A 57,671-nucleotide genomic window follows, 5' to 3' on the forward strand; every position below is an offset into this window, starting at 1 on the left:
CTCGAGGCAGAATTTAAATAAGTTGGTGAAGTCGGGGACGTTAGCGCCGATTAAAGAGATGGTTCGAGATCGTTTGTTTTTTAAAGAGGATATCTTAAGAAGAAAAGAGCAAATGAAAAAATAGTCTATTTATAATAGCAATCTCAATTATAAAAAAGCTCAGTTGTTTGACTGAGCTTTTTTATGTAAGTACTGATTCTAATTCATCTAATTTTATTTCATTTTCTAAACATAACTCTTTAACTACTTCTAATGCCCATTGTTTCCTTTGGTCAGCTTCAACAACTGTATTCCATACCCCGCCTCGTTCTGCATTATATAATGCTTTTAAACCAGGGAATAGATATGTATAGATAACGAGAATAACATGTTGTAAGTTTTGAGACACAATTTCCATTTGATTATTTTTAGTAATACTTGACCTTGCGGTATCTATAGTGAAGGAGCCATCAGAACCTATCTCCATAAACAGGCTAAAGTTATTTTCTTTTAAGAAATAGAAGCCACCGTTATAAACACTTTGATTACTACCTAATCCAGATAATGCTTGTACTGAACCCAAAACATTTGCTCCTTGACTTGTACTGTCATAAGCTTTTCTTTCTGCATGTTGTGAAACTGCCGAAACATCTACAATTTGAATGGTCTCGTTTGGAGAACCGTGTAAAGATACTGTTTGCCCTCGTTTGCTAAAAATCCAATAGAAAAATCTACTATCTAAGGCAAATGTATCTATATCTTTAAAGTACACTTTTCCCCACTCTTCTTTAGGATTTTTATTACCTTGTCCAAATAATGCAGAGCGTACTTTGCCTTCTTGGCTTGCGCTTACTTCTAAAGCGCAGAAAACTCTACCTAAATATTGGAAGAAAACAGCGTTTACAGAATGATTAAATACCCTTGATTCTCGTGGAAGGGGATTATTATTGATGACACCTTTCGAGGCACCTGATTGAGTTTCATATTGCCCTATAGCAGCGATATATTCAAATGTCTGGCCGGCGATATCCATTCTCTCAATAATAAAATCGGCCCTACCTGGAATTGGTAACCACTTATTCTGTAAGGTTTTCTCGTAATCTGTTAATTGATTATAAGTAGCGAGATACTCTATTTCTTGTAAATAATTTAATTGTAATAAATCGATAATATAATCTAAGTCAAAACGTGGCTCCATAGCCCAAATCACAATCTTACTGTTATTCCTCGCCATACTTGCTCCTCCTTCATTATCTCCGGAAAAATCTAACTTTTTGTTCTTTAATGTCCAATTGAAGAAAAAGTTTAAGCCATTTCGCACTTTTACCATTAACTGTGAAAGTGGGACTTATACTGGCTGATAGATTATCTGGGATTTCTATATCTGTATGATTGGTTATGTAATAGGGATAAACCTTCGTTACTGTTATGCTTTTTTTACCTGTTTGTAAAGTTCCAATTTCATTTATCATTTCATTCAAACGTATTTTAAAACCAGTTTGAGTGTCCACTACAATTTCTTTGTTTTGGAAGGGGTCTTTTGCCTGAATCATTAGCTGTCTAGGAGTGGGCTCAATTTCTAAGAAAAGTTCTTTGTTTTTTATTAATCTTAGTAAAATACGCCACCATATGCTCCCTTTTCTTGTAATTTCTAAATCTAATTTAACAGTTCTTTGGAGTTCACTAGACAGCCGGTTATTCTCTTGTGTTATTAAAGTGAAGTCTATATTGTTACCTAAAGCATTGTTTTGGGTGACAGTTATACTTAAAGGGCGAAATAAAAAAGAGAACCAACTTATTAATAGGAAGCATAAATAAATTCCTATCAATAATAGCGAGTCTCGCAATTTATTTTCCAGCCATTTTTCTTCACCCCAAAACTGGTTAAACAAGAACAGTAATAATATATACTGTATAGTTTGAGTAAAGAAATTTTTTCTATCTAGATTTAGCATGTGTCACATCCTCTCCACTGGAATATTTTTTACCCCAGTTGCTAATTCTATAGGTAATGAAAAAGCAAGCGAGGGTAACTCATTTATTTCTGCTGGAATTTCAGCTACGGCAAACTTGGTAATGCGCAGGTTTCGTCCGTTTTGAATGTAAGAAACAGCAAGAATATCATGTCCATTACTTAAAATAATATTAAGAACTTCAATAATATTATTTATGTTCTGAGTAAGAAGTGCTTCATCTAATTCGTCTTGTAAATCTGAATCGATTTCCTCAGTAAATTCAATAACCAATATTTTTATATTTAAATAATCGGCATTTTTAATTAATGAAAATAATCTGTCCTGCTGCAGTTCAAATGGTCGTAATTTTGCTCGTAATTGTTCATTAGTATTTCTAATGGCTTTATCAACGGAGGCAACCAGTGGAGAAGACTGGGTGAGAATATCTGCACTTTTTAAATCATCATTATTTAAACATTGGATTTGTTGATAAAAATAAAGTACATGTGTACGCATAATTGCTACACCTCCATTCTTATAGTATATATTATTACACAAAATAAGAAAAAAATGTTAAGTTGTAAATAAAAATTTTACTGATATTTAATCATAGAATAGATGGGATATATTTTGATGTATTATTTATAAAATATCATGTATTACATTATATTTATTTCCATAATTAAAGTGAATAATAAAATTGATTATGATTTAGTGTTTTGATTTTTAGATGGATAAATTCTTTGTTAAAAAAATAACCTATTTTAATAAGCATCCACCCACAAACCCACCCACAATTCACCCACAAAAATAAAAAAAGTGATGAATCACTATGAAACATCACTTTTATAAAACCTTGATAAATCAACGTTTTTGGCGCAATTTAAAACTTGATGAATTCAGAGGATATATTCCGTACGCAAGTACACCAATGGGAACGCGATCAATACATGTCTCTATACTAAGAGACTTAAACCCTTGACACATAACGTGTTGAGGGGTTTTTTTATCCTTTTCGGCAAGAAGACTCCATCTGATTTGTGTTATGGGTGAAACCCAACAATTCAGGTGGAGATGAATTGCTGTCAGAAGGTAGACTGAACACTTTTGTTTCGTTCATAACAACTTTTTGAGGGCGAATTAAATAGGTTAAAAATTTTTGCTGAAATACATTTCATTACAAAGAAAAACACCCTGATATTGCAGTTGAAGTGAGCCCGAATAGTGGTACATGAAAAAAACACCTATCCCCTAAAGAATTTAGGGAACAAGTGGTTTAGGTGTTTTGATAGGTGTCCCGTTTTCGGGGTTCACTTCAGCTTTTATTCGTGCGTTTTTTTGTTTAGGAGTAAATATAAATGAGTACCTTGCAATAAATAATACTAGGTAGTATATTATGGATATAACTGGTAACGCGCATTGAACAGTACTGAAATGAGAAAGGGGGATTGTACTTGAACGTTCAGTTTAAAAAAGGTGTGTTAGAACTGTGTGTATTGGCACTTGTGAAACGTAAGGATTGTTACGGTTATGAACTTGTTCAGCAAATCTCAAATAAATTTTTAATATCAGAAGGGTCAGTATATCCTTTATTACGCCGTTTAACGAAAGAAGGATATTTTCAAACGTATTTAAAAGAATCTACGGAAGGGCCACCTCGTAAATATTATCAATTAACAGAGCAAGGGGAAACGCAACTGAATTTGTTAGTAACAGAGTGGCGTGATTTTGCGAAAGGCGTACAAGAAATTATTGAAGGGGTGGAATGGGATGAGTAAAGAACAGTTTCTTAAGGAATTATCAAGTCACCTTAGAAAGTTACCGGACGAAGAGAGGAAAGATATTTTATTTGATTATGAAGAGCATTTTCAGTTTGGGATAGAAGAGGGGAAAACTGAATCGGAAATAATAAAGGGTCTTGGCTCTCCGAAAGTAATTGCAAAAGAATTGCTTGCGATGTATCGCTTCGATGAAATGAAAAAAGACCCATCTACTTCAAATGTGACAAGAGCTGTCATGGCGGCGATTGGACTTAGTTTATTTAATTTTATTATTGTGTTAGGCCCGTTAGTTGCAATTATTGCTTTTATATTTTCTTTTTGGGTCGGTGGGATTGCTAGTGTAGTGACACCATTTTTCGTAATTGGAAAAGTATTTATAGGTACTTTTATATGGTTGGATCTATTCGTTAGTATAACGTTTGTTGGAGTGGGTTTGTTGTTATGTATGATCGCTTATTATAGTACGAAGTGGTTTAAAAGGCTGTGCGTACGTTATGTCATATGGAACTTCAAAATGATAAAAGGGGAGTAGATGATGAAAAAAATATTGTTAGTAGCAATCGCTTGTATCATTATTGGAGTAATTGGGATTTCACAAACATATGAAAAAGCAGTGCAAACTGCAGAAGAAGGAAACAAAGAAGATATAATTAAAAACGAAACACTAAAAAATATAGAAGTTAAGTTAGATGTCGGGGATATTATCGTCAAAAAATCTCCTGACGCTTCTTTTTATGTAAAGCAATCAGGAGATGCGAGTAAACAAGAGATTCGTATTACTGAAGATGGTGACACATTAAAAATCATTGGGGAAAGAGAAAAAGGTGCTTCATTTGATTTTTCTTTTTACGATTTTAGGTTTCAAACGTCTAAATTGACCCTCCTTGTGCCCGAACGCTCTTACCAAGATGTAAAAGTAAATTCATCTGCTGGACAAATCGAAATGAGTGATGTGAAAAGTGATAGCGTAAGTGTTAGAACACTTGCTGGAGAAGTAGAGTTGAAACAAGTAACGGCTAAGAATGTGGAAGGATCTACAAAAGCTGGTGAGGTGAACTTTAAGAAGGTAATAGGGAAAGCGACCGCAAAAACAACAAGTGGGGAAATAAATATTCAAGATCATGATTCTAAGTATAATCTAGAAGCAAGCTCAACTGCCGGAGATATAAATATTACTTTATCGGAAAAACCACAAGATGCGGTAATTACTGGGCAAAGTGCTGCCGGGGATGTAACAATTTTTAATGAAGAAAATAAAGACGTAACGATTGGTAATGGGAGTAAAAAGATTAGCGGTAAAACAGCTGCGGGCGATGTGACGATTGAAACGCGTTCATAAGAAATAGAATGTATGAAAATCTATCAAAATACAAAAAAGAAGATAATTACCGTATATCAATACGGTAATTATCTTCTTTTATATTCTTAATGTAAATCACGATATACGCCAATTACTTTACCGATAACTGACACTTGCTTTAAAATGATAGGTTCTAATGAAGAGTTTTCCGGTTGTAGACGGAAATGGTCTTTTTCTTTATAGAAACGTTTAACAGTTGCTTCATTATCCTCTGTTAAAGCGACTACAATTTCACCATTATATGCAGACTGTTGTTGGCGAACAACAACTAAATCTCCATCGAAAATACCAGCTTCAATCATACTATCTCCAGAAATACGTAACATAAACACTTGATCTGCTCCTGCGACAATGCTAGCTGGAAGAGGGAAGTGTTCCTCAACGCTTTCGACTGCTGTAATTGGTAATCCAGCAGTAACTTTCCCGACAATTGGAACTTGAATAACAGATTGTGTTTCTGTATCCATTCGATCGTCACCTAAAATTTCAATTGCACGTGGTTTCGTTGGATCGCGTCGAATGTATCCTTTTTCTTCTAATCTTGATAAATGTCCGTGCACTGTAGAACTAGAAGCGAGGCCGACTGCTTGACCGATTTCACGTACGGAAGGTGGATAGCCTTTTTCTTGTACTTTTAGCTTAATAAAGTCGAGAATGTCTTGCTGGCGTTTCGTTAACTTTTCCATGTTTTCTAACACCTCGTTTTCTTTCATTTTTCTTATTAATAAGTATAACATGCGAAAAAACATTCTACAAACATAAGTTCGAACAAAAGGCGAATTTATGTTACACTGGAGGGAAATAATAGTGAGAAAGAGGGGTTCATAATGAATGCAATTATTTATGCGCGTGTGAGTACAACAAAAGAAGCACAAGAAACGTCATTATTACGTCAAAAAGATGAATTATTGCATTTAGCAGAGCGCTATCAAATGAACGTTACTAAGGTGATTGAAGAGCAGGCTAGTGGCTATACAATTGAACGTGATGGCATATTAGAAGTGTTAGATACAATTCGAGATGAACAAATTGATGTGCTACTCATACAAGATGAAACACGCCTTGGTAGGGGAAATGCAAAGATTGCATTAATGCACTGTTTACATAAAGAGGGAATAAAAGTATACACGCATACGCATAATGGAGAATTACAATTGTCGGATTCTGATTCGATGGTATTAGATATTATTGGTATCGTCGAAGAGTATCAAAGAAAGATTCATAACTTGAAAATTAAACGTGGTATGCAACGAGCAGTAGAAAAAGGCTATCGTCCAGAAAATAATTTAAAGAACCGTCATTTAAGTGTAGGACGAGAGAAGAAAGAAGTGCCGATTGAGGAAATTGTACGTTTGCGCAAGAGTGAACTTACTTTCGAAGAAATTGCAGCAACGCTTCGCGGCTTTGGTCATAATGTTTCAAAAGCGACTGTACATCGTAGATATGTAGAGTATACAAAGCAATTGCTTGATAAAGAAGAGTAACTATTGTATGATAATAATCAGTTTTGATTAGAAGGGGGATTCGAGATGCTTAGTCACGAACTCGTTGAACGCATTAACTTCTTAGCGAAAAAAGCAAAAGCTGAAGGTTTAACTGAAGAAGAACAACGTGAGCGTCAATCGCTACGTGAACAATATTTAAAAGGATTTCGTCAAAATATGTTAAACGAACTTAAAGGAATTAAAGTCGTTAATGAACAAGGTACTGACGTTACACCGGCGAAATTAAAAGCTTTAAAAAAGCAAGATAATGCAAAATTAAACTAAAAGATGGGCGAAGCCCATCTTTTTTATTTATTATATTTGTTATTTAATAACTTTCCAGTTGTTATTAACCGTTGCCTCTATATTTTTATTTTTCAAAATATAATTAGCGATCAGTTCAGACATATCTGTTGGTATGTCTTTTATTACGGGCTTATTTTGAAACATAAAGAAGTTTCCTCCACCGCTTGCGCGATAATTATTCATAACGACGTCATATTCTTCATCCATATTAAGAGGAGCGCCTTTGTATTGTAAAGATTTGACCCTTTCGCCAATAGGTTTGGAAATGTTTAATACGTACGAAATCCCTTCCCACATATCGTAATTATAGTGTTGCGGCTTTGGTTCTAGGAAGGTAGGGTTTACGATGATGGATCCATCTGCATGTAATGTGAAATAAGAAGCTGAGAGTTCGAGAGCATCTTTTATATCTGCTCCAGTTATTCTAATTACTTGTAATGTATTTGGATAAATATAATTAGAAACGATGTCACGCATTGTTACATATTTCGGGAAACCTGGAGATGTATTATGGAACAAACTTGTACAAGAAATTGATACATTAGCTATATCCATCTGTATTTTATTTATGAATTCAATAAAAGGATGGTCTTGCAAACGAGTTTGCATAGCGTCTGAAATTTGCATGTCCCCATAGATGAATCCAATAGGTTGATCGAGCCAATTTTGTGTTTTCTCTTCATAATCGGCAACTAAGGAAAGAATATGTTGGTCCGCCGCAATTCCTTGCACGGGCAATAATTGTGAATAACTCTCTTTTTTCACCCATTTTTGTTCTGTTTTTTCAAATGTTACTGTTATTTTCCCGACGGAGTGTCCATTGCATCCGGTCTGTAAAATTGTTACACCGTTTATTACGGTGTCAGCGATTTCTCGGTGTTGGTGGCCTGTTAGCAAAATATCTATTCCTTCAATTTCATGGCACATTGCATATCCTTGGTTTTCACCTGTTAAAACTTCATTCGGTATCCCGGTTTGTAAATCGCGTTCAAATCCTCCATGATACGCTACGACTAATAAATCTGGTTTCTCGTGTTCGTGAATGTAAGAAACCCACTTTTTTGTTGATTCTAATGCATCTTCAAATTGTAAATCTTGAATGTGATGGGGTTGTTCCCAATTAGGAATGTAATGCGTTGTCATCCCTAAAATAGCAATTTTTATATTTGATTCAATATGTTTTATTATATATGGTTTCCCAAAATAAGGTTCTTTTCTGCTTTTGTCTAAAATATTTGCTGATAGATACGGGAAGTTGGCAGTAGAAATAGCATTGTTTAATACATCCATTCCATAATTAAATTCATGATTCCCAATCACTGCAGCATCATAACGTAAATAGTTCGCTAATACAGACATGGGATTTTTCTTATTATTTTCATATGTAGCGTAATGATAAGTAAAGGGTGTTCCTTGTATGAAGTCACCATTATCAATTAATAGGACGTTTCTATTTTGGGAACGTTCTTTTTTTATAAGAGTAGAAATTTTAGCTAAACCAATTTCAGCTTTGGAGTTATCTTGATAGTGAATTGGATAAACAGTACCATGTATATCACTTGTTAATAAGATGTTTAAAGTTATAATTTGATTTTGATTCAATATCATTCACCTTTTCTATTATTATCTACTAGTTAAGCATATCAAATATATGAAGAGAATTTTAATGAGAATGTATAGAATGTGTAAAGATTCTGTAAATAAGCAATTATTAATAAAAATGTGTGATATATTTCTTCATGTTTACGGAAGGTAATTTATAACAACAAAAATGGAGGCTTTAATATGTTGAAAAAAGTTTTTGCAATGAGCACGACAGTTGTACTGGCGGCGGGATTATTAAGTGGCTGTGGAACGAAGGAATCTAGTGCAAGTACAACTGAAGACACGAAAAAAGGTTATGTACCGAAGACGTTAAATGTTCAATTTGTTCCTTCTCAAAATGCAGATACGTTAGAGGCGAAGGCAAAACCACTTGAGAAGCTATTAAGTGATAAGTTAAACATTCCAGTAAAAGTTAGTATTTCGACGAATTACAATACAATTGTAGAAGCGATGGCATCTAAGCAAGTAGATGTTGGCTTTTTACCTCCAACAGCGTATGTGCTAGCACATGAGAAAAAGGCTGCAAACGTAATTTTACAAGCACAACGTTTTGGAGTAGATGATGAAACGGGAGCTCCTACAAAGGATTTAGTAGACTTTTATAAGTCTGAATTTGTTGTTAAGAAAGATTCAAATATTAATAGTGTAAAAGATTTAAAAGGTAAAAAAATTGGTTATCAAGATGTAACGTCATCAGCGGGGTATGTGTGGCCTGCGGCTGTACTATTAAAAGAGGGCGTTGATCCGTTGAAAGATGTGAAACCTGTTACATTAAAAGGTCACGATCAGTCGCTTATTGCTCTTTTAAATGGTGATGTAGACGCAGCTGTTGTATTCCAAGATGCTCGTAATATTGTAAAAAAAGATTATCCGAATATATTCGATCAAACGAAAATAGTGAAATTTACGGAGAAAATTCCAAACGATACAATTTCGGTACGTTCTGATTTAGATGAAGAGTGGAGCAAGAAATTACAGGATGCTTTCATTGAAATTGGAAAGAATGAGGAAGGTCACAAAATCATTAAAGAAGTATATTCGCATGAAGGGTATGTTAAATCTGATGATAGTAAATTTGATATCGTTCGTGAATATGGGAAGGAAGTAAAAACGCAATAATACATATGGAAATGGCAGCTAGCTGAAAGGGAATGTTTTCAGTTAGTTTGCCGTTTTGAATACATAGAAGGTAGGTAAGATGTGTGATAGAGTTTCGAAATGTTTCCAAAGTGTATCCAAATGGTACAAAAGGATTGAATCATATAAACTTGAAAATTCAAAAAGGTGAGTTTGTTGTAATGGTAGGGCTGTCCGGAGCTGGAAAGTCTACACTTTTAAGATCGGTAAATCGTCTTCATGAGATTACAGAAGGCGAAATCATGATTGAAGGTGAGTCAATTACTGCTGCAAAAGGAAAAGGATTACGCCGCATGCGCCGGGATATTGGTATGATTTTTCAAAGTTTTAATCTTGTAAAGCGATCAACAGTATTAAAGAACGTATTAGCTGGCCGTGTTGGGTATCATTCGACATTGCGTACAACGTTAGGTCTATTTCCGAAAGAAGATTTGGAGCTTGCCTTTCAATCGTTAAAAAGAGTAAATATTTTAGAAAAAGCATATGCGCGGGCTGATGAATTATCGGGAGGACAACAACAACGTGTATCGATTGCTAGAGCGTTGGCGCAAGAAGCGAAAATCATATTGGCAGATGAACCTGTTGCGTCGTTAGATCCACTAACAACAAAGCAAGTATTAGATGATTTGAAAAAAATTAATGAAGATTTTGGGATTACAACAATTGTAAACTTACATTCTATTGATTTAGCTAGGCAATATGCGACACGCATTATTGGATTACATGCAGGTGAAATTGTTTTTGATGGCTCAGTAGAAGAAGCAACGGATGAAAAATTTGCTGAAATTTATGGAGACGTAGCGCAGAAAAGTGAATTATTAGAGGTGGCAGTTAAATGAATGACGTGACGATATATTCGAAATCGATACCGAAGCCGCCGAGTAAGTTGAAACATATGTTAACGGCTATTCTAGTCATTTTGCTGTTGTGGGGAAGTAGTGTACAGGTCGACGCATCATTTTCAAAACTAGTAGTTGGTTTTCCTAATATGATTGATTTGTTAAAAGAGATGGTGCCGCCTGATTGGAGTTATTTTCAAGTTATTACAACAGCGATGTTAGATACAATACGTATGGCGATTATTGGGACGACTTTAGGAGCGATTTTAGCTATTCCACTGGCACTATTTGCGGCAAGTAATGTGTTTACTAGTACATTTTTGTACGGTCCAGCTCGATTGGTTTTAAATTTTATCCGAACGATACCAGATTTATTATTAGCGGCAATTTTCGTAGCTATTTTTGGAATAGGACCACTTCCAGGTATTTTGGCTCTTACTTTTTTCTCAATTGGGCTCGTGGCGAAATTGTTGTATGAGTCAATTGAATCGATTGATTCAGGTCCATTAGAAGCGATGACAGCAGTAGGAGCGAATAAAGTGCAATGGATTGTGTATGGGGTAATTCCGCAAGTGAAAGCACATTTTGTCTCCTATGTTCTTTATACATTTGAGGTAAACGTACGTGCAGCAGCTGTTTTAGGTTTAGTAGGGGCAGGCGGTATTGGATTATATTATGACCGTACACTTGGGTTTTTACAATATCAACAAACTGCATCTATTATTATCTATACCCTTGTTGTTGTATTATTAATTGATTATGTAAGTACATTGTTGCGGGAGAAATTATAATGAGTAAGACGACGTTAATCGTACCAAAACCGAAGAAACCGAGTATGTATCGCTGGTTGATTTTTATAGCACTTACATTTGTTTATGTATGGGCTTTTTCAGGAGTCCCGTTAGAGGGAATAAAGGATACGGCAGGAGAAATTACAAAAGCAATTATGACAGGTGTATTGAATCCAGATTGGTCGTATGTATCTTTGCCAGATGGTGAAGATTTATTACATGGTTTAATTGATACATTAGCAATTGCGATATTGGGTACATTTATTTCTGCCTTTTTATCTGTTCCATTCGCTTTTTGGGCGGCAACGAATATGAGCAGTGGAAAATTAACTTCAGGAACTGGGAAGTTTGTACTTAGTTTTGTTCGTACATTTCCGGAGTTAGTTATGGCACTCTTATTTATAAAAGCTGTTGGACCAGGCTCTTTTGCCGGAGTTCTAGCTTTAGGGTTACACTCTATTGGAATGTTAGGGAAATTATATTCAGAAGGAATTGAAAATATAGATAAAGGACCGACGGAAGCGTTAATAGCAACAGGTGCGAATCGCTTTCAAATACTTTGGTATGCAGTATTGCCACAAGTATTACCAGATTTTCTATCGTATACGTTATACAGGTTCGAAATTAATGTGCGATCCGCTGCCATTTTAGGTGTTATTGGAGCAGGTGGAATTGGCACACCTCTAATTTTTGCACTGAGTTCACGCAATTGGTCTCGTGTAGGAATTATTTTATTAGGTATCATTTTAATGGTTATTATCATTGATTTTATTTCAAGTTCGATTCGGAAACGGATTGTTTAACTGATTTGAAAAGCATCGAATGTAGATGCTTTTTTTGTATTTTTAAAGGTGGGCTAAAAAAGTTAGTATAGAAGAATTTTGTATATCTGTATAAATATACAGATAATTCTCTTTCTTTTTAAAATAAAAATAATGAAAAAGTATGTCATATTGAATGCCCATACATTCCCGGAAACATTGATTTTTTTATAAAAAATCAAAAAAACATCAACATATTTGTCGATACATGTTGTATAATCTTGCGTGGGAAGCTATCATATAAATGTATAAAACGTTTACTAATATAAGCGAAGGGAAGAATAGCATGTCACATTCAATCGAACAACTTTCTATCAACACGATTCGCACATTATCCATCGATGCGATTGAAAAAGCAAACTCTGGTCACCCAGGAATGCCAATGGGTGCAGCACCAATGGCTTATACATTATGGACTCAATTTATGAAACACAATCCAAATAACCCAACGTGGTTTAACCGTGATCGTTTCGTATTATCTGCAGGTCATGGTTCAATGTTATTATACAGCCTACTTCACCTATCTGGTTATGATGTAACAATGGATGACTTAAAGAACTTCCGTCAATGGGGAAGCAAAACTCCAGGACATCCTGAGTACGGTCATACACCTGGTGTAGACGCAACTACTGGTCCACTTGGACAAGGTATTTCAACTGCTGTAGGTATGGCAATGGCTGAAAGACATTTAGCTGCTAAATATAACCGTGATGCGTATAATGTAGTAGATCATTATACATACGCTATTTGTGGTGATGGAGATTTAATGGAAGGCGTTTCTGCTGAAGCATCTTCATTAGCTGCTCATTTACAATTAGGTCGTCTTGTTGTGCTTTACGATTCAAATGATATTTCATTAGATGGCGATTTAAATCGTTCATTCTCTGAAAGTGTAGAAGATCGTTACAAAGCATACGGATGGCAAGTAATCCGTGTTGAGGATGGAAACGATATTGAAGCTATCGCGAAAGCAATCGAAGAAGCGAAAGCTGACCAAAAACGCCCAACGCTAATTGAAGTAAGAACGACAATTGGTTTCGGTTCTCCAAACAAATCAGGAAAATCAGCTTCACATGGTTCTCCACTTGGTGTAGAAGAAACAAAGTTAACGAAAGAAGCATACGCTTGGACTGCTGAGCAAGATTTCCATGTAGCAGAAGAAGTATATGACAACTTCCGTAAAACAGTACAAGATGTTGGTGAAACTGCACAAGCAGAGTGGAACACTATGCTAGGTGAATATGCACAAGCATACCCAGAATTAGCAAACGAACTACAAGCTGCAATGAATGGCCAACTTCCAGAAGGTTGGGAGCAAAACTTACCAACTTATGAATTAGGTTCAAAAGCAGCAACTCGTAATTCTTCAGGTGCTGTAATTAATGCGATTGCAGAGTCTGTACCATCATTCTTCGGTGGATCTGCTGACCTTGCTGGTTCTAACAAAACATACATGAATAACGAAAAAGACTTTACGAGAGATGATTACAGCGGTAAAAACATTTGGTACGGTGTTCGTGAGTTCGCGATGGGTGCAGCAATGAACGGTATTGCACTACATGGCGGTTTAAAAACTTACGGTGGTACGTTCTTCGTATTCTCTGACTACTTACGTCCAGCAATTCGTCTTGCAGCATTAATGCAATTGCCAGTAACGTATGTATTCACACATGACAGTATCGCTGTTGGTGAAGATGGTCCAACACATGAACCAATCGAACAATTAGCAGCGCTACGTGCAATGCCAAATGTATCTGTTATTCGTCCAGCTGACGGTAACGAATCTGTTGCAGCTTGGAGACTAGCTCTAGAATCTACAAACAAACCAACTGCTTTAGTATTAACTCGTCAAGACCTTCCAACATTAGAAGGTGCAAAAGACGATACGTATGAAAAAGTAGCAAAAGGTGCATATGTAGTTTCTGCAAGCAAGAAAGAAACAGCTGATGTAATCTTACTTGCAACTGGATCTGAAGTAAGTCTAGCTATTGAAGCACAAAAAGCTCTAGCAGCAGACGGCGTTGACGCATCTGTTGTCAGCATGCCATCTATGGATCGCTTTGAAGCTCAAACTGCTGAATACAAAGAGTCTGTATTACCAAAAGCAGTAACAAAACGTTTCGCAATTGAAATGGGTGCTACATTCGGATGGCACCGTTACGTAGGTCTTGAAGGAGATGTGTTAGGTATCGATACATTCGGTGCTTCTGCTCCTGGTGAGAAGATTATGGAAGAGTATGGATTTACTGTAGAGAACGTTGTTCGTAAAGTAAAAGAAATGCTTTAATGATTTTAGAAAAATCTCTCCGGCATGGAGAGGTTTTTCTATGTAAATGAGTTTTTTCGACAGAAAAAGTTTTTTATCTCTCCGCAGTCAGACAATCATTGCAAATTTTCTTCTATATAATGAAGAGAAAAGGTTGTCCAGATTGGGAGGCGAAAGATGAAAACGTATGAATTGTATTTAATTCAAGAGGATATTGCGAAAGCTTACTTTGGTCGTGAATATTTATTTTTTGATTTATTTGCTCGATTTTCAGAATCTGGGTCCCTTTCGGAGAAAAAAGTGTTATATAAACAAATGATGTATATAACGATGCCATTACAAGTAATGAAAATTCATCATAAATTAGAACAAGCTTTGCGCGTTCTTGGTAAATATGATCGAACACATCATACACATACACTTTATACAGGAGCAGAATATGGCGAAATAATGGTGAAACCACACTATATCCGCATGAATACCTCTGGAAATGTCTCTATGGAAACGACTTTCTTTGAGGTGCTAAGGAAGTGTGAATTAACATTTTTAGCTATGGATTATGAAAATACAAAGTACGGATGGTTGAATCCTCTAAAACAAGTACGAACATATGTGTAAAAAATGTCGAATTGTATCTTGTCTTATTGAAAAGGTTTTAGTACACTGTAAGGTAGACAACATGAAGGAGGAAAATATATGCCAATTTGGTTAGGTATTCTAGTGGGCGTAGTAGCACTAGTAGCAGGCGTGGCGTTAGGATTTTTCATTGCCCGCAAATACATGATGAATTACTTACAAAAAAATCCACCAATTAACGAACAAATGTTAAAAATGATGATGATGCAAATGGGACAAAAACCTTCCCAAAAGAAAATCAATCAAATGATGAGCGCGATGAACAAGCAACAAATGAAATAAGCGCTAAAAGACACTCGCTAAGAGTGTCTTTTCTTTTTGTTAGTTATAGAGTTTAAAGCTTTTAAAAATTCTGTATTTTTGGTAAACTGAAAACATCGCTCATTTTAAGGAAGGGGGAAAGCTATGAAAGTGTTTATGAATTTAGCTTGGTTTTTTAAACAAGAAAAACGAGCGTACATAACCGGAATTATTTTATTATTTGGCGTTGCACTTTTAGAGCTTGTCGCACCAAAGGTGATTGGGATTGTTGTAGATGAAATTAATGATGGAACATTAACGACTGATAAGTTAATAAAATGGGTTGTACTCTTAGTAGTCGTAGGTATTACGATGTACATATTACGTTACGTGTGGCGTATTATGATTTTCGGATCTTCATTAAAGTTAGCTCGCCAATTACGTAAAAATTTGTATGAACATTTTACAAAGATGAGTCCATCTTTCTATCAGTCAAATCGCACAGGTGATTTAATGGCACACGCGACCAATGATATTCAAGCAATTCAACAAACTGCTGGAGCGGGCGTTTTAACACTTGTTGATTCATTAGCTGTTGGGGGATGTGTACTCGTAGCGATGGGCTTTACAATTAGTTGGAAGTTAACGTTGTTAAGCTTAATTCCTATGCCGATTGTAGCGATGTCGACAAATTATTACGGAACTTTATTACATAAAAGGTTTCATAAAGCACAGCAATCGTTTTCGGAAATCAATGATAAAGTGCAAGAGAGTATGAGTGGGATGAAGGTAATTCGATCGCTTGGACAAGAGAAAGAAGATTTACATGCATTCCGAAAAAAGTCAGAAGATGTCGTACATAAAAATATGTTAGTAGCACGTATTGATTCGTTGTTTGATCCGACAATCTCTCTTATCGTTGGATTTTCTTTTTTAATTGCAGTATGTTACGGATCCGTATTAGTTGTGAGAGGTGAATTAACTGTAGGTGACCTTGTTACATTTACAACGTATTTAGGTACACTAGTTTGGCCAATGTTAGCGTTTGGATGGCTGTTTAATATTATGGAGCGTGGACGTGCTTCGTATGATCGTGTAGAGAAAATTCTCTCTCAAAAATCAGATGTAGTAAATAGAGAAAATGCTGTGCATACAATAGCGAGCGGTGATGTTTCATTTGCGGTGGATACCTTTTCGTATAAGAAAAATGAACTATTACATTTAACGGATATTCACTTTGATTTGAAGAAAGGGGAAACGTTAGGGATTGTAGGGCGTACAGGTGCAGGAAAAACGACTTTATTAAAATGTTTAATCCGTGAGTATGATCATTTTAATGGTGAATTAAAAGTTGGAGAGCGAGATATTCGCGATGTAACACTTTACGGTGTCCGTTCTGCCATTTCATATGTACCGCAAGATCATTTTTTATTTTCAGCAAGTATTGGGGAGAATATCGCCTTTGGAAAGGCGGATGCTACATATAATGAAATTACCCGTGCTGCAGAGATTGCTTGTATTCATAATGACATCCTTCAATTTTCAGAAGGATATGAAACAGTAGTAGGAGAAAGAGGCGTTTCGTTATCTGGAGGCCAAAAACAGAGGATTTCTATTGCGCGTGCTTTATTAACGGATGCTGAAATTTTAATTTTGGATGATTGTTTATCAGCGGTAGATGCAAAAACAGAAGAAACGATTTTAAATGCATTAAAGAGGGAAAGAGCAGGGAAAACAACGATTATTACTGCTCATCGCTTAAGTGCAATTCAACATGCCAATCTTATTCTTGTTGTGGATGAGGGCAGAATTGTGCAACGAGGTACACATGAACAACTAATGAAAGAACATGGTTGGTATAAAGAAATGTATGAGAGCCAGCAGTTAGAAGCATTAGTCGAGAAAGGAGGCGTATGATGGCTGAGAAAAAACAGGGCGATTTAAGAAGATTGCTTTCTTATATGAGGCCATATAAAGGACTGTTAGCATTAGCATTTTTATTTCTAGTTGGTGCAACTGTAACGGAAATGATGGGTCCTTTTTTAATTAAACAATTTCTTGATGAACACTTAGTACCACGTAACTTTGATCAATCAGCACTTGTTACTCTATTTGTAGTGTATATTGTTGCTCACTTATTAAAAGTATTATTTACTTATTTAGACTTGTTATATTTTCAAAATATCGCTTTTAAAATTGTTCAAGATATGCGTGTTGAAGTATATGAGCATGTTCAAAAGTTGTCATTAAGTTTCTTTGATCGTACGCCGATTGGTACGCTCGTATCGCGCATAACGAATGATACAGAAGCAATTAAAGATTTTTATGTCAGTGTATTATCAACATTTGTTAAAAATATCGTATTTTTAGTAGGCATTTTAGTAGCGATGTTTTTATTAAATGTAAAATTAGCACTATTTTCTCTCGTATTAATTCCGATAATGTTTGCGATTATGGTATTATATCGCCGGAAAAGTGCAGCTTTTTATTTAGAAGTCCGTAATCAACTAAGCGTGTTAAATGCAAAGTTGAACGAGTCCATACAAGGAATGAATATTGTTCAAGTGTTCAGACAAGAAAAGCGCATGAGAAAAGAATTTGAAGAAGTGAATACTAAACATTATAGTGCAGGGCGACGTACATTAAAGTTAGATGCATTGCTTTTACGTCCAGCAACTGATTTAGTTCATATTGTAGCTATTGCGTTAGTACTTGGTTTATTTGGAATTGATGCTTTGAAGAGTCCTGTTGAAGTAGGTGTTTTATATGCTTTTGTTAACTATATACATCGTTTCTTCCAACCTGTAAATGAGATGATGATGAAATTGTCCTTTTTCCAACAGGCACTTGTTTCATCATCACGTGTATTTCATTTAATGGACGAGAAAGATTTAGCACCGGTTCAAAAAGGCAATGAGAATCCTCAAGTAATGGATGGGGATATTGAATTTAAAAATGTTACTTTTTCGTATGATGGAAAGCGTGATGTTTTAAAAAATGTATCATTTCACGTGAAACAAGGGCAAACGGTTGCTTTTGTTGGGCATACTGGTAGTGGGAAAAGTACGATTATGAATTTGTTAATGAGATTTTATAATATTAAGTCGGGAAATATTGTAATAGACGGTGTAGATTTAGAAAAGTTTGAAGAACGAGAAATTAGAAAGAAAATAGGACTCGTATTGCAAGATGCATTTTTATTTGCTGGAAATGTAAAGCAAAATATTCGTATGTATAATGAAGAAGTTACGGATGAAGAAGTAAAAGAAGCTGCTCGATTTGTTCAAGCGAATACGTTTATTGAAAAGTTACCAGAGCAGTATGAAACAGAAGTAGTAGAAAGAGGAGCTGCATTTTCTAGTGGACAACGACAATTAATTGCTTTTGCTAGAACGATAGCAACGAATCCGAAAGTATTAGTATTAGATGAAGCAACAGCTAATATCGATACAGAAACTGAAGATGCGATCCAAACAGCGTTACAGAAAATGCGAAAAGGACGGACGACGATAGCAATCGCACACAGATTATCTACCATACAAGATGCAGATCAAATCTTTGTTATGCATGATGGAGAGATAGTAGAAAGAGGGACACATCAAGAATTACTGAGTGAACAAGGGTTGTATTATAATATGTATTTACTACAAAATAAAGGAAGTTTACAAAAGGCCTTGTAATTACAAGGCTTTTTTACTTTGTTTATAAAATATGTTTGCTCTTTATTTCTATAGTATAAATGTCGTGACCCTTTATTAAAGTTGTACATATTTTATATATACGAAATGAAAAAAATTGATAGGAGCTTTTATATGCAAGATAGATCTAGTTCAAATATTACGTTTATCGATGTGTCTCATTGGGAAGGGAATATTGATTGGAATGCAGTGAAGGGGTCCGGTATTTCAGCGGCGTATGCAAAAGCGACAGAAGGTGTAAATTACATTGATCCTACTTTTACTAAGAATGTACAAGCAGCACGAAATGCGAATGTATTAATTGGTGCATACCATTTTGCACGCCCAGAACAAAATGATGCAATTTCAGAGGCGAAATATTTTGTGAGTATATTACAAAGTAACCACACAGACTTAATGCCAGTTCTGGATTTAGAATCACCAACAGATCCGAGCAACAGTAATTTAACTGGTAGCGCTATATCGAATTGGGCAAGAAGCTTCATAAATTATGTGAAACAGGCTACTGGAAAAGATGTAATGTTATATACAGGAGTTTGGTATATTAATGAGTTCGGAATTAGCGGATTAAGCGATATTCCGCTTTGGATTGCTAGATACTCGAGTACACCACCTGCTGATGCTGGTGGATGGACAGAGTGGACAGCATGGCAGTACACAGATTCTGGACAAATTTCAGGCGTAGGAAATTGTGATGTATCAGCTGCAGTTTCATTAGAAGCTTTACAAGGGAATGGAGCAAGTGGTGGAGGGAATGTTTCCCCGCCTAATAATGCAACTCCAGTGTACGGAGTTGCTATAATTAATGGAGATAATGTGAATTTGAGAAGTGGACCATCTTTACAGTCTAGTGTAATTCGCCAATTGAATCGTGGCGAAGCATATGAAGTTTGGGGAGAACAGGGTGGTTGGCTTTGTTTAGGGACAAATCAGTGGGTATATAATGATTCGAGTTATATTCAGTATAAACATTATGTGGCGATTATTACTGGTGATAATGTAAATTTACGTGATGCTCCATCATTAAATGGAAATGTTATAAGACAGTTACATCATGGTGAATCGTATCGAGTATGGAGTAAGCAAGATGGATGGCTTTGCTTAGGGACAAATCAATGGGTATACTACGATTCAAGTTATATTCAGTATGGTGTACAATAGAGTGGAAATAAAAGGTATCTCTTCAGAGGTACCTTTTATTAAAAATATACAACTTTTACAAAGTCTATATCGAAACCATAGTATACTATAATAGATATATTTATAAAAAATAATCGAAAATGAAATAAAGGAGTAAAAATATGAATTATGTGCTAATAGGTGCGATTTTAATATTATCAGCTGTAGCATTTGTGCTGTTTTATAAAAATAGACAGTTAGAATCAGAGAGTCAGCAAGTAGAATTTGAAAAGAAACAAGCAATTGAAACATATGAAAACGAAATTGCAGCTACGGTGATAGAGCATAAAGAACAACAAAATATATTGAAAAATATGGAACAGAAGAAATACAATGCTTTACAAATAAGTGCAGCTAGAGAACTTGAAAATATGCGTATGATGAAAAATCAATTAGCTGTGCAACATAGTAAAGAACGTAGTGAAATGCAAGAAAAACATAGTAATGAAATACATATGTTTCAAAAGTTAATTGCAGATTTGCGAGAGTATACGAAAAATGGAGCTGAAGTGAGTACACACGAAACATTACAATATATGAAGCGTGGTTTCGTAGAGCAAGGCATAATACAAGATCATGAATTTCATATTATGCCGAATGTTTTTATTAGAAATCAGCATGGAGGAAATGACCTTCGAATTCATCATCTCGTCTTAACTAAAACGGGTATGTATCTACTTGAGACGAAAGAATGGACAGGGAAGTTAATTCATGGCTTAACGAAAGAAAATGCTAGTATATATTCGTTTATGATTGATGAAATTGGTAAGTATCAACAAGAGATGGAGAAAGAAGAGACGCTTGAATATATTACAGGTGAAGATTCATTAACGATACAAGTAAAAAATGAAGGGAACCCAGTATATAGAGCGAAGAAACTATCTCATATTCTATACAATTGTTTGAAAGAAATGCAAGTTGATATTGTAAAGGAAAACGTAAAACCGATTGTATATTTTTATAATGAAAGTGGGAAAGAAGTGCTAGATCTTTCTGAAGAAAAAACGCCGAGATTAAGAGATAGAGAGCAAATTGTAACGTTCTTCAGAAATGAAATCTTAACAGGGAAAGTAATATATACAGAGCAAGAGTTAGAAAAACTTCGAGAAATCATTAACCGAATGAATTATATAATGAATTAAAAAGAGGTGGGATTTCTGAGTGCTATATTAAGGGGTATTTTGTATGTTTATATTTGTTTGTATATACTCATGTATCTTGCTTTTATGTTTATTATTGGTATGGCTCATACGTCATTAAGTGTAACGAGCGTTTTTATAATAGTCATGCCATTTGTTTTATTAGTTATGATTCAAAAGTCGATCTTATATGTTGCTAAAAATCGTAATGAAGAAAAGAAGCAAATGTCGGGAGTGTTAATAGTAGCACTTGTTCCGTTAGTAGTATGTACTGCACAATTAAGTATGAATACATACACTTCAATGTTTAACCAAGATCGGTGGTTACATGCTGAAGATAAACGGGTATATATGGTAGATGATCTAATACAAAAATATAAATTAACAGGAAAATCAAATGAAGAAATTACACAATTATTAGGAACGCCTACTGAAACGAGAAATGGAGAAAGCGGGGTTATCACTTCGTACTATCTGGGAACTGAACGTGGCTTTATTCCTATAGATAGTGAACATCTTGTTTTACAATTTGATAAAGATGGTAGAGTTTTGAAATATAAGGTACAGAGAGATTAAATAAATTTAGAAGCTATATGTTATAGCTTCTTTTTTATTTTTCAATATGTTACGGAAGGGAGAGAAGAGTTTTGAGTGGAATAAGGAATGAAAGCGGAGGTGATGCATATATATAGATGCATTGGGTTGTTTTTTATCGTGCATAAACGGGCATCCCGATTATAATCGGTGCGGAGTGGACCAAATCCCTAAGGATTAAAGTTTCACTGTATCATATTGTATAAATGAAAAGGAGGTAAGACGGTGAAAGCTATACCGACTGAAGTCCTGAGTAAAGAATTAATGGAAAGAGAAGGAGTTATATCTATTACAGTAAAGGAATTCGAAAAGATAGAAGTAGCTGGAGTAGTAGTCGCTGGCCCTGCGGTAATTTTGATTAATCAAGATTAAGTACATAGTATTGAAATAAAAAGTATCCTAGACGGATGCTTTTTATTTATATGTTTTTGAAGTTTTCAATGGTTATGACACCAGTTTTCGCTGGATGTATGTTATTAATGGAATAAAAATAATATAGCAAACTAATATGTTTTACGAATGAATTATGTAAGTAACTCATATTTCCCATATAAAAGGATTTGCTTTAATATAATGAGTGTAAAGTTCGAGTATTCGAAGTACTACTTGAATTATATCCCTATCCCTTTTCTAAAAATGCGAACAAGTTTTGCCCTATTCTATTCAATAATTAATTGCATAGAAATATATTGTTCGATGACCATTATGGAACGTACATAATGGGAAAATCCCGATCCTTAAAGAGGATGCCCCTAATCTTCGTGTGAAAATATGATCGGAGAAGAAAGCTGACCAATTCATGGTCGGCTTTCTTTTTGTTCAAAAGTTATTTCTTCTTTAATTTCTGTTTGCAATAATAAAGCTTTTCCAAAACGACGTTTACATTCCGCACGCACTTTTTCAATGGCTAGTAGCTGAGTAGTGGCGGGAACTGTTACGATAGCTTGGCGAGGTTTCCGATTTTCTTCACAAAAGACACATTCCACAACATATTTAGAAATCATCTTTTCATCCTTCCGTTTTTCATTTCTAAGAAGGGATTGTCTATGAAGTTGATGTAATCTTTCGTCAATGTTTTACTATTTTCCTCTTTTTTCAAGGAGAAAATAAAAAGGGAAACGAATAGTAGTAGGGGAGGGATGTATATGGAAAGATGGATAGGTTGTGCAGCAGTATGTGTAAACGAAAAAAATGAAATCCTAATGGTGTTACAAGGACCAAAAGGGGAAGAAAAAAGGTGGTCTGTCCCAAGTGGCGGGCTTGAAAAGGGAGAAACACTAGAAGAATGTTGTATTCGAGAAGTTTGGGAAGAAACAGGTTTCGATGTGGAAGTTGTAAATAAAATATATGAAAAAGAAGGTATTACATACGGGGTTCCTGTATACGTTCATTATTATGTCGTTAAAAAAATAGGCGGTAGTATGAAAATCCAAGATCCTGATGAGTTAATACATGAAATTGCTTGGAAGAGGATAGATGAAATGAAGGAATTAACGCTATCTTTCCCGGAGGATTATGAGATTTTAAATAAATATATAAATAAAAAAGCGAGTGTTTAAACACTTGCTTTTTAATGTATCCACGATAAGAAAAGCGGAACGATAACTAAACTAGCTCCCGCTGTTAAAAGCATAGATAAACTTGCAATCGTTCCTTCTACAGGGCCGATTTCGAATGCTTTTGATGTACCAGTTCCATTCGCGCTTGTGCCTAACATAATACCTTTAGCAATTGCTGTTTTAATACGGCATATACGTATGAGAGAAGGTCCGAGTAACGCTCCTGTCAACGCGGTTAAAACAACGAATACGGCTGTTAATTGCGACATACCACCAATCATTTCTGAAATAGCCATTGCGATTGGTGTCGTTACAATATGAGGCGCTAAACTATGTTCTAACGATGAATCAATTTGAAAATAATTCGCTAGTAGTGCGGAAGTAATAACTGATAAAAAAGAACCGACAATGACATTAAGTAAAATAGCCATTCCGTGTTTCTTGAGTAAATCAAAGTATTTATAGATTGGCCATGCAAAAGCAACTGTTGCAGGTTTTAATAGTTCTGTTAACCATTGACCACCTGTTTCGTATGTTTCATAAGGTGTGTCTAGTCCGAGCAATAAAGCAATTAAAATAATAGGGCAGACGAGAAGAGGAGAAAGTAAGCTCCAATTCCAGCGTTTATACATTTTCTTCGATATCCAATATGTGAATAGTGTTAATAATAAACAAAGAAAGCCGATCATTGCACGGATCCTTTCCGCTTTAGTAGCAATTCTGTTAAAAGTCCTGTAACGAGAGTGACACAAAGTGTACTAATCATAATAATTAAAATGAGATCGATTCCATATTGTGATAGTGTATCTTTGTAGCGTATGACAGCGACTGCAGAAGGAATAAAAAATAAAATAAGTTCTTTTAATAAAAAGTCTGCTCCGTCCTGTATCCACTCTTTTTTCACTAGGTTAAATTTTAATGAAATTAATAATAAAAAAATACCGATTATACTTCCTGGAACTGGGAGGTGTGCCTGTTTTGCAATCCATTCACCTGTCCAAGCGAAACAAAATAATAATAAGATTTGTCCGCTTAATTTCCACCATTTCATACAGTAATCACCTCTGTCTTTTTTTACATAAAAATTGTAAAAAAGAATTAACAATTTCTACTATACGTTCATTCGAAAAATTTGTCTAATATATAAATTATATGTTATTAATATATTAGATGTATTAATCGAAAGTGAAAAGGGTGTCCAAAATGGAATTACGGCATTTGCAATATTTTGTTGTAGTGGCAGAGGAGTTACACTTTGGACGAGCAGCTGCTCGTTTGCAAATGACACAACCGCCGCTTAGTCAACAAATTCAGCAATTAGAAAAAGAAATGGGAGTTATGTTATTTTCAAGAACGAAGAGAAAGGTTGAATTAACAGAAGCAGGAGAGATGTTTTTAAAAGAAGTAAAAAAAGCGTTTGAACAAATTGAAAAAGCAGTAGAGATTGCACAAAGTGCCCAAAGGGGAGAAGTGGGTTCGCTTTCAATTGGTTTTGTAGGTGCGGCGATATATGATATTTTACCATCTATCGTCAGGGAGTATAGAAAGAAATTTCCGAGAGTGTCTGTTGCACTACATGAACTGTCAACACCAGATCAAGTGCATGCGCTTCATGATAACCGTATTGATATTGGTTTTTTACGTCCACCAATTCCAACGCAATTACTAGAATTAGAACCAATTCAAAAGCTTTCTTGTACGTTATGTTTACCGAAGGCACATCCACTTGCTGAAAAGGAAGAAATACATATTGAAGATTTAAGAGATGAACCGTTTGTATTTATTACGAGACCAGTATGGCCAGCATTATATGATACAATTTTATCACTTTGTCGTGAAGTTGGGTTTAGTCCACGTATCGTACAAGAAGCAACAGAATATCAAACAGTCATGGGGCTTGTAGCGGCAGGAATCGGAATTACGGTAATACCTGTATCAGCAAATAAATTGTATAAAACAGAAGTCGTATATAAAGAATTATGTGATTCTAATTTTGTTGCAGAAATGTCAGTAGCTTACAAGAAAATGAATACTAACCCAGAGCTTTTAGAGTTTTTGAAAATTGCAAGAGAGAAGAAAAGAATTGAAGTAGAGGATGAGATTAATTAAGTTATTAAAAAGTACACCTCGTTAAACACTAAAGCGGAAATGCAATACTATTGCATTTCCGCTTTAGTGTTCTTTTTTAGTTCTATGCTAAAGAGGTAAACATGTTCGTTTTCTTGTAATAGTTGATCAATAGAGTTTTTTTTCGCAAACATTAGCACTCTTACGGTTTCATTATTCGTTTTTATTTTCTAGGACTAAAGACTTAGAACGAATTCAGATTGTGGTGCGATGTTTAAAATGTCATATTTTTATACACTAGTAGTATAGAATGAGTTTGTTATGAAGTAAGGTAGGGGAAGAACATATGTCTTTATGTCAGTTAGTGAGAAAAAATATAAGAACATTTGCTGCCAAAAGGATGAAGCAATTTATGTGGATTGCTATGAGTACTATGGTTTTGTTTTTTATGATATCGCTCCAGTTAAATAAAGGAGCTATTGGGGAATTAGGGACTATATTTTTATTTCAAATGTGCTTTTACACACTGTTTATTGTATTCATTTTTATATGTATTTTTACTACATATAAAATAACGCTTTCTCTTCTGCACGTGAGGAAAGAGGAAATAAAATCTTATGTAGCAGAGAATAGGAAGAGAAATGATGTACTATGTGTATTATGTCAGGAGCAATTCTTTATTTATGGAGCAGCGTTTGTTTTTGGATTAGTTAATGGGATGTTATTTTTAAAATTATTTACGATTATCTTTATAAGAATAGCAGGAATACAAGGGATAAATAGTGCACCGATTACAATATATGCAATAGTAGTAGTGAGTATAATTATGATTGTTATTCTCTTATTATCGATGGTGCAATGTTTTCGATTTGTTCAAAGTTTACAAGATAAAAATTCGTTGCATTTCAAGAAAAAGGCATGAGAAATCATGCCTTTTCTTATTTTACACATAAAAATAATCATGTTACAGTGTAAAGACCTGACAAAGAATGGGAAGGAAAGGTTGTATAGCATGACAAATGAACAATCGATTGTAAAGGTTGAGCGGTTAACGAAGCGAATCGGTTCAAAGACACTTGTAGAAAATATTAGTTTCGAAGTTAAAAAGGGTGAAGTAGTTGGTTTGCTCGGACCAAATGGTGCTGGAAAAACGACTTTAATGAGAATGATGGTCGGCATGATTCGTATGACAGAGGGCGAAGTTTGGATTGATGGTCAATCTGTAAAACAGCAATTTGAAAGTACTGCTTCGAAAATTGGAGCAGTAATTGAGACGCCAGAATTTTATCCTTTCTTGAGTGGCTATGAAAATTTAACATATTTCGGACGAATGAATGGCAATGTGACAGAAGAACGTATCGATGAAGTAGTGAAATTGCTAGGGATGGGACAAGTAATTGACCGTAAAGTAAAAGCATATTCACTCGGCATGAGACAACGTTTAGGTATAGCTCAAGCGCTTATTCACGATCCAGATGTATTAATATTAGATGAACCAACGAATGGATTAGATCCTAGTGGAATACATGAGATGAGAATGTACATAAAGAAAATTGCGCATGAACAAGGAAAAGCGGTACTTGTATCTAGTCACTTACTTTCAGAAGTTGAATTAATGTGTGATAGAGTTATCATTATTCAGCATGGAGAATATGTCGCGACGCAAAATATTCAGCATAATCAAAGTGAAGAGATGGAGACAATCCGTATACGTGTAGATGATGCAAATAAAGCGGCAGAAATGTTAGAACAAGATGTTTTAATAAAAGGTAATGATCTACTTATTCATGTAAAAGATGAAGAAATCCCAAATGTTATTCGTACATTGCTTGAGAAAAACATTCAAGTGTATCGTGTATATGAAGAAAGAAAAACGTTAGAAGAGCAATTTTTAGAATTAACAGGGGGAAAAGATATTGTTTAATTTAGTCTATAACGAACTGTATAAAATATTTAAGCGAAAGCGAACGATTATTCCATTTGCGGTTATTGCAGTATTAATAATCGGATTAGGATGGGTTACAGTAAAGTATTTGGAACCGGAAACAAAAGGTTGGAAAGCGGATTATACAGAACGAACTGTAGAAATTGAGAAAAAGCTAGGCATGAAAAAAGAAGCTATTTTAGCAGAACGATCTGGGGACGAGCTTGTTAAGGAATATCAGCTCAAGATGAAGCATTTAGATACAGGTACAGCACCGGCAAGTAGTTCTCCACTTTCTTTCATGAGAGATACAGGTTTTATCGTATTTCCAATATTACTTCCGTTTATCCTTGTGTATGCAAGTACAATTTTTGCGAATGAATATAGCTGGGGAACATATAAATTTTTAACGATACGACCAGCGAGTCGCTTTAAAATTTTGACAGCTAAATTTTTAGCAATTGTGATATTTGCAGCGTTATTGTTTATATTTAATATGATTCTTTCCATTTTATGTGGGCTTGTTATTTATAAATTCCAACAGCCTGCATGGAGCGAGTTTATATTCCAAGATGGAAATATTATAAAACAAAATATTTTTGTAGAAGCTAGTAAGTATTATATTTTATCGTGGTTGCCGACGATTGTGTACGCAGCGTTTGCATTTATGATTTCTGTGCTAACAAGATCTAGCGGAGGTGCGATTGGTATTTCACTATTTCTTGCTTTATCAGGAAATATTGCATTGCTAGCAGCAACTAGATATGATTGGGCGAAATATTTATTACCAGCAAACACAGATTTATACAGTATTTCAAAGAATGGAAGTTTTATTGATGGAGTAACGTTCCCGTTTGCATCATGTATGTTATTACTGTATTTATTTGTATTTTTAATCATTTCCTATACAGTATTTTTAAAACGTGATTTAACTTAAAAAAAGGAGCCGTTAAGCATTTCTTAACGGCTCCTTTTTTAGGAAAAGTGTTTAAGTGCTTTTTCGGCTAACAAAGCGAAGTATTCTGCACTTATAGGTAACGCTCGCTCATCTACTGTAAAAGCGGGATGATGCCATTCATGTGTACCACTCGTTCCCATAAAGACGAATGAACCAGGTATTTCTTGTTGATAAAAAGAAAAATCTTCTCCGGCCATTGAAGGGGTAGGGGAGATGATATTTAAATTCATTGTTTCTGCAACTTGAGTCGATAAGTTTGTTAGAGAGGTATCGTTATGAACAGCAGGAGGACCTGAATAAAAACGAAATTCTGTTTTTACACCTAATGCATCAGAAACTCCTTGAATAATACGTTTCATGAGTGCAGGAATCTTTTCACGTGTTTCCGTTTGGAAGGTACGTACAGTTCCTTCCAGCGTTGCTTTTTCAGGAATAACATTCCACGTATTTCCTGAATGTATGTTTGTGACGCTAACGACGGCATTATGTGAAGAACTTATATTTCGGCTTACAATTGTTTGTAGTGCCATCACAATTTGAGAAGACGCGACAATAGGGTCTACCCCAGCATCTGGTACAGCTGCATGTGTACCAACTCCGTGAATTTCAATTTCGAATCGATCAACCCCAGCCATAAGTGGACCATCTTTAATACCGATTGTACCTACTGGTAAATCAGGTTTATTATGCATACCGAAAATAGCTTGAACGCCATGTAAATGTCCGGCTTCAATGACTTTGCAAGCACCATTACTACTCTCTTCAGCTGGCTGGAATATTAAGCGTACCGTTCCGCTAAGAGAAGATTCCTTTTCCTTTAATAAATAAGCGGCACCTATAATAGCAGCTGTATGAAAATCATGTCCACAAGCATGCATCCTGCCGTGAATTTTTGAAGCGTACGGCAAATTTGTTTCTTCTTGAATAGGAAGGGCATCAATATCAGCACGGATTGCTATAAGTGGTCCGCTATGATTCCCTGAAATTTCAGCAATAACGCCTGTTTCTAAATTAGAATTTATAATCGTAATATTTTTTTCTTCTAACCAATTTTTTATAGCTTTCGTCGTTTCAAATTCTTCGTATGATAATTCTGGATGCTCATGTAAATTTCGACGAATAGAAATTAGCGTCTCGGTTAATTGCTCTCGATTTGCTGCCACTTATAATGCCCTCTTTCTTAAATGAAGTATTTACATTAAGTATACAATAAGAAAGGAGAGGATTCTCAAATGAAAATCCTCTCCCGTTTTATGCTGCTAATTTTTTGTGTGTATGATGTTTACGATAACGTCCACGCATTGCATAGGCAATTTGCGGGATAGCAATACCGATTAAAATAAGTGATACACCGAACCATTGTGAAGATAGCACAGCTTCTTTTAAAACGAAGACAGACATAATTGTTGTAACTGGTAATTCTGCGGCACCAAGAATAGTTGCTAAGCCAGAACCAATCTTTGGAATGCCAATTGTAAAGGCGATAGAAGGAATAACGATACTAAATGTTCCTAATCCTAAACCGTATTTCCAAAGTCCTTCTGAAATTGCACCGTTAAAAATAAATGTTGGCGGGAATACGATCATTACTAAAGTTAAAGCGCCTGCCATTAAGAGAACACCGCGCGGTAAGGAAGGTACTTCAACAGCAACTTTTCCGCTCACAAAAATGTATGTTGCAAATGTAACAGCAGACAATAAACCTAATATGATTCCAGTTGTATCAAAATCACCTGCTGATTTTTCTAGTAAACCACTTGATAAAAATGTACCTGCAAGTAAGAAAATAACGGAAATCACCTTTTCTCTTGAAGGTATTGTTTTTGTTGCCACTGCTTCAATAATAATTCCGACCCAAACGAATTGGAATAAAAGTATGATTGCAATAGATGCTGGTACAGTTTTTAATGAAGCATAATAAAAAATTCCAGTGAAACTTGCAGATGTACCTGCAACGAATAAAATTAACGCTTGTTTTAATGGAACACGATGTCTAGAAAATAGAAGTGTAATAGCAAGCAAAATAATCCAACCGAACAAATACTGGCTGCCAATTACCTCTCCAAGTGAAAATCCTTCTGCATATGCAAGCTTAACGAAAATAGCTAAAATCCCATAACTACACGCTCCTAATAAAACTAAAAGAGAATAACGAAGCATGAAAAATTCCTCCCATCTATATGAAATTGTTCCTAACGGACATATATAACTAGAGGGAAGTATACAAAATTAAAAATAAAGGGTCAAATAAAAGAAAAGTGTGACATTTTATAGAATAATAATAAAAGTATGATATTTATGCATAATCTTGAAATTAATAATAGTAGAAGTATTATAAAATTAGCTATGTGCTGTATAAAGACAGCATTTGAAAAAAATATTTTTTGGGGAGATAAAAGGGTAGTCCATTATAGTGTGCTAATCATTTGAGAAACTATGTTACCTTTGTTATGTTAATAACAATTAGAGAAGTTTCGTGGTTCAATTGAGATTTTTCTATATAATAGAAGGAAATGAAAACGTTTTTTTAGAAACTGTGTGAAAGAGTAGTTTCTCTTATTATTACGTTGGAAAAGTGATTTCACGAATTGTTCACAGTATTTTTATATGATTTTGCTACAATATGTAAGGAGAGGAGTGGAATAATGCAAGATATTAGTATTTTTTTAGCGTTTGGCGCCGGGTTTTTATCATTTATTTCCCCATGTTGCTTACCGCTTTATCCGGCATTTTTATCGTACATAACAGGTATGTCGGTTTCTGAGTTGAAAGAAGAAAATGCAATGCTTCGCAAGAGAAGTATGATACATACAGCGTTTTTCTTACTTGGATTTTCAATTATATTTATTGCAATTGGATTTGGTACAAGCTTTATCGGAGGTATCTTTACAGATTATAAAGATTTAATTAGACAGTTAGGTGGTATATTTATCATCGTGTTCGGTCTTATTATTGTCGGTGTGTTTAAACCGAAATTTTTAATGCAGGATCGTAAATTCACGTTTAAAAATCGTCCGAGTGGCTATTTGGGATCTGTTTTAATTGGATTGGCATTTGCTGCAGGATGGACACCTTGTACAGGACCTATTTTAGTATCTGTCATTGGATTAGCAGCAACGAACCCAGAATCAGCGATGATTTATATGATTGCATACATACTTGGATTTGCTATCCCATTTTTCGTGCTATCATTCTTTATTACAAAAATGTCTTGGATTAAAAGAAATAGTATGAAATTCATGAAAATCGGTGGATACGTTATGATTGTCATGGGTATCTTCCTATACTTTAACTGGATGACGAAAATTATCGTATATTTCTCAAGTTTATTTGGTGGTTTTACCGGTTTTTAGTATTATTCTGTGAAAATGTTGGAAATACTAACGGAAAAGCATATAATGAAAGTATATTTTGCATATAGCCACAAAAAAGGATGAGAAAATATGAACATAGTTGTTTTATCCAGTATCGTTGCTGTTTGTATGGCTGTCGGTGCGATGTTTATTCGTTTAAAAGCAGCTAAGAAACCTGCAACATTGAAAAAAATTATACTTCCGCCATTTTTTATGAGTACGGGAGCATTGATGTATGTTTTTCCTGAATTTCGATTAACTCCAGCAGAAATGTTAGAAGCAATTGGTGTCGGTTTGATTTTCTCTATTTTTCTTATTAAAACATCTAAATTTGAAATTAGAGGACAAGAGATTTATTTGAAGCGTTCAAAAGCCTTTGTTTTTATATTAATTGGATTACTTGTCGTGCGAATTGTATTTAAAACATACTTAAGTCAATCTCTTGATTTAGGACAACTTAGTGGCATGTTCTTCTTACTGGCGTTCGCGATGATTGTGTCATGGAGAATTGCTATGTACCGTTCCTTTACGAAATTACAAAAGGAACTGGAAAAAGAAGATGGTTTTTATAATGAAAAAGATATGAAATTAACTTAAAAACTGTATATGTATAAAATAAAAAGACAGCGTTTTTTGACGCTGTCTTTTTATTTATATTGTTAACATCTTCTGTCCCAGCCGCGTCGTATAAAACGTTCCCCATTAAAGAAGCAATTTAAATTTGGTGATACAAACGGACCGATAAACGGAATGATATTTGGTTCTGTAGTCTCATCAACAGGAATCGGTGGTTTAGTAGGATCAGGTCTAAGTGTATAGCGAACGCGGGCAGTATTTCGAATGAGACCGTTTCGTGGCTCTGCTGTTACTTGAACGATAAAACGGACAACAACGGATTCACCTGGATTAACCGTTCCAATAAGAATACCAATAGTTGGATTACTTCCAGGACGTGAAACGCCGTTTACTGTTACTGAATTTGGATAGAAAGTAACTTCGGGAGGAAGTGGATCGGTAATGAGTACATTATTTGCAGGAATAGCGCCATTGTTAGTAAAGGTAAGTGTATATGTGATGAAGTCACCGAGCGAGGCGCTATTTACATCTGCGGTCTTAATAAATGTGTTTGGTTCATTAGGGTGTATTTCTATCATAATTGGTGGTGTTGTTGTCGTTGTTGTGACAGGTGGTCTAGTAGGGTCAGGTTGAGAAGTATACGTAATGGACGCAATATTTGTAATCATTCTATTAGCTGGAAGTGTAATAACCTGCACTTGGAATGAAATAGTTACTGATTCTGCTGGATTAAGAGTCCCGACTGAAATTCCTGTAGCTGGATTTGCGTTTGGAACGGGAATGTTATTAATTGTGACACTATTTGGAATGAATGACGTGCCGACAGGAAGTGAGTCTATAACAGAAATGTCAGTGATAGGAATCGTACCTTCATTTTGGAAAGTGATAGTAAATGTAATCGTATCACCTACTGAAACGATGGATTTATCAGCAGTTTTTATCGGATTAATAGTCCCGACGTTTACAGGAGTAGTTGTGGTAGGTGTAGGCGTAGTAACGGATACAGGTGGTTTAGTAGGGTCTGGTTGGTATTGGAATGAAACGTTACCTTGGTTTTGAATTTTCCCGCTTGGTGGAATTGAAGTAACTAGAACGCGGAAAGAAATCGTTGCGGATTCAGAAGGAGCAAGTGTTGAAATTGGAATACCTGCTACTGGATTTGCGGTTGGTTGTGGCACATTGTTAATAGTAACACTATCTTCAATGAACGAAGTACCGACAGGAATTGTATCAGTTACAACAATATTATTAGCCGGAATGGTGCCTGTATTTTGGAGTGAAATCGTATACGTAATAATATCACCTAGTGTAACTGTTTCCGGCGTAGCTGTTTTTTGTGGATTTAATATGGCTGTATTTACATTCGTTGTGTTAATTGGAGTAGGGTCTGTAATGGTAATAGGAGGTTCACCAGGAATTGGTTCATATGTGAAAGTAACAGTTGCTTGATTTCGAATGATACCACCAGGTGGTACGCTTATTACTCTCGCTTGGAATTGAACAGTAATTGTATCGCTTGGATTGACTGTGCCTACAGGTATACCCACTACAGGATTTGCTCCAAGATCTGGAGTACCATTTATCACAACGGTACCTGGAACAAATGTTAACCCATTTGCTAACGGATCAGTAATGATAACGGAAGTTGCAGGGACCGATCCACGATTTTGGAACGTTACTGTATAAGTGATGAGTTCATTCAAATCTACAATTTGTTTATCAGCTAGTTTATTTGGATTAGGGGTAGGTGTAATAACGGACACTTCAACAGTTGGAGTAGGGTCTGTAATGGTAATAGGAGGTTCACTAGGATTTGGTTGGAATGTGTAAGTGACAGTTGCTGTGTTTTTAATAATACCGTCTGGCGGGAGTGCAGTTACAGTAACTTGATAAGTTAACGTAATAATTTGTCCTGGAGTAACAGTTCCGACATTGACACCATTATTTGGATTTGCTCCAGGCGAAGAGACGCCATTAATCGTAACGCTATTTGGAATGAAAGTAGTCCCTGCAGGAATAGGGTCTGTAATAATAACATCTGTCGCATTAATATTCCCGACATTTTGGAATGTAATTGTATATGTGACAGTATCACCAAGATTAATAACTTGAGGGCTAGCTTGTTTGTTAGGATTAGTGGTAACTTCACTTACTTGCGTCTTTGTAGTAGGTGTAGGCGTAGTAACAGATACAGGTGGTCTAGTAGGATCTGGTTGATATTGGAATGAAACGGTCCCTTCATTTTCAATAAAACCTGTCGGCGGTATCGAAGTTACTTGAACTTGGAAAGTCACGACGGCTGAAGTACTAGGTGCTAATGTACCGATAAGAATGCCAGAACTAGGAATGATACCTGGTTGTGAAACACCATTAATCGTAACGCTATTTGGAATGAAAGTAGTACCAGTTGGAATAGGGTCGGTTACAAGTGCATTTGTTGCAGGGACAGTTCCTGTATTTTGCAAGGAGATTGTATAGGTGATTGTGTCACCTAATAAAGCAAATACTTTATCAGCAGATTTTGTAGGATTCGTTGTTGCGGTGTTGACATTTGTAGTAGTAGGTGGCGTTGGAGTAGTTACTGTTACTGGAGGTTCTCCAGGATTAGGTTGGAATGTGTAGGTGATAGTAGCTTCATTTACAATAATTCCATTAGGTGGTATGGAAACAACACGAACTTGGAAAGTTACAATGACCGATTCACTAGGGTTTAATGTGCCAAGAGGTATGCCAAGAGCTGGATCTACATTACTAGTTGGAGTGCCGTTAATTGTAACGCTATTTGGAATGAAAGTAGTCCCTGTTGGGATTAGGTCTGTAAAAACGATGTCTGTCAGTTGTACTGTTTGTAAGTTTTGGAATGTAACAGTGTACGTAATGATATCACCTATATCAACATTATTTCGATCAGCTGTTTTCGATGGATTAATAATACTATTAATGATTTCAGTATTAACTGGTGGTGTTGTCTCTGTTTCTGTAATAGGAGGTTCATTTGGATTGGGCTGCGAGGTAAAGTTGATTGAACCAACATTTGTAACAACCCCGTTAGGCGGTATATTTGTAATCGTTACTTGGAATGTGATGGTTACTATTTGATTCGGTTGTATTGTACCAATAGGTATTCCGATACTTGGATCAATACCTGGTGGTGAAATGCCATTTACTGTAACGGAATCCACAATAAATTGTGTACCTACTGGTGGTGGATCAATGACAGATACATTTGTCATAGGAATATTTCCGATGTTTTCAAGAATGATTGTATACGTGAGTGCATCTCCAATGTTAGCAACTGATAAATCAACTGTTTTAGTTGACTCTAACTCTGCATTTTGTACAATTGTTTCTGCGATTGGAGTAGGTGTGGTTGTTGTAATAGGCGGAAGAGTAGGGTCTGGTTGAGATGTGTAAGTGACATTTGCTTCATTTGAGATAATGCCATTTGGTGGTAGAGTAGTTACTTGTACTTCTAAAGTAACAGTCACTATTTGTCTAGGGTTTAATGTGCCAACTGGAATTCCTGTTTCTGGGGTCAAATTAGGTTGTGGAATGCCATTAATTGTAACGCTACCAGGAATAAATGTAGTTCCGGTAGGGATAGAATCTGTAATAATGACATCAGTTGCAGGTATATTACCAGAATTTTGAAGGGTGATTGTATAAGTGAGTGTATCACCAATACTTGCAAACTCACGGTCTACTGTTTTTTGTGGGTTCGGGTTAGCGGTACGAACAGGTAAAGTTACGGTAGGAGTCGTTTCTGTTGTTGTAATAGGAGGTTCGCTTGGATTAGGCTGAGAAGTGTAGGTAACACTTGCTGTATTTTCTATTTTTCCATTAGGAGGAATAGCGTTTATTTGAATTTGGAATGTAACAGTAACTGTCTCGCCGGGATTAACTGTTCCAACAGGAATTCCAGTGACTGGACTTACGCCGGGTTGAGCGACATTGTTTACAGTAACACTATTCGTAATAAAAGTTGTACCCGGTGGCAAAGAATCTGTAATGGTTACACCATTAGCAGGTATAGTTCCTTGGTTTGTAAATGTGACAGTATAAGTTACAATATCGCCAATTTCTGCAAACGTAAGGTTTGCCGTTTTTGTTGGACTTATGACTACAGTTTGGATAGGAGTCGTTGTTTCAGGAGTTGTTTCTGTTTTTGTGACTGGAGGTAAATTTGGATCCGGTTGATAATTAAATGTTGCACTTCCTTGATTGCGTATTTTGCCGCTAGCAGGGATGTTTATTACTCGTACTTGGAAAGTAATCGTTGCGCGTTCGGATGGCGCTAAAGTTCCAAGTGAAATTCCTGATGATGGATTTGTTCCTGCTTGAGGAATGCCATTAATCGTAACACTATCTGGAATAAATACAGTACCGGCAGGGATAGAATCTATTACTGTTATATTCGTAGCAGGAATAGTACCGGTGTTTTGAAATGAGAGAGTATAGGTAATAACATCATTTAATGCAACGAAGGAGCGATCTGCTGTTTTTTGTGGATTTAGTGTAGCGGTATTAACTGATGTTTCTGTTTCAGGAGTTGTAATAGTTGTCGTAACGGGAGGTTCATTTGGATTTGGCTCGTATGTGAATGTAATATTTGCTTGATTTCTAATAACTCCTCCGGGCGGGATACTATTTACTACACCTTGGAACGTAACTGTAATACTTTGACCAGGATTTACAGTGCCGACGGGTATACCAATTTCAGGGTTTTCTCCAAGTTGTGATGTGCCATTTACGACAACGCTACCTGGAACGAAAGAAACACCAGATGGGAGTGTATCTTTCACAATAACATTTGTAGCGGGGACGGTTCCTCTATTTTGAAATGTTACGGTAAAAGTAATCGTATCTCCTATATCAGCAATTTGTCGATCGGCAGATTTTGTAGTCGTCGGATTTGGATTGTTAATTGGGATCTTCACACTTGGTGTGGTAGTAGTTGTTGTAACGGGAGGCTCACTTGGATTCGGTTGATATTGATAAGTGAAGGATGCTTGGTTTCTAATTATCCCGTCAGGTGGTAAATTTGTAACGACAACTTGGTAGGTGATTGTTTTTGTTTCCCCCACAGAAATAGTACCAAGTTGTATTCCGAGTTCTGGATCGGAACCAGGATTCGAAACGCTATCAATCGTAACGCTATTTGGAACGAAAATAGTCCCGTTAGGTGTAGGGTCTGTAACGACTACATTTGTAGCTGGAACTGTCCCATTATTTGTAAAAGTGACCGTATAGGTAATTGTATCTCCTATATCAGCAACTTGTTTGTCTGCAGATTTTGTAGGTGCAGTAACAACAGTCTCAACTTGAGTTTCTGTTTTCGGAGTTGGGGTTGTCTTTATAACAGGAGGTTCATTTGGATTAACAATATGATTAAATGATACAATACCCTGATTTTCTATAAGCCCATTTGGTGGCACACTTGTAACTTGAACTTGGAATGTAATTGTTTTTGCTTGATTTGGATTTAAAGTACCGATTGATATACCGTTTTCAGGATTACTGTTAGGTTGTGAGACACCATCAATCGTAACGCTATTTGGAATAAATGTTGTACCGTTTGGAATAGGATCGGTTAGTACAATATTCGTTGAGGCAACAGTGCCGTTATTTTGTAAACTAATTGTATACGTAATAATATCACCAATGTCAACGAAAGTACGATTAGCAGATTTTGTAGGATTAACCGTAGCGGTATTAACAGCGACTGTAGTAGGTGCTGTCGGTTCAGTTGTTGTAACAGGAGGCCTTGTTGGATCTGGCTGATACGTATATGTCGTTGAAGCTTCGTTTGTAATAACACCGCCAGCAGGTACTTGTGTAACAAGAACTTGGAATGAGAGTGTTTTCGTTTCACCAGGATTAATTGTTCCAACTGGAATTCCGAGTGCTGGATTTGAATTTGGAACGGGAACATTATTTAAGACTACGCTATTCGGAATGAATGTTGTCCCAGCAGGAATTGTATCGTTAAAAACTACATTCGTAGCAGGGATTGTACCATCATTAGTAAATGTAATCGTATACGTAATAACATCACCGATATCAACAGCAGTTTTATCCACTGTTTTAACAGGATTTGTAATAGCGGTATTAACAGGAGTAGTAGTAGGTGGTGTAGGGTTTGTTGTTGTAATAGGTGGTTTTGTTGGATCGGGTTGATACGTAAATGTTGTGGTTCCGATATTTCGGATTAAGCCATTCTCTGGGAGAGAGGTAACTTGAACTTGGAATGTAACTATAGCATTTGCACCAGCAGCGATTGTACCGATTTGTATACCGCCAGCAGGATTTACACCTGGTTGTGAAGTGCCGTTAATTGTGACGCTATTCGGAATAAATGTAGTACCACTTGGAATTGGATCCGTTACAATAACGTTCGTCGCTTCGATGTTTCCTGTATTTGGTACAGTAATTGTATACGTAATAATATCACCAATATCAGCAATTTGTGGACTAGCAGTTTTTGTCGGATTTACAATTGCAGTTCGTACAGAAGTAGTTGTTGGAGGTGGTGTTGTCGTAGTTGTCGTTGGGGGTTCAGATGGATTTGGTTGAAATGTAAATGTTATATTTGCTTCATTAGTAATCGTTCCATTGGTCGGAAGAGAAGTGACTTGAACTTGAAATGTGACAGTTGTAGTTTGGCCAGCAGGAATCGTACCTAGCGGAATATTTGTTGGTGTTACGCCAGATTGTGTCGCTCCATTAACTGTAACACTGTTTGGAATGAAAGTAGTGCCGGTAGGGATAGGATCGGTGATAGAAACATTTGTTGCTGAAATATTACCATTATTCGGTACAGTGATCGTATACGTAATGATGTCACCAATATTCACAATTTGTTGGTTTGCACTTTTAGTCGGATTAATGATAGTAGCATTAATTTGTGTTTCAACTATATTACTTGTAGAGTTTCTGTTAATTGGTGGTTGGTTTGGTGGGTTATATTGAAAGCTTGAAGTTGCACTATTTGGAATAGGGTTTGGTGTAGGGAGAGTATTAACCCGAACTTGAAACGTAATTGTAGCATTTCCGTTTGCAGCAATCGTTCCTACATTTATTCCAGTAGCAGGATTATCTGTAGTAGAAGTACCATTCACTGTAACGCTACCCGGTACGAACGAAGTGCCAGCAGGAGGTGTATCTGTAATGATAACATTATTAGCAGCTAATGGGGCTTGATTTGTAGCGGTAATTGTATACGTAATCGTATCACCGATGGTAGCAATTGTTTTATCTACTGCTTTTGTTAATGCGACATTAGCTGTGAAAATATCTGTATCAACTATATTGCTTGTTGCTGTCCGATTAATAGTGGGTGCGTTAGGAGCTGGTTGAAATGTGTATCCAAATGCTGCTACGTTACTGGCGACAGGTGGGGTAGGAATACTTGTTACATCTACTTGAAAAGTAATTGTAGCAGAACCGCCAGCAGGGATGTTATTAATAGGAATTCCAGTTGAAGGATCGCCAGCTGTTGGAGTACCGTTAACAGTTACACTGTTTGGAACGAAAGTGGTACCAGCTGGTATAGGGTCTGTAAATGTAACGTTTTGGGCAGGGAGTGTTCCGGTATTTTGGACAACGATTGTATAGGTTAAACGATTTTCTATTGTTGCTATTGCCATTAGATTCGTCCTTTCTGTATAAATTTAAATCCGGTCAAGGCATGGAATATTTATAAACAGCATTATTTAATAATCTAGAAATAATACTATGTGTAAATGTTAGTATGAAATGAGCCCGTCATTGCATCTTATTCAAATATAAATGAATAGGAATAGGCAAAGGCTTTTTTTTGCCTAAATGAGCTCGTACGTATATAAATGGAACTTTTTCTTTTTACGCGCATTAAATGAAATAGCGAATAAATATTTATTTTCATAGAAAGGAAGTGAGGTTGTTGGCCTTTGTACAAACATATACAAAAACGGATTCGCTTTTTATGGTGCATACAGGAAATACGTTAGGGATGCGCGGTATTACGACAGCTACTGCATATCAATATAACGCATTAATTTCCACAAATACAAATTTGAGTTTTGCTGGGGTGCCGTCTTCCACAGATGCGGATACCTTTGCAGGAACGACGAATGATTGGACATTAAATGGTTCCTGGGCAAGGTTAAATCCTTCACTAACAGACGTACCAGCAACAGCAACTGTAGATTTTGCGATGTTAGTTTGGCAAGGAACATTGGGAGGTACTGTTACAGAAGCGGTAGTAAATGCAAATATTCCAACATTCAGAACTCCGGATGATGTGACTCACACTATTACAAGTACGCCTGCGTGGGGAGAAACAAGGTCGAGTGGGACATTTCAAGGTACGATTTATACACGTGTAGCTAATGTGACGAGTATTCTTCAAGGACTTCCTAATCGTGCTGTAGGTGATTATTTTGTAGAACGTGTTCCAACGGCAAATCCACCTTTGCAAGGAACGGGAGTAGGGTGGGCATTAGTTGTTATATATCGGGATAATTCATATCCGGTTAGGAATGTTAGTTTATATACTGGTTTACTCATTTCTACATTGGGTGAGACAGCCACGATTTCCAATTTTATCACGCCAGCAATAGCGCCAGTTAACGCTCGTGTATTTACAATGGCGCTAAATGGTGATACGGATGCGACAGCGGATACATTTGTTTTAAATGGTACAGCGCTTTCGGGTCCTAATAATGCCAATCCTAATTTTTTCGCTTCGCAAGTCAATAATTATGTAGGCAACTTGGATACAATTGGTAGCTTTGCAGATCGAAATATGCCAATTGGAACTGCGGCAACGAATCGGCGTGCTGAATTTGATGTGACGAATGTCCCAGCGAACGGTGTATTAACAGCTGGATCAACTTCTGCATCAGTTAATATTCCGAATACATTTGATTATCTTTATGCTGGTGCTGTAGGTTTGCAAATAGAGTTAGGAGAGGCGCGTCTTTCTGCTACAAAATCGGTAACTGTAAGTTAAAGTAATTGAAATATTATTGGAAAATCCCTTTAAATAATAGGAGTGAGTTTTATTGGCTTTCGTTCAAGCTTACGGAAAAAATGATAATTTATTTATGATGCATACAGGTAATACGATGGGAATGCGCGGTACTGCAAATACAAACTTTGCTTACAATGCACTTATTACATTAAATACTGACACTACTTTTGGAGGAGTTCCTTCATCAACAGATCCAAATACATTTGGAGGTACGACGAATGATTGGACGCTAGATGGTTCATGGGCTGAATTAAATCCATCAACTACGATTGTTCCAACTACAGCGGTTGTAGATTTTGCATTACTTGTTTGGTCAGGTGGGTTGGATACGGCTGTTACAACCGCTGTTGTTGACGCGAATCCACCAAATTTAGTTACGCCTGATGGAACGAGTACACAAGTGACAATAAATTCAGCATGGTCATCAGGAGGGACGAATTTACCTTTCATAGGCAATGTTTATAATCGAGCAGCAGACGTTACATCTTTACTACAAGGGTTACCGAATCGAGCAGCAGGAAGATACAGCGTAACGAGATTACCTACGCGTCAACCAGTTGGTTATGGTGCAGGGTGGTCGTTGATTGTTGTATATCGTGATTCCTCATATCCGATGAGAAATGTGAGTTTATTTCCAGGTTTTTTATTATCGGGTACACCGCAAACCCTTTCAGGTTTTTTTACACCGGCTACAGGGACGGTGACAGCAAGAGCTTTTGTAATGGCGGTGAATGGTGATCCGAACTTTACGGGTGATAATTTTCAATTGAACTCTGTGACATTAACGGGGCCAAATAATCCAATAGGAAACTTTTTTAGAGGGCAAGTAAATGATATTAATGGAAATTTAAATACACTTGGTAGCTTTGCAGATCGTAATTTTTCTGGAACAACTACAAATGCAAATGCGAGAGCTGAGTTTGATATTACAAATGTAAATGCAACAGGTTCTATTGCACCAAATACGACATCCACACAAGTAAATATTACAGGCACAGGTGATACGATTTATATAAGTGCAGTCGGATTACAAATAGACTTGGCAGAGGCTAGATTAACAGCCGTAAAATCTGTAACTGTAAGTTAAAAAAGATTGCTATCATCTAGCAATCTTTTTTTATGAGGTGGATTTTGTTAGTAAAGATTGATAATGAGAATAATCAATTTCTTTTTCTTGTAGTTTTTTTACTAAAAATTTATGATCACGCTTCGGTGTAGCGATAATATACCCTTTAATAATTAAATCTTGTGTAATTTGAGAGGCTTTTTCTTGTAATGCTAGTTCACCGATTTTGCCAGCAATTTTTGATTTAGCAACATCGCGAAATAGTTCTGGAACAGGACTTACGAGCTCTTCTAACAATTGTTTTTGTTCGTCATCCCATAAATGCCTAGTTTTATTAATATAGTGCTCTTCCCAATCTAGAATAGACATACCATCTTCTTTTGGTAGTCGTTTTAAAAATTTTCTGAACATAAAGTATCCACCGATAGACATAAGTCCTAATAAAATAACAGTCCATAGCACAATAAACCAACTGAACCATCCTTCGAGCAAGCGTATCCCCCCTTAATGATTGCGGTTTTCTTTTATTCATATTATAAACAGTGAGATTCATAGAAAGCAAGAACGCTTGGTCATTTTGACCAAGCGTTATCATTTAAACAAAGTATAGTTGTTCAACACATAAATTATTATTATCATCTTCTACATATTCGATGATTAATGTGCCAACTTTACGATCTTTATCTTCAGTTGTGAAAATAGAGTAAGAAGTAAAACGTGCTGTTGATAGGCCGCTTATATGTGTAGGTAAAGAAATGTAGTCGTTATCGCGGAAGAATTCCATCAGTTCAATATCCTCAAATTCTTTTCGGTCAACTTGTTTATTTGTATAGCGGCGTTGAAGTTGTTTTAAAGACTCATTCCAAGAAATTGCTTTTGTATCGTATACCATTGTTCTATCTCCTTACTGTATGTAATCATTAAGAACATACGTTCTAAACTAGTATACTCTTTTTATTAGAAAAGGGAAAGCAAAAAATAATGTAAGCTTGGGTTTCCAAGCTTACATTATCGATGCGTCCGTCATAATCTCTATTTTTATTATAAATTAGATAAGAATAAGAAACAAGATGATATATATTTTGTTGATGGTTTTCAAAATTCTGTATATTATAGTTGTACGAAAGTGCAAAGGACTGAGAGGGATGGCGTATGTAATTTCACTACAAGGACCGATGGCAAGTGGGAAAACAACATTAGCTAAGAGGTTAGAACGATTTGGGCTATCGGTGATATTTGAAAATCCATATCCAATTGTAGAAAAGCGAAAGCAATTAAAGTTAGATATGAATTCAAAAGAAGGATTTATTATAAATCAAAAAATGTTTATAGAAGCAAAAATAAAGGAGTTTCAAAATGTGAAAGATTCAGTTGTAATTTTTGATCGTGGACCAGAAGATATTGAGTTTTACACACTTTTTTATCCAATGATTATAGGAAAAGAGTGGAATATAGAAACAGAATTGAAAGATGAATTATATAAATTAAGAGAATGTCGCTCAGATGCTATTTTTTATTTAGATGTGACGGAAAAGAATGTATATGATAGAAAAAATAACGATAGGACAAGAAAACGAAGTACATTTGAGGAGCAATTTAAATTAGTAGAAATGGAAAAAGACTGGTATAAACAATTTCCTGTAACTTATGTGGACACGAATAAATTAACAGCAGAAGATTTAGAGGTATATTTTATGAGGTGGATAAAGCAGAAAGGTCAATATGACGATGGAGAAACTTTTACTTGAGAATGTAAAAAAGCTAGCTAATGCTAGCTTTTTTCTTTTTGACATCGGTAAATGGCTAACGTTTTCGGATCGCGCCATATACCGTTATGAAGTGACAATTCATTTTCTACTTCTTCTTTTAGCCATTCCTTCATTTCGGCGTGAAGATGTGTATTATCAGGTATATTTAGCGATGGAAACATGCTAGAAATATAGTTTACAATTGGAGTAGCATGATGAAAAACGAGAGCATTATGAATAACTGCTTCTTCAACAGTTGGAAAAACAGACTGTAATATCTCTTTACCATTTTCCAAACAAAATGGCGTGACTGAAGATGTTGTTTTCGGTAAATCAAATGCGTCTAACATGCGGTTACACATTTCAACTATACGAGATAATGTAACGTCAGAATTTGTTGTAGCTAAAAGTGAGCCTCCAGGACGTATTACTTTATGGAACCCTTGGACTGTTTTTTCAACATCTTTCATGTGGTATAACATATGTCTTGCGACGATCCAGTCGTAGCAATTAGCTTCGAAAGGAAGTTTACCGGCGTCACCTAGCCTCCATTCAATTATGCTATTCTTTTTTGTAGCTTCAGAAAGCATCGTTTTCGATTGATCCAAACCTGTTAAATGTCCTGTATGACCGTTAGTTTGTAAAAGGGAAAGAAAATTTCCGTTAGCGCACCCAACCTCTAATATTTTTTCGTCTCCTTGAAGTTGTAAATGATCTATGACGACTTCATCTAAATTCACATGTTTTTCTTCATAATGTTTATGTGTATCGATACGTGTCTGTAAATGGTTACTTACGTTATATTGGCGTTTTACATCATTCATCTTTTCGTATTCCACTTTCGTACAAAATTGCTGAATCGCGTGCGTTAATACGTCAGTTTTCTTTAAACCTTCGTAAAGAAGTGCAGATTCAAACCTTTCAAGTAATTTTTCTTCAATTCGAAAATGAATATCTTTTCGCTTCGTCATTGAAATATCGCCCCTTTGCATCTGTTAGTGAGACTATAGCACGCCTGAAAAATTTGTGTAAATCATTTGTGTACACAAATAGAGAAGATGAAAAAAATGTTTGAATGTGAGTTTAAACTATTGACGATTTAACCGTTTTCATATATTCTTAAATTAAGAAATATTCAAATAATTAAAAGAAATGAGAGAGTCACATGCTTCTTCAAGGAACACATCGAATTGGTCGTATGGCCATGTTGTTGGCACTTGCGGATGAGAATGAAAGCCCTGTATTATCTATTCCAAAAGGTTGGAAGTATTGTACGGGGAAAGTGGGTTCGATGAATTCGCAAAAAGTTGTAGCAGCAATGGAAACAGCGGCTAAGAGCACCAAAGTTATTGAAACAGACGTTTACAGAGAAACACATGCACTTTATCATGCAATTATGGAAGCTTTGTACGGAGTGACGAGAGGTCAAATTCAGTTAGCAGACGTTCTTCGTACAGTAGGACTTCGCTTTGCGATTGTGCGCGGTACACCATACGACGGAAAAAAAGAAGGCGAATGGGTTGCTGTTGCATTATATGGAACGATTGGTGCACCTGTAAAAGGATCTGAGCATGAGGCGATTGGTTTAGGAATTAATCACATATGATTTGCCCATAGTCTATTAGTTAGAAGGGGGCCTTACTTTTTTAGGACAGAAGTCTGTCTTAAAAAAGATAAGGTCCCCTTTTGCCTTTTTAAGGAGGAAAAAAGAATGATTACGTTAACAGGACACACATTGACAATTGAAGAAATGAAGAGGTTATTACTTGAAGGAGAAGGTGTAACAGCTTGTCCAAATAGTATGCAAAAGGTGGCGGAGTGCCGCGAAGTAGTTGAGAAAATTGTAGAAGACGGAAAAGTCGTTTACGGTATTACAACTGGATTTGGAAAGTTCAGTGACGTGCTTATTCAAAAAGATGATGTAAAGGCACTTCAACACAATTTAATTCAGTCACATGCATGTGGGATAGGCGATCCGTTCCCTGAAGAAGTATCACGCGGCATGTTAATTTTACGAGCTAACACGATGCTTAAAGGCGTATCTGGCGTTAGACCGCTTGTTGTAAATATGCTTCTTGAGTTTGTAAATCGTAAAATTCACCCAGTCGTTCCGCAGCAAGGTTCACTTGGTGCGAGTGGCGATTTAGCGCCTTTATCTCATCTTGCGCTCGTATTATTAGGCGAAGGTGAAGTGTTCTATAAAGGAAAACGCGTTCATGCGATGGTGGCTCTTACAGAAGAAGGTCTTGAGCCGATTGAACTTGAAGCGAAAGAAGGGCTTGCATTAATCAATGGTACGCAGGCGATGACAGCGCAAGGGGTTCTTTCTTATATAGAAGCGGAGGCAACGGCATATCAAGCTGAATTCATTGCTTCGATGACAATTGAGGGGTTACAAGGCATTATTGATGCATTTGATGAAAATGTTCATAAAGCACGTGGCTATAAAGAGCAAGTGGAAGTAGCGAGCAGAATTCGTGACATCCTTCATGATAGTAAATTAACAACAAAACAAGGAGAACTACGTGTACAGGATGCATATTCACTTCGCTGTATTCCGCAAGTACACGGTGCTTCTTGGCAAGTTTTAAATTATGTGAAAGAAAAATTAGAAATTGAAATGAATGCAGCAACAGATAATCCACTAATCTTTGATGGCGGAGAAAAAGTAATTTCGGGTGGGAATTTCCATGGTCAACCGATTGCGTTTGCGATGGATTTCTTAAAAGTAGGAATGGCGGAACTTGCAAATATTTCAGAGCGTCGTATTGAACGTTTAGTAAATCCGCAATTAAATGATTTACCGCCGTTTTTAAGTCCAGAACCAGGACTTCAGTCTGGTGCGATGATTATGCAATATGCAGCAGCGTCATTAGTTTCTGAAAATAAAACGTTAGCACATCCGGCGAGTGTTGATTCAATCCCGTCATCAGCTAACCAAGAAGATCACGTAAGTATGGGAACAATCGCCTCACGCCATGCACATCAAATTATTCAAAATGTAAGACGTGTTCTTTCAATTGAAATGATTTGTGCGATGCAAGCGGCAGAATATCGCGGTATTGAAAACATGAGTACAGTGACGAAGAGCTTCTACCATCAAGGTCGTGAGCAAGTACCTTCGATTACAAATGACCGCATATTCTCAACGGATATTGAAAATATTGCGTATTGGTTAAAAACAAATTATTCGATAAAAGAAAGATTAGATGTAAACGCAGCACTATAAAATGAGAAAAGGGAGAGATTGAAATGGAAAAAGTAAAACAAACAATTCGCGCGCCAAGAGGTACTGAGTTACAAACGAAAGGGTGGGTACAAGAAGCTGCACTTCGTATGTTAATGAACAATTTAGATCCTGAAGTTGCTGAAAAACCAGAAGAATTAGTTGTATATGGCGGAATTGGCCGTGCAGCTCGTAACTGGGAAAGCTATCAGGCGATTGTAGATTCATTAAAAACGTTAGAAAGCGATGAAACATTACTTGTTCAATCAGGGAAACCAGTTGCTATTTTTAAATCACATGAAGATGCGCCACGCGTTTTGTTAGCAAACTCAAACTTAGTACCGAAGTGGGCGAACTGGGATCACTTCCGTGAACTAGAGAAAAAAGGTCTTATGATGTACGGACAAATGACGGCAGGTAGCTGGATTTACATCGGAACACAAGGTATTTTACAAGGAACATATGAAACATTTGGTGAAGCTGCACGTCAACATTTCGGTGGTTCATTAAAAGGTACATTAACACTTACTGCTGGTTTAGGTGGTATGGGTGGTGCACAACCTCTTGCTGTAACGATGAACGGCGGTGTTGTCATTGCTATTGATGTTGATAAGCGCAGCATTGATCGTCGTATTGAAAAGAGATACTGTGATATGTATACAGAATCGTTAGAAGAAGCGTTAACGGTTGCGAACGAGTATAAAGAGAAGGAAGAACCGATTTCTATTGGTTTATTAGGAAATGCGGCAGAAATTTTACCAGAGCTAGTGAAGCGTAATATTACGCCAGATTTAGTTACAGATCAAACATCTGCTCATGATCCATTAAACGGTTATATTCCAGTAGGTTACACGTTAGAAGAAGCAGCAAAACTTCGTGAAGAAGATCCAGAGCGCTACGTACAATTATCAAAAGAGAGCATGACAAAACATGTGGAAGCAATGCTTGCTATGCAAACAAAAGGTGCAATTACATTTGATTATGGAAATAACATTCGCCAAGTTGCTTTCGATGAAGGTTTGAAAAATGCATTCGATTTCCCAGGATTCGTTCCAGCATTTATCCGTCCATTATTCTGTGAAGGAAAAGGACCATTCCGCTGGGTAGCACTTTCTGGTGATCCAGAAGATATTTATAAAACAGACGAAGTAATTTTACGTGAGTTTGCTGACAATGAACATTTGTGTAACTGGATTCGTATGGCACGTCAGCAAGTTGAGTTCCAAGGTCTTCCGTCACGTATTTGTTGGCTTGGTTACGGTGAGCGTGCGAAATTTGGTCGTATCATTAATGAAATGGTTGCAAATGGTGAATTATCAGCACCGATCGTTATCGGTCGTGACCATTTAGATTGCGGATCAGTAGCATCTCCAAACCGTGAAACAGAAGCGATGAAAGACGGTAGTGATGCAGTAGCAGATTGGCCAATTTTAAATGCATTAATTAACAGTGTGAACGGTGCAAGCTGGGTATCTGTTCACCACGGTGGCGGCGTTGGTATGGGATACTCACTTCACGCTGGAATGGTTATCGTTGCAGATGGAACGGAAGCAGCAGCAAAACGTATTGAGCGCGTATTAACTTCTGACCCTGGTATGGGTGTTGTTCGTCACGTGGATGCAGGATATGACTTAGCTGTGGAAACTGCGAAAGAAAAAGGCGTTAACATTCCAATGATGAAATAAGGAGGAGAAAACATGCTGGACACTTTACTAATAAATATCGGTCAATTACTAACAATGGATCAAGAAGATGGCTTGTTAAGACGAGAAGCGATGAACACGCTTCCTGTTATCGAAAACGGTGTAGTTGGAATTGAAAATGGTGTAATTACTTTCGTTGGAACAGCAGAAGAAGCGAAAGGATTACAAGCGAAAGAAGTTATTGATTGCGGCGGAAAAATGGTTTCTCCTGGTCTTGTTGACCCGCATACTCACCTTGTATTTGGTGGATCTCGTGAAAATGAAATCGCACTAAAACTACAAGGAGTTCCGTACTTAGAAATTTTAGAACAAGGCGGAGGCATTCTTTCAACTGTAAATGCAACGAAACAGGCGTCGAAAGAAGAACTTGTTCAAAAAGCGAAATTCCATTTAGACCGTATGCTATCTTTCGGAGTTACAACTGTAGAAGCGAAGAGTGGTTACGGATTAGATGACGAGACAGAATGGAAACAATTAGAGGCAACTGCACAATTACAAAAAGAGCATCCAATCGATTTAGTTTCTACATTTTTAGGTGCTCATGCAGTTCCGAAAGAGTATAAAGGTAGATCGAAAGAATTTTTACAATGGATGTTAGACCTACTACCAGAAATGAAGGAGAAGCAATTAGCTGAATTCGTTGATATTTTCTGCGAAACAGGCGTGTTCTCTGTTGAAGAGTCGAAAGAGTTTTTATTAAAAGCAAAAGAGCTTGGCTTTGACGTGAAAATTCATGCAGATGAAATTGATCCTCTTGGTGGTGCGGAAGCAGCGGCTGAAATTGGTGCAGCATCAGCCGACCATTTAGTTGGTGCTTCTGATAAAGGAATTGAAATGCTTGCAAACTCTAATACAGTAGCCACTTTATTACCAGGAACAACTTTCTATTTAAATAAAGAAAGCTTTGCCCGCGGTCGTAAAATGATCGATGAAGGTGTTGCAGTTGCGTTAGCTACAGACTTTAACCCAGGTAGCTGTCCAACTGAAAACATTCAGCTTATTATGAGCATCGCAATGTTAAAGCTGAAAATGACACCAGAAGAAGTTTGGAACGCGGTAACAGTTAACTCTTCTTATGCTATTAATCGAGGCGATGTAGCTGGGAAAATTAGAGTTGGTCGTAAGGCAGATTTAGTTTTATGGGATGCGTACAATTATGCTTACGTACCGTATCATTACGGCGTAAGTCATGTAAATACAGTATGGAAGAATGGTAATATCGCATATACAAGAGGTGAACAATCGTGGAGCACGGCCACTATTTAAAGAAAAATGCAAAGTTTATTGATCGTGAAGTGACGAAATGGAGTGAGATGATTAAAGATTGGGAGGAAGGTGTAGAAATATTCGGTGCAGCCTTAATTGGAGCACCACTTTCTAAACCATCTATTAGTCATTCAGGAGCAAGTTTTGCTCCAAAAACAATTCGTGCGATGTTAGATGCATATAGCACGTACGCAATTACAGAAGAACATGATATGAAAGAAAGTGTCTTATATGATTGCGGCGATATTACGATGCATGTAACGGATATAAAAGAGAGTCATAACCGAATTGCGAAAACAGTTGGTCATGTAACGAAAGTAAATCCGAACATGATACCAATCGTCCTTGGCGGTGATCATTCCATTAGTTTTCCGAGTATAACAGGATTTGCAAACAGTAAAGGGAAGGTCGGTATTATTCAATTTGATGCCCATCATGATTTACGTAATTTAGATGATGGTGGTCCGTCAAATGGTACACCGTTCCGTAGTTTACTAGAAAATGGTGTCATTACAGGAAAACAGCTTGTTCAAATCGGTATTCGTAATTTTTCAAATGCACGAGCGTACCATGAATATGCAAAAGAACATGGTGTGACAGTGTATACAATGAAAGATGTACGAGAACGAGAAATAAAAGATATTATGACGGAAAGTATTGAAGTTTTAAGAAAGCAAGGCGTGACTTCAATTTACATTTCTCTTGATATGGACGTATTAGATCAAGTGTTCGCACCAGGTTGTCCAGCAATTGGCCCTGGCGGAATGGACAGTATGACTTTACTTGAGGCGATTGAATTCCTTGGTAAAGAACCGCTTGTGCAAGGTATGGATATTGTAGAAATCGATCCAACCCTTGATTTTAGGGATATGACTAGCCGAGTAGCTGCGCAAGTGATTATGAGTTTTCTTTTAGCGAGAGAAACAGTCCGGAAGCAGGTTAGTATATAGGCGTGAAGTTAATAGAGAATTTTTACCGATTTCGTATAAAAAAACACATTACTACTCATAGGTAGTAATGTGTTTTTATGTGAAAAGAGAAAGCGAAATTAGAGTGTATATATGTGCGGGAAAGTTAAGAAGATTGTGGGTTTTAAGTGATATTTTCCGAGTTTATTTTTTGAGTTTGAAAGGATTGACACTAAAAATAATTTTATGATAAAATAAAAATTTTGCTAAAAAAACGAATGTATGTTAAGATTGAGAAGGTTACCATATATGGAGGTGGATTATTTGTTTCAAATTGGCGATAACATTGTTTATCCAATGCAAGGAGCAGGTATAATTAAAGCCATAGAAGAGAAGGAAATCGCAGGGGAAAAACAACAATATTATGTTATAAAAATGTCGGCTAGTAATATGGAAATAATGATTCCTGAAGGGAAAATATTGAGTTCAAATATACGACCAGTAACGGATATCACGGCATTAATACACATAATAGATATTTTTCAACATGGAGAATCAGATAGATTACTTACGTGGAAACAAAGGTATAAATTGAACACTGATAAAATAAAAACGGGTAAAATGCAAGAAGGTGCTGAAGTTGTGCGTGATTTAATGCGTATACAGAAAGAAAAAGCACTTAATGCAAGCGAAAAGAAAATGTTAGATAACGCACATGAATTTTTGATTAGTGAACTAGGATTAATTGAAGGTATCACAGAAAATCAAATAAAAAGCTTTTGTTAAGGTTTATTACAAATAATGTATTGCATCCCAAAAAAGATTTTGAATTTTTTGGGAACAAAATTATAGACAATCAATCATTTCAAAGACATTCAACTCTTTTAAACCACTTTTTGAGCATTAACCTCTTTTGTTATTACTACAATCAAATCCATTTTTATTTTTTAATTCTTTTACGAATGTTCGAAGTTTAATTAAACACTTCGATAGAATAGTTACTTGATTTTTGCAATCCTGATTCACACTGGCACGGACGAGGAGCCGTAAGGATGAAAGAGAGGTAGGGCTTTCATTGTTTTAGGTTTATAAGTTATTATTTTTAGAAGAATACTGAACCATTTCCACTTCTATTGATAAGGAATTTTTTATATGTGAAGAGATAATAATTCTTTATATAAAAGAGATAAAGAAATTGATACCCATATATGGTCAACTAAAAAAGGTTTCCTACTAAGGAAACCTTTTTTAGTGTATTTATCCCGCTATTTGCCGGGCAGTAAGACCCCACCTCAAAATTCAGCGGAAGCAAAGAAGTTAGGTGGGGGTCGGGCTGCCCGTAAAAGCCCGATTGGTGAGGGCTGATTAAAGTTTCACTTTATAGCATTCTATTTGTTTGATATTCGAATGTTTTGTGTTTAAAGCGTATAAATTGACGTTACTATTTAAAAGTAAGTATGATGCGATTATAGTAAGAATATTTTTAGGGGGGAAGAAAAATGACAAGTTCAAATAATAAAGCAGCAAGTATTTATGAAGGAACAAATATAAACGCTTGGGGATCTTTTGAAAACATTGAAGAAACGAAGTTGTTTAATCCGATTCAAATTGGATCCTGGTCTCTTCGTAATCGTATAGCAATGGCACCGATGACGAGATGTTTCGCGAATCATGAAACGGGAGTCGTTGGTACTGATGTAGTTGAGTATTATAGAAAGCGTGCAGCTGATGGAGTTGGATTCATTATTACAGAGGGAATCGTTATTAGCCCAAGAGCAAAAGGAAATCCGGGAGTACCAGGAATTTATACACAAGAACAAATTGATTCGTGGAAGCCTGTTACAGAGGCAGTACATAAAGAAGGCGGAACGATTATTGCTCAAATATGGCATGTTGGACGTATGAGTCATCACGAAATAATTGGTGGGCAAATGCCGCAAGCACCATCTGCTATTGCTGCAGAAGGAAATGTTCCACGTTTTCGTAAACCGTTTGATACGCCAGAAGCAATGACGTTAGAAGAAATACAAGAAGTGATCGGTCAATACGCACAAGCTGCGAAGAATGCGATCGAAGCTGGATTTGATGGAGTAGAAATTCACGGTGCACACGGATATTTAATTGATCAATTTACTTATGAGTTTGCAAATAAGCGTACTGATAAATACGGCGGTAACTTAAAGGAAAGATTAACGTTTATGAAAGAAGTAACTGAGGCTGTAATAGAAGCCGTTGGAGCTGATAAAACACTTCTTCGCTTCTCTGCTTTCAAAGGTGATAATCCTACTTATATGTGGGAAAATCCTGAATTTGCAATTGAAACCTTTGTAAATATGTTCAAAGAAGTTGGATTAACGATGATTCATCCTTCAACGATGGATTATACGGCAGTTATTGCTGACGGAAAGAATTTTCATCAATTAGTAAGAAAATATTGGGATGGTACGATTGTGGGAGTAGGGAATTTAAATCCGAAAGAAGCTGAAGAAGCGTTGCAAGAAGGAACAATTGATGTAGCGGCATTCGGAAGACCGTTAATTGCTAATCCAGATTTTGTTCATCGAATTAAAAATGCTGAAAGTTTAGTTGAATATGATGCGAAAGAGCATCTTGCTACATTAATTTGAATAAAGATAAAAGGAGAACACATCAGGTGTTCTCCTTTTATTATGGATTTCATAGGAGGAAGCGGGATGAGTGAAACGCTACTCGTTATTATTAGTATATTGCTCTTATTGATGCTGCTATTAATCATTTTTTTTATTATTACATTTTTCATAAAAAAACGGACGCATCATTCTATATTAAAGCTGCATCCATACTTAGGGAGAATGCGCTATTTACTTGAAAAGATAGGGCCGGAATTTAGGCAATATTGGTTTGATCATGATACGGACGGAAAACCTTTTTCACGCTATGATTTTCAAAGTGTAATGTTTCTAGCAAAGTACCGTTCTGAAATACTCGGTTTTGGATCAAAGCGAGATTTTGATGCATCTGGCTATTATATAGCTAATACATTATTTCCAATATTAACAGATGAATTAAGTGTGAATGTAACGCAAGAACGTGAAGGGAAAAAGTATGTGATTCATAAAGAAGGGCTATTTTCACGAAGAGAAAAATTGACAGCGGATACAACGAATCTTTGGTTATATGAAGAAGACGATGCAATTATCGTCGGTGAAAATTGTAAATATCCATGGAAACTGTATGGTATGTTTGGCGCATCAGCAACGTCTTACGGTGCGATTGGAGAAAATTATATTTTAGCGAGTGGGTTTGGGGCGAAGATGGCTGGCGGTTCATGGATTAATACGGGAGAAGGTGGTGTAATACCTGAACATTTACATACAGGTGCAAATATCGTTGCGCAAATTGGTCCAGGATTATTTGGATACCGTGATGAGGATGGTAAGTTTTCAATGGAGAAATTTATGGAGAAAGCGAAAGAAAGTAATATTAAAGCATTCGAATTGAAGTTTGGGCAAGGTGCGAAAATACGTGGTGGTCATCTAGAAGGACAAAAAGTAAATGAAAAGATTGCTTCTGTCCGGAACGTACGAGAAGGCGAGACAATTAATTCACCGAATCGATTTTCATTTTTAAATAATGCAGCAGATACACTTTATTTTATTCAGCGTTTGCAAGAAAACGGCGGTAAACCAGTCGGTATGAAAATTGTAATTGGGCAGCAGGAGCCGTTGGAAGATCTATTCAAAACGATGCAAGAGTTAAACATCTATCCAGATTTCATTACAATTGATGGTTCAGAAGGTGGATCAGGAGCAACGTATAAATCAATGGCAGATAGTATGGGGATGCCGCTTATCCCAGCATTGCTAACTTGTATTGATACAGCGAATCATTATGGTGTTCGGGACAAATTCAAAGTGTTTGCTTCGGGGAAATTAATTACACCAGATAAAGTGGCGATTGCTTTAGCAATTGGAGCAGATGCCGTAAATTCAGCACGCGGATTTATGATGGCAAGTGGCTGTATAATGGCGCTTCAATGTAATTCCGGACAATGTCCATCTGGGGTTGCCACGACGAACCCGCACTATCAAAAAGCGCTAGATCCGTATGAGAAGAAATGGCGCGTAATGAATTACGTTGTTAGCATGAGATATAGTTTGTTTTCACTTGCATCGGCAGCGGGAGTAAAGAGTCCGCGACATTTAACTAGAGAACATATTGTGTTTAAGGATGAGATGGGGCGGGTAGTTTCTCTTTCGGAATTGTTTCCAACAATAAATCAAAACTAAAAAAATATTTTAGATGTAAGTTTTTGAAGGGATAATCATATTATTTAGAAAATATTAAGAGTATAATGGAAAAGGTTTTTAAAAATGACTATTTTTAGGGAGAGATTCGCTTGGATCAAGGTTCGTACAGTATTACAATTTTTTTACTCGTCATAGGGCTCGTTATATTTGGACGTATGCGTTCTATGAATCGACCAATTAAAAATAAAGGAAGACGACTATTATTTCCATTATTCTTTTTATTGCCAGGTTTTTCTTTATATGCGGCACCGATACAACTTGCTAGTTGGCAAATTGGGATAGCTGCTGGGATTGGACTGTTATTATCAATTCCACTTATTATTTTAACTGGATATGAAGTGAGAGAAGATGGTCAAATTTATGCAAGAAAAAGTATTGCTTTTATTGCTACATTTTTAATTATTGTACTTTTACGTGCGTATTTTAGAAGACATTTACAAGGTTTAGATCCAAAGTCAATCGGCATTCTTTTCTATACTCTTGCCGTTTGTTATATAGTACCTTGGCGTATTGGGTGCTATATGAAATTTCGTAAAGTATATGTAGAGAAAGAGCAATCTGCGATGCCAATAAGTTAAAAGTCATACATTCGTATGGCTTTTTTCTTTTAAAATTTTTCGGATGAAAAATAAAAATAAGATGTGAAAAAACACACTGTTTTATTTTCTGAATATTTTTACTTTAATTTCTTTTGAAACCCGGGTAATCCACTGGGATAAAGGCGTTTATAAAGGTTTTTACATGTAGTAAAAAGTGCTTGTTCACTTGAAAGAACAAAAAATGTTTGGTAAGGTAGGGAACCATAAGCGAAAACAAGAAAATAGAAAAAGTCATTTTTCGAAATTTTGAATGGCTTATGTAACTAAGGGAGAGATTTGGTGAAGATTGAGATTATGGTTTCGCTTGCTATTTATATGGCAGGTATGTTGTACATCGGTTATTGGTCTTATAAGAAGACATCCGATTTATCAGATTATATGTTAGGCGGAAGGGGACTCGGTCCAGCAGTTACAGCTTTATCAGCTGGTGCTTCTGACATGAGTGGTTGGATGCTAATGGGATTACCTGGTGCGATGTATGCGACAGGGTTATCAAGTGTATGGATTGCGATAGGTTTATTAATAGGTGCGTATGCAAACTATTTAATTCTTGCCCCGCGTTTGCGAACGTATACAGAAGTGGCTAATGATTCAATTACGATTCCAGACTTTTTAGAGAATCGATTTAAAGATCGTACGAAAATACTTCGTTTTGTCTCCGCTATCGTCATTTTAGTATTTTTCACATTTTATGCGTCGGCTGGTTTAGTATCAGGTGGACGTTTGTTTGAAAATTCTTTCAACCTTGATTATAAGATTGGTTTATTTGTAACTGTCGGTGTCGTAGTTGCTTATACACTATTCGGTGGTTTTTTAGCAGTAAGTTGGACCGACTTTGTGCAAGGGTGTATTATGTTTATTGCTCTTGTATTAGTACCAATTGTTGCTTTTACAGATGTAGGCGGTGTAACAGAAACATTCAATACAATTAAGCAAGTTGATGCATCGCGTTTAGATATGTTTAAAGGGACTACAATTCTTGGTATTATTTCATTTTTAGCATGGGGTCTTGGGTATTTTGGTCAACCGCATATTATTGTCCGCTTTATGGCAATTACCTCTATTAAAGATTTAAAAACTTCTCGTAGAATCGGTATCGGTTGGATGACGATTTCAATTATAGGCGCAATGCTTACTGGTTTAATTGGTATTGCTTATTACACTAAAAATAATGCGACATTACAAGACCCAGAAATGGTCTTTGTAACATTCTCAAATATTCTATTCCATCCGTACATCACTGGGTTTTTACTATCAGCTATTTTGGCTTCGATTATGAGTAGTATTTCCTCGCAATTACTCGTTATTTCAAGTGCTGTAACGGAAGATTTCTATAAAACATTTTTCCGTCGTAACGCAAGTGATAAAGAACTTGTATTTATCGGTAGACTGTCAGTATTAGTAGTAGCTATAATTGCAGTTGTTTTAGCGTATCATCCAAGTGATACAATTTTAACACTTGTCGGTTATGCTTGGGCAGGATTTGGTTCAGCATTCGGACCAGCAATTTTATTAAGTTTATATTGGAAGAGAACGAACAAATGGGGCGTTCTTGCTGGGATGATTGTAGGTGCAGTAGTTGTAATTACTTGGGTACAAATACCAA

At 36.2% G+C, this 57,671-nt stretch carries 53 protein-coding genes and 2 pseudogenes (2 of these 55 cut by a window edge); 40 read left to right on the forward strand and 15 right to left on the reverse strand.

Annotated features, from left to right (window positions below; all coding sequences use genetic code 11):
- On the forward strand, nt 1-124 hold the 3' portion of the coding sequence (locus Q9B79_RS00360) for a helix-turn-helix domain-containing protein (protein ID WP_242304359.1). 89 nt of this gene lie to the left of the window's left edge; only the last 124 of its 213 coding nucleotides appear in the window; the start codon falls outside the window, past its left edge; the stop codon is at nt 122-124.
- 57 nt (nt 125-181) lie between these two features.
- Here Q9B79_RS00360 and Q9B79_RS00365 read toward each other — a convergent pair whose 3' ends face one another.
- The 3 genes from Q9B79_RS00365 to Q9B79_RS00375 are packed head-to-tail and all read right to left on the reverse strand — an operon-like array spanning nt 182 to nt 2,450.
- Nucleotides 182-1,213 carry a hypothetical protein gene (locus Q9B79_RS00365; protein ID WP_242304357.1) on the reverse strand — a complete coding sequence of 344 codons (1,032 nt, stop codon included), beginning with the start codon at nt 1,211-1,213 and terminating at the stop codon, nt 182-184.
- 16 nt (nt 1,214-1,229) lie between these two features.
- A complete protein-coding gene (locus Q9B79_RS00370; RefSeq protein ID WP_242304355.1) occupies nt 1,230-1,934 on the reverse strand; it encodes a hypothetical protein in 705 nt (234 codons plus the stop codon).
- A gap of 3 nt (nt 1,935-1,937) precedes the next feature.
- Nucleotides 1,938-2,450: a hypothetical protein gene (locus Q9B79_RS00375; protein ID WP_306182170.1), complete on the reverse strand. Its 513-nt coding sequence runs from the start codon at nt 2,448-2,450 to the stop codon at nt 1,938-1,940.
- Between the two features lie 938 nt (nt 2,451-3,388).
- Here Q9B79_RS00375 and Q9B79_RS00380 point away from each other — a divergent pair.
- Genes Q9B79_RS00380 through Q9B79_RS00390 form a run of 3 tightly spaced genes read left to right on the forward strand, consistent with a single transcriptional unit; the run spans nt 3,389 to nt 5,054 of the window.
- The gene (locus tag Q9B79_RS00380) at nt 3,389-3,712 is read left to right on the forward strand and encodes a PadR family transcriptional regulator (protein ID WP_001102620.1); all 324 of its coding nucleotides are present in this window, start codon (nt 3,389-3,391) and stop codon (nt 3,710-3,712) included.
- Nucleotides 3,705-4,247, forward strand: a complete 543-nt coding sequence (locus tag Q9B79_RS00385; protein WP_306182172.1) for a DUF1700 domain-containing protein — start codon at nt 3,705-3,707, stop codon at nt 4,245-4,247. The genes Q9B79_RS00380 and Q9B79_RS00385 overlap by 8 nt, the downstream gene beginning before the upstream one ends.
- Nucleotides 4,248-5,054 (forward strand): DUF4097 family beta strand repeat-containing protein, encoded by an 807-nt coding sequence (locus Q9B79_RS00390; RefSeq protein WP_306182173.1) that lies wholly within the window; start codon nt 4,248-4,250, stop codon nt 5,052-5,054.
- An 86-nt stretch (nt 5,055-5,140) separates the two neighbouring features.
- On the opposite strand, the gene lexA is transcribed toward Q9B79_RS00390, so the two are convergent.
- Nucleotides 5,141-5,761, reverse strand: a complete 621-nt coding sequence (lexA, locus tag Q9B79_RS00395) for a transcriptional repressor LexA (protein WP_193414543.1) — start codon at nt 5,759-5,761, stop codon at nt 5,141-5,143.
- Between the two features lie 141 nt (nt 5,762-5,902).
- On the opposite strand from lexA, the gene Q9B79_RS00400 reads away from it, so the two are divergent.
- Together Q9B79_RS00400 and Q9B79_RS00405 are read left to right on the forward strand one after the other, a co-directional pair.
- On the forward strand, nt 5,903-6,559 hold the full coding sequence (locus tag Q9B79_RS00400; protein ID WP_000991471.1) for a YneB family resolvase-like protein: 657 nt from the start codon (nt 5,903-5,905) through the stop codon (nt 6,557-6,559).
- Between the two features lie 45 nt (nt 6,560-6,604).
- Nucleotides 6,605-6,844, forward strand: coding sequence for a DUF896 domain-containing protein (locus tag Q9B79_RS00405; RefSeq protein ID WP_000948565.1), 240 nt, complete (start codon nt 6,605-6,607; stop codon nt 6,842-6,844).
- Nucleotides 6,845-6,883: 39 nt separating this feature from the next.
- Here Q9B79_RS00405 and Q9B79_RS00410 read toward each other — a convergent pair whose 3' ends face one another.
- Nucleotides 6,884-8,467 carry a bifunctional metallophosphatase/5'-nucleotidase gene (locus tag Q9B79_RS00410; protein WP_306182175.1) on the reverse strand — a complete coding sequence of 528 codons (1,584 nt, stop codon included), beginning with the start codon at nt 8,465-8,467 and terminating at the stop codon, nt 6,884-6,886.
- Nucleotides 8,468-8,650: 183 nt separating this feature from the next.
- Here Q9B79_RS00410 and Q9B79_RS00415 point away from each other — a divergent pair, with 183 nt between their 5' ends.
- The 13 genes from Q9B79_RS00415 to Q9B79_RS00475 all read left to right on the forward strand — a co-directional run bounded on the left by Q9B79_RS00415 (nt 8,651) and on the right by Q9B79_RS00475 (nt 22,182).
- Complete coding sequence (locus tag Q9B79_RS00415) at nt 8,651-9,589, forward strand: phosphate/phosphite/phosphonate ABC transporter substrate-binding protein (RefSeq protein WP_306182176.1); 939 nt, start codon at nt 8,651-8,653, stop codon at nt 9,587-9,589.
- An 83-nt stretch (nt 9,590-9,672) separates the two neighbouring features.
- Nucleotides 9,673-10,446, forward strand: a complete 774-nt coding sequence (phnC, locus tag Q9B79_RS00420) for a phosphonate ABC transporter ATP-binding protein (protein WP_306182178.1) — start codon at nt 9,673-9,675, stop codon at nt 10,444-10,446.
- Entirely contained in the window at nt 10,443-11,237 is a 795-nt protein-coding gene (phnE, locus tag Q9B79_RS00425) for a phosphonate ABC transporter, permease protein PhnE (RefSeq protein ID WP_073515966.1), read from the forward strand. The genes phnC and phnE (Q9B79_RS00425) overlap by 4 nt, the downstream gene beginning before the upstream one ends.
- Nucleotides 11,237-12,040 (forward strand): phosphonate ABC transporter, permease protein PhnE, encoded by an 804-nt coding sequence (gene phnE, locus Q9B79_RS00430; protein WP_306182180.1) that lies wholly within the window; start codon nt 11,237-11,239, stop codon nt 12,038-12,040. Before phnE (Q9B79_RS00425) ends, phnE (Q9B79_RS00430) begins: the two co-directional genes overlap by 1 nt.
- Nucleotides 12,041-12,344: 304 nt before the next feature.
- The gene (gene tkt, locus Q9B79_RS00435) at nt 12,345-14,345 is read left to right on the forward strand and encodes a transketolase (RefSeq protein WP_306182181.1); all 2,001 of its coding nucleotides are present in this window, start codon (nt 12,345-12,347) and stop codon (nt 14,343-14,345) included.
- A 156-nt stretch (nt 14,346-14,501) separates the two neighbouring features.
- Entirely contained in the window at nt 14,502-14,942 is a 441-nt protein-coding gene (gene sirA, locus Q9B79_RS00440) for a sporulation inhibitor of replication protein SirA (protein WP_000860645.1), read from the forward strand.
- Nucleotides 14,943-15,020: 78 nt separating this feature from the next.
- On the forward strand, nt 15,021-15,242 hold the full coding sequence (locus Q9B79_RS00445; RefSeq protein ID WP_001123317.1) for a YneF family protein: 222 nt from the start codon (nt 15,021-15,023) through the stop codon (nt 15,240-15,242).
- 123 nt (nt 15,243-15,365) lie between these two features.
- Nucleotides 15,366-17,117 (forward strand): ABC transporter ATP-binding protein, encoded by a 1,752-nt coding sequence (locus tag Q9B79_RS00450; RefSeq protein ID WP_306182183.1) that lies wholly within the window; start codon nt 15,366-15,368, stop codon nt 17,115-17,117.
- The gene (locus Q9B79_RS00455) at nt 17,117-18,880 is read left to right on the forward strand and encodes an ABC transporter ATP-binding protein (protein ID WP_306182184.1); all 1,764 of its coding nucleotides are present in this window, start codon (nt 17,117-17,119) and stop codon (nt 18,878-18,880) included. Before Q9B79_RS00450 ends, Q9B79_RS00455 begins: the two co-directional genes overlap by 1 nt.
- A 132-nt stretch (nt 18,881-19,012) precedes the next feature.
- Nucleotides 19,013-20,059 carry a GH25 family lysozyme gene (locus tag Q9B79_RS00460; protein WP_306182185.1) on the forward strand — a complete coding sequence of 349 codons (1,047 nt, stop codon included), beginning with the start codon at nt 19,013-19,015 and terminating at the stop codon, nt 20,057-20,059.
- A gap of 140 nt (nt 20,060-20,199) precedes the next feature.
- Entirely contained in the window at nt 20,200-21,219 is a 1,020-nt protein-coding gene (locus Q9B79_RS00465) for a nuclease-related domain-containing protein (protein WP_306182186.1), read from the forward strand.
- Between the two features lie 6 nt (nt 21,220-21,225).
- Nucleotides 21,226-21,792 carry a hypothetical protein gene (locus Q9B79_RS00470; RefSeq protein ID WP_306182188.1) on the forward strand — a complete coding sequence of 189 codons (567 nt, stop codon included), beginning with the start codon at nt 21,226-21,228 and terminating at the stop codon, nt 21,790-21,792.
- A gap of 243 nt (nt 21,793-22,035) precedes the next feature.
- Complete coding sequence (locus Q9B79_RS00475; protein ID WP_087981543.1) at nt 22,036-22,182, forward strand: BC1881 family protein; 147 nt, start codon at nt 22,036-22,038, stop codon at nt 22,180-22,182.
- A gap of 425 nt (nt 22,183-22,607) precedes the next feature.
- Here the strand turns inward: Q9B79_RS00475 and Q9B79_RS00480 are convergent, their stop codons facing one another.
- Nucleotides 22,608-22,814 (reverse strand): DUF3903 domain-containing protein, encoded by a 207-nt coding sequence (locus tag Q9B79_RS00480; RefSeq protein WP_000624203.1) that lies wholly within the window; start codon nt 22,812-22,814, stop codon nt 22,608-22,610.
- A gap of 141 nt (nt 22,815-22,955) precedes the next feature.
- Here Q9B79_RS00480 and Q9B79_RS00485 point away from each other — a divergent pair, with 141 nt between their 5' ends.
- Nucleotides 22,956-23,369 carry an NUDIX hydrolase gene (locus tag Q9B79_RS00485; RefSeq protein ID WP_306182190.1) on the forward strand — a complete coding sequence of 138 codons (414 nt, stop codon included), beginning with the start codon at nt 22,956-22,958 and terminating at the stop codon, nt 23,367-23,369.
- A gap of 11 nt (nt 23,370-23,380) precedes the next feature.
- On the opposite strand, the gene Q9B79_RS00490 is transcribed toward Q9B79_RS00485, so the two are convergent.
- Both Q9B79_RS00490 and Q9B79_RS00495 read right to left on the reverse strand, forming a co-directional pair.
- Entirely contained in the window at nt 23,381-24,058 is a 678-nt protein-coding gene (locus tag Q9B79_RS00490; protein ID WP_078417389.1) for an LrgB family protein, read from the reverse strand.
- Nucleotides 24,055-24,420, reverse strand: coding sequence for a CidA/LrgA family holin-like protein (locus Q9B79_RS00495; protein WP_000872364.1), 366 nt, complete (start codon nt 24,418-24,420; stop codon nt 24,055-24,057). Before Q9B79_RS00495 ends, Q9B79_RS00490 begins: the two co-directional genes overlap by 4 nt.
- A 152-nt stretch (nt 24,421-24,572) precedes the next feature.
- Here Q9B79_RS00495 and alsR point away from each other — a divergent pair, with 152 nt between their 5' ends.
- Nucleotides 24,573-25,478, forward strand: a complete 906-nt coding sequence (alsR, locus tag Q9B79_RS00500) for an acetoin biosynthesis transcriptional regulator AlsR (RefSeq protein ID WP_306182191.1) — start codon at nt 24,573-24,575, stop codon at nt 25,476-25,478.
- Nucleotides 25,479-25,525: 47 nt separating this feature from the next.
- Here alsR and Q9B79_RS00505 read toward each other — a convergent pair.
- Nucleotides 25,526-25,663, reverse strand: a pseudogene (locus tag Q9B79_RS00505) (histidine kinase); the annotation flags it as partial.
- 119 nt (nt 25,664-25,782) lie between these two features.
- On the opposite strand from Q9B79_RS00505, the gene Q9B79_RS00510 reads away from it, so the two are divergent.
- The 3 genes from Q9B79_RS00510 (at nt 25,783) to Q9B79_RS00520 (ending at nt 28,297) form a co-directional block, all read left to right on the forward strand.
- Nucleotides 25,783-26,358, forward strand: coding sequence for an FtsX-like permease family protein (locus Q9B79_RS00510; RefSeq protein ID WP_306182193.1), 576 nt, complete (start codon nt 25,783-25,785; stop codon nt 26,356-26,358).
- Between the two features lie 90 nt (nt 26,359-26,448).
- Complete coding sequence (locus Q9B79_RS00515) at nt 26,449-27,360, forward strand: ABC transporter ATP-binding protein (RefSeq protein WP_140420296.1); 912 nt, start codon at nt 26,449-26,451, stop codon at nt 27,358-27,360.
- On the forward strand, nt 27,353-28,297 hold the full coding sequence (locus Q9B79_RS00520; protein WP_306182194.1) for an ABC transporter permease: 945 nt from the start codon (nt 27,353-27,355) through the stop codon (nt 28,295-28,297). Before Q9B79_RS00515 ends, Q9B79_RS00520 begins: the two co-directional genes overlap by 8 nt.
- 38 nt (nt 28,298-28,335) lie before the next feature.
- Here Q9B79_RS00520 and Q9B79_RS00525 read toward each other — a convergent pair whose 3' ends face one another.
- Both Q9B79_RS00525 and Q9B79_RS00530 read right to left on the reverse strand, forming a co-directional pair.
- Complete coding sequence (locus Q9B79_RS00525; protein WP_306182196.1) at nt 28,336-29,481, reverse strand: M20 peptidase aminoacylase family protein; 1,146 nt, start codon at nt 29,479-29,481, stop codon at nt 28,336-28,338.
- An 88-nt stretch (nt 29,482-29,569) separates the two neighbouring features.
- Nucleotides 29,570-30,478, reverse strand: a complete 909-nt coding sequence (locus Q9B79_RS00530) for an EamA family transporter (protein WP_306182197.1) — start codon at nt 30,476-30,478, stop codon at nt 29,570-29,572.
- Between the two features lie 325 nt (nt 30,479-30,803).
- On the opposite strand from Q9B79_RS00530, the pseudogene Q9B79_RS00535 reads away from it, so the two are divergent.
- From Q9B79_RS00535 to Q9B79_RS00545, 3 genes and pseudogenes are all read left to right on the forward strand, one after another.
- Nucleotides 30,804-30,929 (forward strand): annotated as a pseudogene (locus tag Q9B79_RS00535) (peptidase T).
- Between the two features lie 34 nt (nt 30,930-30,963).
- Nucleotides 30,964-31,671, forward strand: coding sequence for a cytochrome c-type biogenesis protein CcdA (gene ccdA, locus Q9B79_RS00540; RefSeq protein ID WP_097844375.1), 708 nt, complete (start codon nt 30,964-30,966; stop codon nt 31,669-31,671).
- 90 nt (nt 31,672-31,761) lie between these two features.
- Nucleotides 31,762-32,268, forward strand: a complete 507-nt coding sequence (locus Q9B79_RS00545) for a CcdC family protein (RefSeq protein ID WP_306182199.1) — start codon at nt 31,762-31,764, stop codon at nt 32,266-32,268.
- Between the two features lie 62 nt (nt 32,269-32,330).
- On the opposite strand, the gene Q9B79_RS00550 is transcribed toward Q9B79_RS00545, so the two are convergent.
- Entirely contained in the window at nt 32,331-39,893 is a 7,563-nt protein-coding gene (locus Q9B79_RS00550) for a DUF7507 domain-containing protein (RefSeq protein WP_306182200.1), read from the reverse strand.
- 275 nt (nt 39,894-40,168) lie between these two features.
- On the opposite strand from Q9B79_RS00550, the gene Q9B79_RS00555 reads away from it, so the two are divergent.
- Together Q9B79_RS00555 and Q9B79_RS00560 are read left to right on the forward strand one after the other, a co-directional pair.
- Nucleotides 40,169-41,239 carry a hypothetical protein gene (locus Q9B79_RS00555; RefSeq protein WP_306182201.1) on the forward strand — a complete coding sequence of 357 codons (1,071 nt, stop codon included), beginning with the start codon at nt 40,169-40,171 and terminating at the stop codon, nt 41,237-41,239.
- A gap of 52 nt (nt 41,240-41,291) precedes the next feature.
- Nucleotides 41,292-42,347, forward strand: coding sequence for a hypothetical protein (locus tag Q9B79_RS00560; RefSeq protein ID WP_306182202.1), 1,056 nt, complete (start codon nt 41,292-41,294; stop codon nt 42,345-42,347).
- Nucleotides 42,348-42,377: 30 nt separating this feature from the next.
- Here Q9B79_RS00560 and Q9B79_RS00565 read toward each other — a convergent pair whose 3' ends face one another.
- Nucleotides 42,378-42,818 (reverse strand): DUF2621 domain-containing protein, encoded by a 441-nt coding sequence (locus tag Q9B79_RS00565; RefSeq protein ID WP_306182203.1) that lies wholly within the window; start codon nt 42,816-42,818, stop codon nt 42,378-42,380.
- A gap of 103 nt (nt 42,819-42,921) precedes the next feature.
- The gene (locus Q9B79_RS00570) at nt 42,922-43,218 is read right to left on the reverse strand and encodes a hypothetical protein (RefSeq protein WP_000262403.1); all 297 of its coding nucleotides are present in this window, start codon (nt 43,216-43,218) and stop codon (nt 42,922-42,924) included.
- Nucleotides 43,219-43,471: 253 nt separating this feature from the next.
- Here Q9B79_RS00570 and Q9B79_RS00575 point away from each other — a divergent pair, with 253 nt between their 5' ends.
- The gene (locus Q9B79_RS00575; RefSeq protein WP_306182205.1) at nt 43,472-44,074 is read left to right on the forward strand and encodes an AAA family ATPase; all 603 of its coding nucleotides are present in this window, start codon (nt 43,472-43,474) and stop codon (nt 44,072-44,074) included.
- Nucleotides 44,075-44,097: 23 nt separating this feature from the next.
- On the opposite strand, the gene Q9B79_RS00580 is transcribed toward Q9B79_RS00575, so the two are convergent.
- Nucleotides 44,098-45,045, reverse strand: coding sequence for a class I SAM-dependent methyltransferase (locus tag Q9B79_RS00580; protein WP_306182206.1), 948 nt, complete (start codon nt 45,043-45,045; stop codon nt 44,098-44,100).
- A 194-nt stretch (nt 45,046-45,239) separates the two neighbouring features.
- Here Q9B79_RS00580 and hutP point away from each other — a divergent pair, with 194 nt between their 5' ends.
- From hutP to putP, 10 genes are all read left to right on the forward strand, one after another.
- The gene (gene hutP / locus Q9B79_RS00585; RefSeq protein WP_306182207.1) at nt 45,240-45,680 is read left to right on the forward strand and encodes a histidine utilization transcription antiterminator HutP; all 441 of its coding nucleotides are present in this window, start codon (nt 45,240-45,242) and stop codon (nt 45,678-45,680) included.
- Between the two features lie 105 nt (nt 45,681-45,785).
- Nucleotides 45,786-47,303 (forward strand): histidine ammonia-lyase, encoded by a 1,518-nt coding sequence (gene hutH / locus Q9B79_RS00590; RefSeq protein ID WP_306182208.1) that lies wholly within the window; start codon nt 45,786-45,788, stop codon nt 47,301-47,303.
- A 23-nt stretch (nt 47,304-47,326) separates the two neighbouring features.
- Nucleotides 47,327-48,985, forward strand: coding sequence for a urocanate hydratase (hutU, locus tag Q9B79_RS00595; RefSeq protein ID WP_306182209.1), 1,659 nt, complete (start codon nt 47,327-47,329; stop codon nt 48,983-48,985).
- 12 nt (nt 48,986-48,997) lie between these two features.
- Nucleotides 48,998-50,269, forward strand: coding sequence for an imidazolonepropionase (gene hutI, locus Q9B79_RS00600; RefSeq protein WP_000887557.1), 1,272 nt, complete (start codon nt 48,998-49,000; stop codon nt 50,267-50,269).
- Entirely contained in the window at nt 50,248-51,219 is a 972-nt protein-coding gene (gene hutG, locus Q9B79_RS00605) for a formimidoylglutamase (RefSeq protein ID WP_306182210.1), read from the forward strand. Before hutI ends, hutG begins: the two co-directional genes overlap by 22 nt.
- A 282-nt stretch (nt 51,220-51,501) precedes the next feature.
- Nucleotides 51,502-51,963, forward strand: a complete 462-nt coding sequence (locus Q9B79_RS00610; protein WP_170957695.1) for a CarD family transcriptional regulator — start codon at nt 51,502-51,504, stop codon at nt 51,961-51,963.
- Between the two features lie 713 nt (nt 51,964-52,676).
- Nucleotides 52,677-53,804, forward strand: coding sequence for an alkene reductase (locus Q9B79_RS00615; RefSeq protein WP_306182211.1), 1,128 nt, complete (start codon nt 52,677-52,679; stop codon nt 53,802-53,804).
- A 66-nt stretch (nt 53,805-53,870) separates the two neighbouring features.
- Nucleotides 53,871-55,445, forward strand: coding sequence for an FMN-binding glutamate synthase family protein (locus Q9B79_RS00620; RefSeq protein ID WP_306182213.1), 1,575 nt, complete (start codon nt 53,871-53,873; stop codon nt 55,443-55,445).
- Nucleotides 55,446-55,555: 110 nt separating this feature from the next.
- Nucleotides 55,556-56,044: a cytochrome c biogenesis protein CcdC gene (locus Q9B79_RS00625; protein ID WP_306182214.1), complete on the forward strand. Its 489-nt coding sequence runs from the start codon at nt 55,556-55,558 to the stop codon at nt 56,042-56,044.
- A gap of 300 nt (nt 56,045-56,344) precedes the next feature.
- Nucleotides 56,345-57,671, forward strand: partial view of a sodium/proline symporter PutP gene (putP, locus tag Q9B79_RS00630; protein ID WP_306182215.1) — the 5' portion only. Its footprint extends 152 nt past the window's final position; the window shows 1,327 of its 1,479 coding nt (coding positions 1-1,327); the start codon lies at nt 56,345-56,347; the stop codon falls past the right edge of the window.

It is taken from the genome of Bacillus sp. MHSD_36 (assembly GCF_030757775.1).
Taxonomy (GTDB): Bacteria; Bacillota; Bacilli; order Bacillales; family Bacillaceae_G; genus Bacillus_A.

What these genes read in the sequence shown, in the direction of transcription:
- Q9B79_RS00450 (WP_306182183.1), top strand. Translation starts at nt 15,366, where the DNA reads ATGAAAGTGTTTATGAATTTAGCTTGGTTTTTTAAACAAGAAAAACGA.
- Q9B79_RS00515 (WP_140420296.1), top strand. Translation starts at nt 26,449, where the DNA reads ATGACAAATGAACAATCGATTGTAAAGGTTGAGCGGTTAACGAAGCGA.
- Q9B79_RS00465 (WP_306182186.1), top strand. Translation starts at nt 20,200, where the DNA reads ATGAATTATGTGCTAATAGGTGCGATTTTAATATTATCAGCTGTAGCA.
- alsR (WP_306182191.1), top strand. Translation starts at nt 24,573, where the DNA reads ATGGAATTACGGCATTTGCAATATTTTGTTGTAGTGGCAGAGGAGTTA.
- Q9B79_RS00455 (WP_306182184.1), top strand. Translation starts at nt 17,117, where the DNA reads ATGGCTGAGAAAAAACAGGGCGATTTAAGAAGATTGCTTTCTTATATG.
- Q9B79_RS00530 (WP_306182197.1), bottom strand. Translation starts at nt 30,478, where the DNA reads ATGCTTCGTTATTCTCTTTTAGTTTTATTAGGAGCGTGTAGTTATGGG.
- tkt (WP_306182181.1), top strand. Translation starts at nt 12,345, where the DNA reads ATGTCACATTCAATCGAACAACTTTCTATCAACACGATTCGCACATTA.
- phnE (WP_306182180.1), top strand. Translation starts at nt 11,237, where the DNA reads ATGAGTAAGACGACGTTAATCGTACCAAAACCGAAGAAACCGAGTATG.
- Q9B79_RS00580 (WP_306182206.1), bottom strand. Translation starts at nt 45,045, where the DNA reads ATGACGAAGCGAAAAGATATTCATTTTCGAATTGAAGAAAAATTACTT.
- Q9B79_RS00375 (WP_306182170.1), bottom strand. Translation starts at nt 2,450, where the DNA reads ATGCGTACACATGTACTTTATTTTTATCAACAAATCCAATGTTTAAAT.
- Q9B79_RS00365 (WP_242304357.1), bottom strand. Translation starts at nt 1,213, where the DNA reads ATGGCGAGGAATAACAGTAAGATTGTGATTTGGGCTATGGAGCCACGT.
- phnE (WP_073515966.1), top strand. Translation starts at nt 10,443, where the DNA reads ATGAATGACGTGACGATATATTCGAAATCGATACCGAAGCCGCCGAGT.
- Q9B79_RS00620 (WP_306182213.1), top strand. Translation starts at nt 53,871, where the DNA reads ATGAGTGAAACGCTACTCGTTATTATTAGTATATTGCTCTTATTGATG.
- Q9B79_RS00390 (WP_306182173.1), top strand. Translation starts at nt 4,248, where the DNA reads ATGATGAAAAAAATATTGTTAGTAGCAATCGCTTGTATCATTATTGGA.
- Q9B79_RS00445 (WP_001123317.1), top strand. Translation starts at nt 15,021, where the DNA reads ATGCCAATTTGGTTAGGTATTCTAGTGGGCGTAGTAGCACTAGTAGCA.
- sirA (WP_000860645.1), top strand. Translation starts at nt 14,502, where the DNA reads ATGAAAACGTATGAATTGTATTTAATTCAAGAGGATATTGCGAAAGCT.
- Q9B79_RS00400 (WP_000991471.1), top strand. Translation starts at nt 5,903, where the DNA reads ATGAATGCAATTATTTATGCGCGTGTGAGTACAACAAAAGAAGCACAA.
- hutP (WP_306182207.1), top strand. Translation starts at nt 45,240, where the DNA reads ATGCTTCTTCAAGGAACACATCGAATTGGTCGTATGGCCATGTTGTTG.
- hutI (WP_000887557.1), top strand. Translation starts at nt 48,998, where the DNA reads ATGCTGGACACTTTACTAATAAATATCGGTCAATTACTAACAATGGAT.
- Q9B79_RS00490 (WP_078417389.1), bottom strand. Translation starts at nt 24,058, where the DNA reads ATGATCGGCTTTCTTTGTTTATTATTAACACTATTCACATATTGGATA.
- Q9B79_RS00485 (WP_306182190.1), top strand. Translation starts at nt 22,956, where the DNA reads ATGGAAAGATGGATAGGTTGTGCAGCAGTATGTGTAAACGAAAAAAAT.
- hutH (WP_306182208.1), top strand. Translation starts at nt 45,786, where the DNA reads ATGATTACGTTAACAGGACACACATTGACAATTGAAGAAATGAAGAGG.
- Q9B79_RS00385 (WP_306182172.1), top strand. Translation starts at nt 3,705, where the DNA reads ATGAGTAAAGAACAGTTTCTTAAGGAATTATCAAGTCACCTTAGAAAG.
- Q9B79_RS00615 (WP_306182211.1), top strand. Translation starts at nt 52,677, where the DNA reads ATGACAAGTTCAAATAATAAAGCAGCAAGTATTTATGAAGGAACAAAT.
- Q9B79_RS00545 (WP_306182199.1), top strand. Translation starts at nt 31,762, where the DNA reads ATGAACATAGTTGTTTTATCCAGTATCGTTGCTGTTTGTATGGCTGTC.
- Q9B79_RS00405 (WP_000948565.1), top strand. Translation starts at nt 6,605, where the DNA reads ATGCTTAGTCACGAACTCGTTGAACGCATTAACTTCTTAGCGAAAAAA.
- Q9B79_RS00510 (WP_306182193.1), top strand. Translation starts at nt 25,783, where the DNA reads ATGTCTTTATGTCAGTTAGTGAGAAAAAATATAAGAACATTTGCTGCC.
- Q9B79_RS00575 (WP_306182205.1), top strand. Translation starts at nt 43,472, where the DNA reads ATGGCGTATGTAATTTCACTACAAGGACCGATGGCAAGTGGGAAAACA.
- Q9B79_RS00495 (WP_000872364.1), bottom strand. Translation starts at nt 24,420, where the DNA reads ATGAAATGGTGGAAATTAAGCGGACAAATCTTATTATTATTTTGTTTC.
- Q9B79_RS00480 (WP_000624203.1), bottom strand. Translation starts at nt 22,814, where the DNA reads ATGATTTCTAAATATGTTGTGGAATGTGTCTTTTGTGAAGAAAATCGG.
- lexA (WP_193414543.1), bottom strand. Translation starts at nt 5,761, where the DNA reads ATGGAAAAGTTAACGAAACGCCAGCAAGACATTCTCGACTTTATTAAG.
- Q9B79_RS00550 (WP_306182200.1), bottom strand. Translation starts at nt 39,893, where the DNA reads ATGGCAATAGCAACAATAGAAAATCGTTTAACCTATACAATCGTTGTC.
- ccdA (WP_097844375.1), top strand. Translation starts at nt 30,964, where the DNA reads ATGCAAGATATTAGTATTTTTTTAGCGTTTGGCGCCGGGTTTTTATCA.
- Q9B79_RS00460 (WP_306182185.1), top strand. Translation starts at nt 19,013, where the DNA reads ATGCAAGATAGATCTAGTTCAAATATTACGTTTATCGATGTGTCTCAT.
- Q9B79_RS00370 (WP_242304355.1), bottom strand. Translation starts at nt 1,934, where the DNA reads ATGCTAAATCTAGATAGAAAAAATTTCTTTACTCAAACTATACAGTAT.
- hutU (WP_306182209.1), top strand. Translation starts at nt 47,327, where the DNA reads ATGGAAAAAGTAAAACAAACAATTCGCGCGCCAAGAGGTACTGAGTTA.
- Q9B79_RS00570 (WP_000262403.1), bottom strand. Translation starts at nt 43,218, where the DNA reads ATGGTATACGATACAAAAGCAATTTCTTGGAATGAGTCTTTAAAACAA.
- Q9B79_RS00415 (WP_306182176.1), top strand. Translation starts at nt 8,651, where the DNA reads ATGTTGAAAAAAGTTTTTGCAATGAGCACGACAGTTGTACTGGCGGCG.